The organism is Blautia parvula, assembly GCF_020215665.1.
Taxonomy (GTDB): Bacteria; Bacillota; Clostridia; order Lachnospirales; family Lachnospiraceae; genus Blautia; species Blautia celeris.
The window spans coordinates 3,270,049-3,327,500 of sequence record NZ_CP084061.1; the positions used below are offsets into that span (position 1 = coordinate 3,270,049).

General features: G+C 49.1%; 49 protein-coding genes, 7 tRNA genes and 1 rRNA gene (2 of these 57 only partly in view). 14 read left to right on the top strand and 43 right to left on the bottom strand.

Features of this window, described 5'->3' with window-relative positions; genetic code table 11:
* Both LC508_RS15080 and LC508_RS15085 read left to right on the top strand, forming a co-directional pair.
* A protein-coding gene (locus tag LC508_RS15080; protein ID WP_103732765.1) for a glycosyltransferase crosses the window boundary here: on the top strand, positions 1-600 show its 3' end. 600 nt of this gene lie to the left of the window's left edge; the window shows 600 of its 1,200 coding nt (coding positions 601-1,200); its start codon lies beyond the left edge, outside the window; its stop codon occupies positions 598-600.
* Positions 564-1,322 carry a lysophospholipid acyltransferase family protein gene (locus tag LC508_RS15085; RefSeq protein ID WP_103732766.1) on the top strand — a complete coding sequence of 253 codons (759 nt, stop codon included), beginning with the start codon at positions 564-566 and terminating at the stop codon, positions 1,320-1,322. Before LC508_RS15080 ends, LC508_RS15085 begins: the two co-directional genes overlap by 37 nt.
* 29 nt (positions 1,323-1,351) lie before the next feature.
* On the opposite strand, the gene LC508_RS15090 is transcribed toward LC508_RS15085, so the two are convergent.
* A complete protein-coding gene (locus LC508_RS15090; RefSeq protein ID WP_103732767.1) occupies positions 1,352-4,573 on the bottom strand; it encodes a YhgE/Pip family protein in 3,222 nt (1,073 codons plus the stop codon).
* Between the two features lie 702 nt (positions 4,574-5,275).
* On the opposite strand from LC508_RS15090, the gene LC508_RS15095 reads away from it, so the two are divergent.
* Entirely contained in the window at positions 5,276-5,854 is a 579-nt protein-coding gene (locus tag LC508_RS15095) for a TetR-like C-terminal domain-containing protein (protein WP_033141447.1), read from the top strand.
* 183 nt (positions 5,855-6,037) lie between these two features.
* Here LC508_RS15095 and LC508_RS15100 read toward each other — a convergent pair whose 3' ends face one another.
* From LC508_RS15100 to LC508_RS15110, 3 genes are all read right to left on the bottom strand, one after another.
* A complete protein-coding gene (locus tag LC508_RS15100; RefSeq protein ID WP_103732779.1) occupies positions 6,038-6,760 on the bottom strand; it encodes a DUF975 family protein in 723 nt (240 codons plus the stop codon).
* A gap of 147 nt (positions 6,761-6,907) precedes the next feature.
* Positions 6,908-7,855, bottom strand: coding sequence for a carbohydrate kinase family protein (locus tag LC508_RS15105; protein ID WP_225305190.1), 948 nt, complete (start codon positions 7,853-7,855; stop codon positions 6,908-6,910).
* 77 nt (positions 7,856-7,932) lie between these two features.
* Positions 7,933-9,015, bottom strand: a complete 1,083-nt coding sequence (locus LC508_RS15110) for a helix-turn-helix domain-containing protein (RefSeq protein ID WP_054353728.1) — start codon at positions 9,013-9,015, stop codon at positions 7,933-7,935.
* A 276-nt stretch (positions 9,016-9,291) separates the two neighbouring features.
* On the opposite strand from LC508_RS15110, the gene LC508_RS15115 reads away from it, so the two are divergent.
* Both LC508_RS15115 and LC508_RS15120 read left to right on the top strand, forming a co-directional pair.
* A complete protein-coding gene (locus LC508_RS15115; protein ID WP_033141451.1) occupies positions 9,292-9,804 on the top strand; it encodes a ferritin in 513 nt (170 codons plus the stop codon).
* A 1-nt stretch (position 9,805) separates the two neighbouring features.
* A complete protein-coding gene (locus tag LC508_RS15120) occupies positions 9,806-9,994 on the top strand; it encodes a (2Fe-2S)-binding protein (protein WP_033141452.1) in 189 nt (62 codons plus the stop codon).
* Positions 9,995-10,063: 69 nt separating this feature from the next.
* On the opposite strand, the gene LC508_RS15125 is transcribed toward LC508_RS15120, so the two are convergent.
* Positions 10,064-11,095, bottom strand: a complete 1,032-nt coding sequence (locus tag LC508_RS15125; protein ID WP_033141453.1) for a YeiH family protein — start codon at positions 11,093-11,095, stop codon at positions 10,064-10,066.
* 137 nt (positions 11,096-11,232) lie between these two features.
* On the opposite strand from LC508_RS15125, the gene LC508_RS15130 reads away from it, so the two are divergent.
* Positions 11,233-12,108: a LysR family transcriptional regulator gene (locus LC508_RS15130; RefSeq protein ID WP_103732683.1), complete on the top strand. Its 876-nt coding sequence runs from the start codon at positions 11,233-11,235 to the stop codon at positions 12,106-12,108.
* Between the two features lie 11 nt (positions 12,109-12,119).
* Here the strand turns inward: LC508_RS15130 and LC508_RS15135 are convergent, their stop codons facing one another.
* The 3 genes from LC508_RS15135 to LC508_RS15145 form a co-directional block, all read right to left on the bottom strand.
* Positions 12,120-13,193, bottom strand: coding sequence for an FUSC family protein (locus LC508_RS15135; RefSeq protein ID WP_103732682.1), 1,074 nt, complete (start codon positions 13,191-13,193; stop codon positions 12,120-12,122).
* Positions 13,194-13,223: 30 nt separating this feature from the next.
* The gene (locus LC508_RS15140) at positions 13,224-13,670 is read right to left on the bottom strand and encodes a MarR family winged helix-turn-helix transcriptional regulator (RefSeq protein WP_033141456.1); all 447 of its coding nucleotides are present in this window, start codon (positions 13,668-13,670) and stop codon (positions 13,224-13,226) included.
* Between the two features lie 124 nt (positions 13,671-13,794).
* Entirely contained in the window at positions 13,795-14,664 is an 870-nt protein-coding gene (locus LC508_RS15145; RefSeq protein WP_033141457.1) for a helix-turn-helix domain-containing protein, read from the bottom strand.
* 158 nt (positions 14,665-14,822) lie between these two features.
* On the opposite strand from LC508_RS15145, the gene uxuA reads away from it, so the two are divergent.
* Both uxuA and LC508_RS15155 read left to right on the top strand, forming a co-directional pair.
* Positions 14,823-15,890, top strand: a complete 1,068-nt coding sequence (uxuA, locus tag LC508_RS15150) for a mannonate dehydratase (RefSeq protein WP_018595261.1) — start codon at positions 14,823-14,825, stop codon at positions 15,888-15,890.
* Between the two features lie 2 nt (positions 15,891-15,892).
* Positions 15,893-17,503 carry a mannitol dehydrogenase family protein gene (locus tag LC508_RS15155; protein ID WP_103732681.1) on the top strand — a complete coding sequence of 537 codons (1,611 nt, stop codon included), beginning with the start codon at positions 15,893-15,895 and terminating at the stop codon, positions 17,501-17,503.
* 56 nt (positions 17,504-17,559) lie between these two features.
* Here the strand turns inward: LC508_RS15155 and LC508_RS15160 are convergent, their stop codons facing one another.
* From LC508_RS15160 to LC508_RS15180, 5 genes are all read right to left on the bottom strand, one after another.
* Positions 17,560-17,919, bottom strand: coding sequence for a YccF domain-containing protein (locus LC508_RS15160; RefSeq protein ID WP_033141459.1), 360 nt, complete (start codon positions 17,917-17,919; stop codon positions 17,560-17,562).
* A 21-nt stretch (positions 17,920-17,940) separates the two neighbouring features.
* On the bottom strand, positions 17,941-18,369 hold the full coding sequence (locus tag LC508_RS15165) for a hypothetical protein (RefSeq protein ID WP_033141460.1): 429 nt from the start codon (positions 18,367-18,369) through the stop codon (positions 17,941-17,943).
* A gap of 317 nt (positions 18,370-18,686) precedes the next feature.
* The gene (locus LC508_RS15170) at positions 18,687-23,147 is read right to left on the bottom strand and encodes a diguanylate cyclase domain-containing protein (RefSeq protein WP_103731160.1); all 4,461 of its coding nucleotides are present in this window, start codon (positions 23,145-23,147) and stop codon (positions 18,687-18,689) included.
* 190 nt (positions 23,148-23,337) lie between these two features.
* Entirely contained in the window at positions 23,338-24,165 is an 828-nt protein-coding gene (locus tag LC508_RS15175; RefSeq protein WP_103731161.1) for a MerR family transcriptional regulator, read from the bottom strand.
* A 35-nt stretch (positions 24,166-24,200) separates the two neighbouring features.
* Positions 24,201-26,507 carry an EAL domain-containing protein gene (locus LC508_RS15180; protein WP_103731162.1) on the bottom strand — a complete coding sequence of 769 codons (2,307 nt, stop codon included), beginning with the start codon at positions 26,505-26,507 and terminating at the stop codon, positions 24,201-24,203.
* 157 nt (positions 26,508-26,664) lie between these two features.
* Between LC508_RS15180 and LC508_RS15185 the strand changes: the two genes are divergently transcribed.
* Positions 26,665-28,146, top strand: a complete 1,482-nt coding sequence (locus tag LC508_RS15185) for a GntR family transcriptional regulator (RefSeq protein ID WP_033141463.1) — start codon at positions 26,665-26,667, stop codon at positions 28,144-28,146.
* A gap of 45 nt (positions 28,147-28,191) precedes the next feature.
* Here the strand turns inward: LC508_RS15185 and LC508_RS15190 are convergent.
* Positions 28,192-28,265: transfer RNA gene (locus LC508_RS15190), tRNA-Arg, on the bottom strand.
* A 233-nt stretch (positions 28,266-28,498) separates the two neighbouring features.
* Here LC508_RS15190 and LC508_RS15195 point away from each other — a divergent pair.
* The 4 genes from LC508_RS15195 to asrC all read left to right on the top strand — a co-directional run bounded on the left by LC508_RS15195 (position 28,499) and on the right by asrC (position 33,159).
* On the top strand, positions 28,499-30,244 hold the full coding sequence (locus LC508_RS15195) for an ABC-ATPase domain-containing protein (RefSeq protein ID WP_103731163.1): 1,746 nt from the start codon (positions 28,499-28,501) through the stop codon (positions 30,242-30,244).
* Between the two features lie 129 nt (positions 30,245-30,373).
* On the top strand, positions 30,374-31,387 hold the full coding sequence (asrA, locus tag LC508_RS15200) for an anaerobic sulfite reductase subunit AsrA (protein ID WP_033141465.1): 1,014 nt from the start codon (positions 30,374-30,376) through the stop codon (positions 31,385-31,387).
* A complete protein-coding gene (gene asrB, locus LC508_RS15205; protein ID WP_103731164.1) occupies positions 31,384-32,178 on the top strand; it encodes an anaerobic sulfite reductase subunit AsrB in 795 nt (264 codons plus the stop codon). Before asrA ends, asrB begins: the two co-directional genes overlap by 4 nt.
* Positions 32,179-32,190: 12 nt before the next feature.
* Positions 32,191-33,159, top strand: a complete 969-nt coding sequence (asrC, locus tag LC508_RS15210) for a sulfite reductase subunit C (RefSeq protein ID WP_054353737.1) — start codon at positions 32,191-32,193, stop codon at positions 33,157-33,159.
* Positions 33,160-33,296: 137 nt separating this feature from the next.
* Here the strand turns inward: asrC and LC508_RS15215 are convergent, their stop codons facing one another.
* Together LC508_RS15215 and LC508_RS15220 are read right to left on the bottom strand one after the other, a co-directional pair.
* Positions 33,297-34,310 carry an aldo/keto reductase gene (locus tag LC508_RS15215; protein ID WP_054353739.1) on the bottom strand — a complete coding sequence of 338 codons (1,014 nt, stop codon included), beginning with the start codon at positions 34,308-34,310 and terminating at the stop codon, positions 33,297-33,299.
* 7 nt (positions 34,311-34,317) lie between these two features.
* Positions 34,318-35,400 carry a zinc-dependent alcohol dehydrogenase family protein gene (locus tag LC508_RS15220; RefSeq protein WP_197064107.1) on the bottom strand — a complete coding sequence of 361 codons (1,083 nt, stop codon included), beginning with the start codon at positions 35,398-35,400 and terminating at the stop codon, positions 34,318-34,320.
* 304 nt (positions 35,401-35,704) lie between these two features.
* Here LC508_RS15220 and LC508_RS15225 point away from each other — a divergent pair, with 304 nt between their 5' ends.
* Positions 35,705-36,568 carry a TraX family protein gene (locus LC508_RS15225; RefSeq protein ID WP_054353738.1) on the top strand — a complete coding sequence of 288 codons (864 nt, stop codon included), beginning with the start codon at positions 35,705-35,707 and terminating at the stop codon, positions 36,566-36,568.
* A gap of 139 nt (positions 36,569-36,707) precedes the next feature.
* On the opposite strand, the gene LC508_RS15230 is transcribed toward LC508_RS15225, so the two are convergent.
* From LC508_RS15230 to LC508_RS15355, 27 genes are all read right to left on the bottom strand, one after another.
* Positions 36,708-38,024 (bottom strand): M23 family metallopeptidase, encoded by a 1,317-nt coding sequence (locus LC508_RS15230; protein ID WP_103731165.1) that lies wholly within the window; start codon positions 38,022-38,024, stop codon positions 36,708-36,710.
* Between the two features lie 179 nt (positions 38,025-38,203).
* The gene (locus LC508_RS15235) at positions 38,204-38,452 is read right to left on the bottom strand and encodes a hypothetical protein (RefSeq protein WP_054353754.1); all 249 of its coding nucleotides are present in this window, start codon (positions 38,450-38,452) and stop codon (positions 38,204-38,206) included.
* Complete coding sequence (locus LC508_RS28245) at positions 38,445-38,726, bottom strand: DUF3990 domain-containing protein (RefSeq protein WP_250810175.1); 282 nt, start codon at positions 38,724-38,726, stop codon at positions 38,445-38,447. The genes LC508_RS15235 and LC508_RS28245 overlap by 8 nt, the downstream gene beginning before the upstream one ends.
* Positions 38,719-38,991 (bottom strand): DUF3990 domain-containing protein, encoded by a 273-nt coding sequence (locus LC508_RS28250; RefSeq protein ID WP_250810168.1) that lies wholly within the window; start codon positions 38,989-38,991, stop codon positions 38,719-38,721. The genes LC508_RS28245 and LC508_RS28250 overlap by 8 nt, the downstream gene beginning before the upstream one ends.
* Positions 38,992-39,403: 412 nt before the next feature.
* Complete coding sequence (locus tag LC508_RS15245) at positions 39,404-39,718, bottom strand: hypothetical protein (protein WP_033143672.1); 315 nt, start codon at positions 39,716-39,718, stop codon at positions 39,404-39,406.
* Between the two features lie 90 nt (positions 39,719-39,808).
* Complete coding sequence (locus LC508_RS15250; protein WP_033143673.1) at positions 39,809-40,369, bottom strand: Fe-S-containing hydro-lyase; 561 nt, start codon at positions 40,367-40,369, stop codon at positions 39,809-39,811.
* Positions 40,370-41,212: a fumarate hydratase gene (locus LC508_RS15255; RefSeq protein WP_103731166.1), complete on the bottom strand. Its 843-nt coding sequence runs from the start codon at positions 41,210-41,212 to the stop codon at positions 40,370-40,372.
* 14 nt (positions 41,213-41,226) lie between these two features.
* On the bottom strand, positions 41,227-42,828 hold the full coding sequence (locus tag LC508_RS15260; protein ID WP_033143674.1) for an FAD-dependent oxidoreductase: 1,602 nt from the start codon (positions 42,826-42,828) through the stop codon (positions 41,227-41,229).
* A 12-nt stretch (positions 42,829-42,840) separates the two neighbouring features.
* Positions 42,841-43,515: a 2Fe-2S iron-sulfur cluster-binding protein gene (locus LC508_RS15265; RefSeq protein ID WP_103731167.1), complete on the bottom strand. Its 675-nt coding sequence runs from the start codon at positions 43,513-43,515 to the stop codon at positions 42,841-42,843.
* 20 nt (positions 43,516-43,535) lie between these two features.
* Entirely contained in the window at positions 43,536-44,390 is an 855-nt protein-coding gene (locus LC508_RS15270; RefSeq protein ID WP_033143676.1) for an FAD/NAD(P)-binding protein, read from the bottom strand.
* The gene (locus LC508_RS15275; RefSeq protein ID WP_054353755.1) at positions 44,390-45,430 is read right to left on the bottom strand and encodes a 4Fe-4S dicluster domain-containing protein; all 1,041 of its coding nucleotides are present in this window, start codon (positions 45,428-45,430) and stop codon (positions 44,390-44,392) included. The genes LC508_RS15270 and LC508_RS15275 overlap by 1 nt, the downstream gene beginning before the upstream one ends.
* 3 nt (positions 45,431-45,433) lie before the next feature.
* Positions 45,434-46,408, bottom strand: coding sequence for a 4Fe-4S dicluster domain-containing protein (locus LC508_RS15280; RefSeq protein ID WP_103731168.1), 975 nt, complete (start codon positions 46,406-46,408; stop codon positions 45,434-45,436).
* A complete protein-coding gene (locus tag LC508_RS15285) occupies positions 46,396-46,839 on the bottom strand; it encodes a hydrogenase iron-sulfur subunit (RefSeq protein ID WP_033143679.1) in 444 nt (147 codons plus the stop codon). Before LC508_RS15285 ends, LC508_RS15280 begins: the two co-directional genes overlap by 13 nt.
* The gene (locus LC508_RS15290; RefSeq protein WP_103731169.1) at positions 46,830-48,818 is read right to left on the bottom strand and encodes a CoB--CoM heterodisulfide reductase iron-sulfur subunit A family protein; all 1,989 of its coding nucleotides are present in this window, start codon (positions 48,816-48,818) and stop codon (positions 46,830-46,832) included. Before LC508_RS15290 ends, LC508_RS15285 begins: the two co-directional genes overlap by 10 nt.
* Before the next feature lie 6 nt (positions 48,819-48,824).
* Positions 48,825-49,214 (bottom strand): 4Fe-4S dicluster domain-containing protein, encoded by a 390-nt coding sequence (locus LC508_RS15295; protein ID WP_033143680.1) that lies wholly within the window; start codon positions 49,212-49,214, stop codon positions 48,825-48,827.
* Positions 49,211-50,011 (bottom strand): CoB--CoM heterodisulfide reductase iron-sulfur subunit B family protein, encoded by an 801-nt coding sequence (locus tag LC508_RS15300; RefSeq protein WP_033143681.1) that lies wholly within the window; start codon positions 50,009-50,011, stop codon positions 49,211-49,213. Before LC508_RS15300 ends, LC508_RS15295 begins: the two co-directional genes overlap by 4 nt.
* Before the next feature lie 25 nt (positions 50,012-50,036).
* Complete coding sequence (locus LC508_RS15305; protein ID WP_033143682.1) at positions 50,037-50,984, bottom strand: L-lactate dehydrogenase; 948 nt, start codon at positions 50,982-50,984, stop codon at positions 50,037-50,039.
* 579 nt (positions 50,985-51,563) lie between these two features.
* The gene (locus LC508_RS15310) at positions 51,564-53,834 is read right to left on the bottom strand and encodes a sensor histidine kinase (RefSeq protein WP_103732999.1); all 2,271 of its coding nucleotides are present in this window, start codon (positions 53,832-53,834) and stop codon (positions 51,564-51,566) included.
* A complete protein-coding gene (locus tag LC508_RS15315; protein WP_054353759.1) occupies positions 53,809-54,507 on the bottom strand; it encodes a response regulator transcription factor in 699 nt (232 codons plus the stop codon). Before LC508_RS15315 ends, LC508_RS15310 begins: the two co-directional genes overlap by 26 nt.
* 452 nt (positions 54,508-54,959) lie before the next feature.
* Complete coding sequence (locus tag LC508_RS15320) at positions 54,960-55,526, bottom strand: GNAT family N-acetyltransferase (protein ID WP_033143684.1); 567 nt, start codon at positions 55,524-55,526, stop codon at positions 54,960-54,962.
* Between the two features lie 119 nt (positions 55,527-55,645).
* Positions 55,646-55,731, bottom strand: a tRNA-Leu gene (locus LC508_RS15325).
* Positions 55,732-55,735: 4 nt separating this feature from the next.
* Positions 55,736-55,809, bottom strand: a tRNA-Asp gene (locus LC508_RS15330).
* A gap of 34 nt (positions 55,810-55,843) precedes the next feature.
* Positions 55,844-55,917: transfer RNA gene (locus tag LC508_RS15335), tRNA-Ile, on the bottom strand.
* A 4-nt stretch (positions 55,918-55,921) separates the two neighbouring features.
* Positions 55,922-55,994: transfer RNA gene (locus LC508_RS15340), tRNA-Thr, on the bottom strand.
* A 36-nt stretch (positions 55,995-56,030) separates the two neighbouring features.
* Positions 56,031-56,102: transfer RNA gene (locus LC508_RS15345), tRNA-Glu, on the bottom strand.
* Between the two features lie 6 nt (positions 56,103-56,108).
* Positions 56,109-56,181, bottom strand: a tRNA-Asn gene (locus LC508_RS15350).
* 88 nt (positions 56,182-56,269) lie between these two features.
* Positions 56,270-57,452 (bottom strand): 23S ribosomal RNA (locus LC508_RS15355) (it continues 1,702 nt past the right edge of the window).

Sequence of the window (57,452 nt, forward strand, 5' to 3'; positions counted from 1 at the left end):
GGAAAATTTGTAGTGCTGATGGTGGGACGGCTTTCCATTGAAAAAAGACAGGATGTGCTGATCAGGGCTGTGGCCCGCTCCAGATACGCCGACCGGATTCAACTGGTCCTGGCAGGAAAAGGGCCGCGGAAAGAAGCGCTGCTCCGGCTTGCGGAAAAAGAACATCTTGCCAATCCCTTACAGATTCACTTCTTTCCGAAAAAACATCTGCTGGAATTGATCTCCATGAGTGATCTGTACGTGCACGCAGCGGATGTGGAGATAGAAGCCATGTCCTGCATGGAAGCATTTGCCGGCGGCCTGGTGCCTGTCATTGCCGACAGCCGCAAATCCGCCACGCCACAGTTCGCCCTGGATCAACGAAGCCTCTTTCAGGCAGGCGACAGCAATGACCTGGCTGCAAAAATAGACTACTGGATCGAGCATGAGACGGAACGAAAGGCTATGGAGTACAAATACAGTGCTCTCGGCAAAAAATATGCTCTTGAAAACTGTGTCCGCCAGGCAGAGGAAATGTTTCGGCAGGAGTTGGAGGAGCATGCAGGAAAAAGGAGGCGTTTTATTTGCCGGAGAAGAAAACAGAGTCAAAAGGATTCCTGAAAGAGGATGAACATGTGATCCACATGTGGCAGCCTTTTTCTTTTGAGGTAAAAAAGGGATACGATTACCGGCGCGCCAACCCGCTCTCCCGCCTTACCTCCTCCCTCCTAAAAACAGTGGCAGTGCCTGTCCTGACAGTATTTGACCGTGTTGTACTGGGATCCCGCATTGACGGCTGGAAAAATCTGCGCAAGCTCAGAAATACCGGCGCAGTCACCGTCTGCAATCATGTCCATATGCTGGACTGTACCCTGGTGGAACAGGCACTCTTTAAAGAGCGCACGTATTTCATCACCCTGGCATCCAATTTTAAAATTCCCCTTGTCCGGCATCTGATCCGCATTCTGGGCGGCGTACCTCTCTCCGCCGATGTGCAGACCACTGCTGAACTTTTTTCAGAGATGGGAAAGGCCCTGAAAAAGGGCGCCTGTGTACAGATATACCCCGAGGGAGTCCTGCTCCCCTACTGCCGGGAACTCCGCCCCTTCAGAAGAGGTGCCTTCTATCTGGCGGAAGAGAACCAGGTCCCCGTTCTTCCCATGGTGATCACCTTCCATACCCCCACAGGCATCCGCCGCATATACAAAAGAAAGCCCTGCCTGCGTCTTCACATCCTGCCGCCCCTCTGGCCGGACAGCACTCTGCCTAAAAGGCAGCAGATAAAAGATCTGCAGGATCGCTGTTTTTCTTCTATGTATAAAAAAATCACGGAAACCCGCTGAACGCTCTGCGGTTTCCCGTGATTTTTTTGTTATGCCAGACCCTTTTCTTCCAGCCAGTCTGCCAGAATATGTTTGCCGGCTTTGATCTTCCTCGCCCTGAGCTGGAATTCTATCAGGGTAAGCCCCGTAAATACCACGCACAGGATGATCATAAATACAACCGCGCCCTGGATACTCTCTCCACCCGAGATCGTGCTTCTGAACGCTTCCACAGAATATGTGAACGGCACCCACTCATGAAGATAAGGCACAAAAGAACCTGAGATCTCCAGCGGATAAGTCCCCACAGACCCTGCTAACTGAACCACCATAAATACAAGCATCAGGAAGCTTCCCACTTTGCCGATAAAATTGGTAAAGAAATACATCACTGACATAAATGCCACACTGGCCAGACATGCAAATCCAATGGTCCGCCCCATCTCCATAGGACTGAACCCGTCAAATACGTGGAGAAGCAGCACCATGGCAACTGCCTGCAAAACAGCAATGGCATAGAGCACAGATGCCTTGCTGAGCCACCAGGAAAAGCCTGATTTTAATTTTCCCTTATATTTTGTCAGCGGATACATCAGGCTGAATGCAATACATCCCACCCAAAGCCCCACACTCATCATATACGGTGCCATGGCGTGCCCGTTATTTTCCACGGTCGTTATCATGGTCTCTCTCGTCTCCACCGGACCGGCGAACATTTCCACCGTGTCATCCGTGGTTTTTGTATCCTTCACCTGTTCTGCACCGTCCAGCAGGCTGCTGCTGAGTGTATCGGACCCGTCAGCCGCCTGGCTGATGCCGTCTCCCAGCTCTTTACTGCCATCCTTAAGTTTCCCGGCACCTTCCTGAATCAGTCCGGCCCCCTCGCTTAACCGGGATGCCCCATCCAGAAGTGTGCTGTTGTTGGCGGTAAGCTCGCCGGTCCCGGAAACCAGGGACCCGGTTCCGTCCTTCAGCCTGGATGCACCGTCATAGAGCTGGCTGCTGCCCTGAAGAAGTGCTTTCGCACCGCTGTCCAGCCGTTTTGCTCCGTCCGCCAGGGTGCCGGCACCATCATCCAGACTGCCTGCGCCATCATTTAACTGACGGATTCCTGTCTCCAGTTCCGGTACCTTCCCCTGCAGCGTACCGGCTCCATCCTTCACCTGTACAGCTCCGCTGCCCACACCGGTAATACCGCTCAAAAGACTTTCTGCACCGTCCTGAAGCGGTTTCATAGCCTCTTCCCGGAACTGCTGTCCCCCTGCTGCCGCCTGTTCTATGCCGGCTTTCAGAAGCGGGGATTTCTGATCCAGCTCATTTGTTCCTGCCTCCAGCTGCTCCGCTCCTGCCTTTGTCTGGCTGGCACCTGCGTTAAGAGCCGCGGCCCCGGTCTCCAGCCCGGACATTTTATCCGTCACCAGTTTCACACCGTCCGTATACGCAACAGTTTTATCTGCAAGGACCTCACTGCTGTCCCGCAGTTTCCCTACTACATTTACCACCTGTTCCATCATCTGGGCCTCTGTGCCCGAACCCTGACGGCTTTCCACAGAAGTTACGGTCTGTCCGCTGACGCCTGCAAGACCGTTCTCTGCCGCATCCGCTGCTGCCGATACAGCCTCCCCGGCCCCTCTTAAGGCACTGCCACCCTCCTTAAGCAGAGAAGCCGCGCCTTCTAAACGTCCGTTTGCCTTATACACTGCACGCTCATTTTCCTGTGCTGCGGCAACCGCCTGACCGGCTGCCTCTATAATCTGGCTGATATCACCGGAAGCCACAGCTGCATCAAGCGCCTCAGCCAGGCCGTCTGCAGAAACAGCATTTACACTTGCAATTCCATCCGCAGAAGCTTCCAGCTCCCCGGCCTTTCCCTGCAGTTCGTCTGCCTGCCCGTGCAGGGGTTCCAAAGCCGCCTCTGCCTCTGTGACATCCACGTCTGTCTGAACGGTTGTCACTTCCTCAGCACCCTGCGCACTGCCGTTTCCGCCTGCTGTCAGCATGGCATATAACTGTTCCAGCCCCTGATGCAGCGCGGAAACGCCGTCTGCCAACTGTGCAGAACTTGCTCCCTCTGCCCCGTTGACAGCTTCCATACCTGCCCTCAGCTGTTCTATTCCTGTCTTCAGATTCCCACTTCCGGCCTCCAGTGCTCCCGTTCCCTGAACAAGAGCCTCTGCACCCTCATGAATCTGCTTTGCGGAATCCGGCAGCGTCTCCGTGCTCTGCCGAAGCACTTCCAGCCCCTTACACAGTTCTGCCATTGCCGCGTCTGCATTCGATACCCCCACTTTTAAAGCTGTACCTCCGGCTTCCAGCTGGGCGGCTCCGTCTGCCAGTGCTCCTGTCCCCTGTGCAAGCTGATCCACCCCGTCCTTCAGTGCCGGCACCTGCCCATCCAGTTGTGAAAGTCCGGTATGCAGCGCTCCTGCACCGCTCTTTAATTCCTCAGCTCCCGAAACCAGCGTACCGGTGCCATCCGAGAGTTCACTCACTCCCGCTCCTGCAGCCGTCACACCGTCCTTTAGTTCAGCCGCTCCCGAATCCAACTGATCGGCTCCGTCCTTTACCGTGCTCACGCCGTCCACATAAATTTTCAGCCCCACGCGCAGCGTATCACTCCCTTCCCGAAACGTAAGGGAGCTGTCCGCCAGAGTCTCCAGATTATCCGTTATGGTCCTGTTTCCGTCCGATATCTTGCTCACACCGTCCTTCAGGTCCCTGGACCCATCAGCAGCCTCCTGCATCCCGTCCCCAACCTCAGCGATCTGATCAAACACAGCCTGGGTATACGTCTTCGTCACTTCCTCCGCCACACTGTTTTTCACCTTCTCCATAGCTGTCTCACTCATCTTGGACGCAATATAATTCGTCCCCGGATTGGTCTGATAGGCAAGTTCCATCTTCTTTGGCTTCTCATCCATCACCGTAGACGCATTCTCGGAAAAATCCTCCGGAATCGTGATCACCATATAATAAGTACCATTTCTAAGCCCTCTTTCGGCGGTCTCCGCATCCACAAAATTAAAACAAAGCGATTCCTCCTCCCGGAGCTTCTCAACCAGTTCCTCCCCCACATTCAGCTCCCTGTCATTATAAGCAACCGCCTTATCTTCATTCACCACCGCCACCGGCAGCTTATCCAGATTCCCATAAGGGTCCCACATAGACCCCAAAAACAGTGTAGTATAAATCGTAGGAATCAAAACAATCGCCACAACCACCACCAAAAGCAGTTTATTATGGACCAGTCCCTTCCATTCCTTTCTCAGCAAATCACATTCCCCTTTCTGTCACCATTATTCCCAACACGCCATCCACCAACCCCTTCTACCATTCTATGCCCCACTTTCACATTAGCACACTCCAAATCCATTAATAGATACCGTGTTGATTTTCAAAGCAACCTGTATTATACTAAAACCATCCCACCCCCACAACCATCAATCCCCCCTCACCCCATCCATTACTAGACACCCCGCCCCAAATATGTCTCATTTTATACTTTTTTAACATTTCCCCACCCCAGTACTCTCAACCACCCGCACTTGATAACCAACCGCCCCACACCTTCACTCTCAGCCACCCGCACTTGATAACCAACCGCCCCACACCTTCACTCTCAGCCACCCGCCCTTAATAACCAACCGCCCCACACCTTCACTCTCAACCACCCGCACTTAATAACCAACCGCCCCACACCTTCACTCTCAGCCACCCGCACTTGATAACCAGGTGAAGTCACAGCGGCAGGGCCGGGAGGGCGGGGTGTCAGGTGAGGGATGTCTCAGAGGAGCGCCAGGGAGATCCACCTGCCCCAGTTACTTAATGAAGAGGCCATTGCCGATGAATTTAGTAACTGGGAGCAGGTTAGCTCCCTGGCAGCGGAACGCTTCCCTCACCTGACACCCCGCCCTCCCGGCCCTGCCGCTGTGACTTCACCGTCCCCATAATCAAAGAAAGGAGCCCCAAAAATCATGCCAAAAAAACCCGACCGCCGCATAAGAAAAACCAAATCCCAACTCCGCGCCGGCCTCTCCAAACTCATGCAGCACAAAAGCATCAAAGAAATCACCGTAAAAGAACTGGTAGAAGAAGTCGACATCAACCGTTCCACCTTCTACCTCCACTACACAGACATCTACAACATGCTGGAAACCATAGAAAACGACCTGCAGGAAGAAATCCTGAAAATCATCCAGGAACACCCTGTCAGCCCCTTCAATGAAGCCAGCTTCCCCTTCATAGAGGACATCTTCCTGATCCTCTGGGAAAACAAAGACATCTGCAGCGCCCTTTTAGGCCCCAACGGCGACATGTCCTTTGTCAGCCGCATAGAGAGCATTATCTCCGAGCACAGTCTGAAGGTCCTGAAAGCCACCTTCCCGGAAAACATGGACAGCCTGAAATACTCCTATTCCTTCTGCCTCACAGGATGCATCGGCCTGATCAAAACCTGGCTGGACTCCGACACAGGCGAATCCCCCCAGCACATGGCTGACCTGACCTTCCGCCTGATCATGAACGCCCTGAAAGACATTTACCCCAAACCATAACCCGCCGCAGCCTGCCCCAAGCACTTTCAGACTGCACAGGGAAAAACGAACAACTTTTCTGCACAACAAAAAACCGGCCTGCCGTCCTCCATACGAATCACCATGCAGTCCAAACTGCATCATACATCCATATAGAATCCGGCAGGCCGGTCCTGTCAGCTCATTCAAACACAGGAAAAACCATCAGCTCCTGGCAGTCTTGCCAAACCAGTCCTCCCTGAGTGCCACATAAAGCTCCGCATTGGTGGCATCCACATAGGGCTTCACATAAAAAATCCCAGCTACTCCGCATGTGATTCCACCAACTATCAGCCACCCGAAAAAAGAAAGGTCCAGAATAAATGCTTCCCACTTCTGCCCATACATCATCTCCTTGCTGATGCGAAGAGCCTCCCTGTAATCAATATCCGGCTGTTCCGCCAGAATATAGGGAACCATTCGGTAAGCATAACTCATCACAATTCCCGGAATCACAAGCAGCAGCGTCCACAGAGCCACAAACAGATTTTTCATGAACATAACCAGCACAGAGTTTCCGTAATACCCGCTCTTAAACCCAAACAACAGCTTAGAAACCGGCGCATTATAATCCCTGTTCTCCACATAAAATCTGCAGGCCCCCATCAGCAGCATCTGAAACACAAAAATATCAAGTAAGATCACTGCCAGGGAAACAGCTCCCGCACTGTAAGCGCTTCCTCCCCAGTTAAAAAACGAATGGCTCCAGTCAAATTTCAAATGCAGTCCGGAAAACTCAAGGAACGATCCCGAAGGGCCGTCACTGCTATAGCTGCGCCCATATTTTGTCGCCACAAGAGCCGATATCAGGGATACCAATACTGCCGGTCCGTAATTTTTCAGGAAATTTGCCTTACCGTTCATTTTCAGGTCAATTCTGTTCCACATAACTTCATCCCCCATTCTCCGGAACCAGTGCCTGTCAGAAAATTCATTCCGACCAACTGTGACACACAGCCTCCCGAAACCATTTTCAAACACGCTCCGATGAATATATATCCGGATAATTTTTCACTGTTCCATATTACCATACTTTCATGGAGAATGATACTTCTTTACCACATTTTCTACCTGAACAATATTGTCAATTCCTTCCGCAGCTCCCAGTTTCTGCACTGCCAGCGCACCGCATGCGTTTGCGTATGCCGCTGCTGTCTGCAGGTCCATTTTCTCTGATAATGCGTACACGAAACCTGCCGCAAAACTGTCGCCGGCTCCTGTGGTATCCACACACGGTACACCGGGAACGGCAGGGCTTGTAAAAAACATTTCCCTGTTTTTCACAAAACATCCCTTATCCCCGCATTTGATCACCACATTGCCCACACCGCAGTCCAGAAATGTATCTGCGATCTCATGCAGTTCTCTTTTCCCGGTAACCAGCACTGCCTCCTCATAATTCGGAAAAAGATAATCCACATAGGCCAGCGCCCCGCGGATATCCTCCGCGGTTTCTCCGTTCTTCCTCTTTGTCATGTCCGCACACACCAGCACGCCCTGTTTTTTCGCCCGCTGAAACAGCCGCTCCATCTCCGCATTTCCAAGCCTCGGAAAGACAAAGATACTGGCAAAACACAGGATCTTTACATCCCGGAAAAGTTCTCCCTCCAGATGTTCCCCGGAAAGAACGCGCAGTGTGCCGTGAGGATTTGTCAGGAAACTCCGTTCCCCGTTCTCCTTCACCAGAACCACATTGATGCCTGTATCCACACCCGGCTCTGTCCTGGCAAGTTCAAGTCCAATCCCATATTTCCGGCAGTGGCCCCTGATGATCTCTGAAGCCGGGTCGCTGCCCAGCACGGTCAGAAGCCGGACATTCCTCCCCAGTTTTGCCAGAACTGTCGCTTCGTTCAGAGCATCCCCTCCTGTCCTCATGGTGATGGCATCTGCCGGGCTTGAACCGGTCTCAAAAACATGTTCGTCGGCCGGCTCTGCCAGCACATCCAATATGGCCGCACCCACAACTAAAATCTTTTCCTTCATATCCGTACTCCTTTGCTCTGCCATTTATCAGCAAATGACTGCACAGCCTCCGCCGCACATTCTCCGGCCGGTCATCTTCAGGCCGGTCCGCCGTCTTCCCGGAACTTTTCAATCAATTCCGTAAACTCCTGCCTGTCCCTTACAAACGCAAACTCCTCACTCTTTTCCAGCTCCGTTAATAACCCGGTTCGCATACGCTTAAATATTTCCGTCTGCTGCCCGCTGTTCTCCTTCTGCTCAGCCAGTTTATAATACAGCCTGCTCTTACTCAGTTCCCATGGCTCGCCCATAGTCTCCAAAATCTTCCCGAGCAGCTCCAGCGTTCTGTCCGCGTCTTTTTCTGCAACCGCCATCTCGTAATCTGCCATATACTTTCCGTATTGCCACAGATCCAGCAGTTCCACCACATCTCTGCATTTACCTGCATAATATTCCATGTTCTCCCAGTCACTCTGCTTCTTATAAATTTCCATAAGCGTGATCAGGCAGTTCTGCACATCGCCCGCTGCCTGGAGAAGCTTTTGCTGTGTCATTTTCACTGCCTCCTCAACTTTCCCCTGTTTTCTGTACAGAAGTGTGAGCATTGGCCTTTTATCCACCCCAGGCTCCGGCATCTGCGCCAGCAGCTCCTCCGCTCTGCTGTAATCCTCCGCTGTAATATAATCAGACACCAGCATATTCAGAGCACTGCCCCTTATCCCCCAGTCAGTCTCGCTGTTCTTTGCCACCCTTTCAAATAATTCCCGGATTTCCTCCTCATACTTTGCCTTATCTTCATCCGGAACCGGAAACATGAGCAGCGTACCCTTCAGAAAACCGGCCAGATTATAAATCAGACTGTCACTGTTTGGAAACTCCCGGATCTTCTTCATTGCCAGTTCATATCCTTCCTTATACCCGCTCTCCTTCAGCACGGAAAAGACCTCATTGCAGAAATGATTTATCTCCTCCCCCGTCAGATCATCCTCAAAGGACAGCAGGGTATTCAAATCCACCTTCAAAAGCCTTGCCAGCGGCGGAAGCAGCGTGATATCCGGATAGCTCACCCCTTTTTCCCATTTGTTGACAGCCGGCGCCGATATTCCCAGATATTCTGCCGCCTGTTCCTGGGTCAGCTTCAGTTCTTTTCTTCTTGTTCTGATAATTTCATTGATTTTCATAACATTGTCCTCCATCCTACAGAGGGACAGCCGGCGCCGGCTTTCGTTCTCTGTTATAGCTATTATAACAGATGTACCTTTTGGGCACTATTGATTCCTTTTTAATTTTCATTCAAATATTTTAACCACCGGTTATGCCCAATGGATCCAATCCGTAAACTATAGTCACACACGACCGGAGTCATAATTTTACCATTGTTGAAACCATCGTACCGTGCTATAATCTAAGTTGCAGGATACCTGCATAAAATAGTCCAATTTAAGGAGGTTTTTACAATGTTAGACAAAAATGTATCTGAACTGCTGAACACGCAGATCAACAAAGAATTCTACTCCGCCTATTTATATCTGGATTTTGCCAATTACTATAAAGACCAGGGACTCGACGGTTTTGCCAACTGGTACAACGTTCAGGCCCAGGAGGAGCGCGACCACGCCATGCTCTTCATCCAGTATCTGCAGAATAACAGTGAAAAGATATCACTGGAATCCATAGACAAGCCGGACAAGGTATTCGATGCCTTTGACCAGCCCCTGCATGCCAGCCTGGAACATGAGCGGTATGTAACCAGCCTGATCCACAATATCTACGACGCTGCGTACACGGTAAAAGATTTCCGCACCATGCAGTTTCTTGACTGGTTTGTAAAAGAACAGGGCGAGGAGGAAAAAAATGCGGAGGACCTGATCCGTAAGTTCGAGCTTTTCGGACATGACTCCAAGAGCCTCTATATGCTGGATTCCGAACTGGCAGCCAGAGTATACACTGCCCCTTCCCTGGTGCTTTGATATGAGCGGGGAGAAATATCTGTGTCCCTGTTTTAAGGTCACAAAAAAAGATATCAAGGAGGCCATAAAGGATGGTGCCTCCTCCTTCAAAGAAGTGCGGAAAATGACCAAAGCCGGAAAAGGCTGCGGCCACTGCCAGTGCAAGGTAAAAAAGTACGCAAAGAAACAGCTGAAAAAACACGCGTCCTGAATACTGACGCGCATACAAAATGCCTGCCGGGTCAAGACAATTCGTCTGTCGCCCCGGCAGGCATTCTTCTTACCATATTCCTAGTATTTTCTGCATAACCAGACTCACACATGTGATCCCGGCCCAGCAGCAGGCGCCCATGAAGATTGGCTTTCCGCCTGTTTTTATAAGTTTCACCACATTGGTGTTCAGTCCGATTGCACCCATTGCCATGACAATGAAAAATTTGCTCAGCGTCTTCAGAGGACTGAAGATCCCCGCCGGGACACCAAAGTACACAGCGACCGTGGTGATAACAGAAGCTGCTACAAAGTAAAGGATAAAGAAAGGAAATATTTTTCTTAATTCAACACTGTTCCCTTCCTCCTCTTCCAAATTCTTTGTACGTATTACTGCCAGCACCAGGGTAATGGGAATGATGGCAAGGGTTCTTGTCAGCTTCACGGTCACAGCCTTGTCAAGCGTGGCATTACCCAGATTATAAAGGGAATCCCAGGTAGATGCAGCGGCTGTTACAGAAGAAGTATCATTGACAGCCGTCCCCGCGAAAATTCCGAAAGCTTCCCCGCTGTGCGTATCAAATCCGATCAAAGCTCCAAACGCAGGAAAGAGAACTGCCGCCAGAATATTGAATAGGAAGATAACGGAGATGGCCTGGGCCACTTCCTCGTCATCCGCGTCAATAACAGGCGCTGTAGCAGCAATGGCTGAACCGCCGCATATGGATGAACCAACCCCTACTAAAGTGGAAATTTTTCCGGGAATTTTCATAACCCTGTGCAGCACATAAGCGATAACCAGCGATGTGGTAATGGTGGATAAGATAATAGGAAGAGATTGTTTCCCCGTCTTCAGAACAACTGTGAGATTCATCCCAAATCCCAGAAGGATCACTGCATACTGCAGAATTTTTTTTGATGTAAAGGTAATACCGGGCTGCAAATCCGTCTTATCCTTCAGAAAGTGTGTTACTACCATTCCCAACAAAATGGCACAAACCGGACCGCCCACCACAGGGACCAGTTTTCCCAGATACCAGCCTGCTGCTGCAATGACCAGACAGAGCAGCAGGCCTTTCCAATTCTTTTTCACAAAATTCATACTTCCTTTCTCCTTTTAGCATTTTCTTTGGTATATCTTACCATGTTCTTATGATAAATAAAAATTATTTATATTTATTTTTCTATAAAAATACTTTATACTATAACCAGAATATATTTTTAGAGGGGGATAAGAAAATGCAGGATTTTCGTATGGAAACGTTTTTAACCGTATGCGAAGAATTGAATTATACACGTGCAGCCCATAAGCTTGGTCTGACACAGCCGGCTGTTTCTCAGCACATCCATTTTCTGGAAGAGTCCTACGGAACACACCTTTTCACCATACAGGGCCGGAAATTATATCTGACGGAGGCCGGAAAGCTTCTCCACGCCTCTGCCCAGACCATGAAAAACGATGAATCTCATCTCCGCCGCAGGCTCAGAAATGCGCAGCAGCCCAAAAAAGAATACCATTTCGGCGCCACTCTCACCGTAGCCGAATATATCCTTCCCGAGAAGATAACGAAAATCTTAAGCGATGACAAGGGCTGCCGCATGAAGATCACGGTCCAGAATACAAGAGAGCTGCTGCGCCAGATCGATACAGGGGTCATTGACTTCGCCGTGGTGGAAGGCTCTTTTCCCAAGGAAGAATACGACTTCCTGCCCTACAGCAAAGAGCCTTATATTGCTGTATGCGCCGCGGACTTTCCCCTTCCCAAGTGTCCCTGCGTTTTAGAGGACCTGCTGCCCTACACCCTGATCACCCGGGAAAAAGGTTCCGGCAGCAGGGATATCCTGGAGTCCATCCTGGCACAGCAGAACTTAAGGCTCGCTGACTTTGCCCGCGTGGTGGAATACGGCAGCATCGGCGCCATCAAGCGTCTGACCGCTTCCGGGTGCGGCATCACTTTTCTGTACAAAAAAGCCGCGGAACATGAGCTCCGCAGCCGAAAATTAAAAGAGATCAAATTACAGGAATTCCACCTGCTGCACGGACTTAACTTTGTGTTCCGCAAAGATACCATTTTCCGGGAGGAATACGCCCAGCTCTATTCCCTCCTGAAATGAGAAGAACACACTTATGCCGCATCCGCGGATTCCGTTCCCCGGGAGATACGTTCCGCCGCACAGCATACCTTTTCAAACACAAAATCAAACACCAGACCATATACCACGCCGAACAGGTTATTTGCCAGCCTCAGCGCCATGGACCCTGTCATGCCGAACATTCCCGTAGCCATGGCAAGGGCCCCGAAGGAGTTGAACACTGTCTGCCACAGATAGGTTGCCGAGAATCCCACACCAACGCCGCCCAGCATACCGATACAGCCGTAAAAGCTCTCCGGCAGCACCGCGCACAGCCCGAAAAACAGAACACACCCAATGGCATTTCCCGGAAAACGGTATTTGAACCGATCGAGCAGATCCTTCCGGAAAGGCTGGATAATGGACATCATGGCAAATCCCGCCCACATCACTCTCGGAAGATGCAGGAGCTGCGCAAAAAACATGCCGGAGGAGATGCCAAGGGCCATGCGGAGCTGCCATTTCGTCCTGGCTGATGAAAGGGCAAATTCCCCCAGCAGATCCCTCAGTCCCCTCTTATAGGTAATCTCCCTGTGGTTTCTGTAAAAGACAAGCGCAGTCAGCAGTGCGCCCAATGCCAGCGCAAGGACCCGCATGAAATACGCATGTCCGGACACATCATTTCCCTGAAGCAGCAGATACCCCAGAACCCAGGTAGCGTGATTGGCCATGATAATGTTGTGGCATCCCAGCGTAAGGAGCAGAAGCAAAAAGACAAAATCCAGTAAAAACGCCCATCCCGCCGGCACCATATGGGTCAGCCTCGGCCCCACGGCCAGAACGGCAAACAAAATGACAATAACCCCCATACCGTGAGAGGCTTTGATTCCCAGATCCGCGGACCGGAACACCATCACGGTAAGCAGCACTACCACCCCGGCCACACTGTTGTCCTCCCCGAATATCTTTGTATAAGCTGTGACAAATGCCATGCAGAATGCAAGCGTCAGAAATACTTTGAAAACATAGATGAGAAGATGCCTTCTCTTTTCCCTGCTGTCTTTACTGTTCCGGATCAGTGCCTTTGAACCGGCCTGATTCAACTGTAGTTCCTGATAAATACTCAAATGATCAACTCCCTGAATGATTGATTTCTGTTATTGTTTCATTTCCCCGGATTCCCCTGCCTGATGGTTCACCAGGCGGATCAGCTCCATAAGCCGGGCAAAGTTCTCCTCCCCGGCCCTGCGCCTCATGGAATACAGGGGTTCCAGATAATACTTATATGTGTGATCCAGCTCCTCCCGCCCTTTCTCTGTGATACACAGATAATAACTGCGGTGGTCTGCTGCACACGCCTCTTTCTCCAGAAATTCCTTTCTGCAGAGGCTATCCACCAGACGGCTGACTACCGGCTTGCTGATACCCATCCCTGCGCAGAGCATATGGGATGTAAGTTTCTCCCCGGAGAGCGCCACCCTGGAGAGCAGATCCAGTTCCTGTGCAGAGGAGATCCCGCCTTTTTTTGCCCGCCTTACATGCAGACTGCAAAAAAGCCTGATATCCTGCATTCTCTCCATCATTTCTATCCAGTCGTATTCCATTTTTCTCTCTCCTGTATACGAATTTGTGAAATGTCCCTGTGGTTCTATTTAGTTAACATTATTAACTATCCAGATATACTACGCCAAATAGTTCATTTTGTCAACTATTTCCAGACATTTTATATTACAGCGTCACCTGCATATCCTTAAATTCCTTTGGCGATATCCCATACTCTTTCTTAAATGCCCGGTAAAAGCTGGAGTAATCCCCGAACCCGAACATGGGATACACCTCACTGATCCCCACATCCCCCAGTATGGCATCCCTGCAGGCGGACAACCTTTTTTTGGTGATATACTGGTGGATGGACAGTCCCGTACTGTCCTTAAACACATGGGCTATATGGTACTTGCTCACATAAAACTGCTTCGCCAGATTCTCCAGGGACAAATCCCCATCCAGATTTTCTTCTATATAATCAGCCAGCCCCTGATACAGGTTCAGCTCCTCCCGCTCACTCTTCGGATAATTCTGTTCATGGACGATTCTGTTCAAGTGCAGGATCAGGTCATTGACACACAGGGATATCTTCGCCTCCCTGCCAAACCGTTTGGAGCGCATTTCATCAATAAGCCCGAAGACTTTAGAGCGGATGGTATTGAAAATCACCACATCCGTATGAAAAATGTAATTCTTCGTCACCTTTACATGCTGCATCAGATAGGCATAATCCGATGAAATTTCCATAAGACTGTTGCAGTATTCTTCCGTGATCCAGAATACAAAACGGCGGTATGGAAGCTCCTGGTCCCGAATCACAGCGTGGTGCCGCGCTTTCGGAGGTATCAGTACAATATCCCCCTGCCTCATGGAATACTCCTTCCCCTCGATGATCATACCCACATTCCCCTCCAGGAAAAAATAAAATTCATAGTAGTCATGCGCATGGTCCTTTACCTGGGACAGATAAAAATCACTGTAATAATAGACCTCAAAATCTTTGGAAAGCATATACTGCCTGGTGCTGAACGCTGTCTGCAGATTTTTTTTCACACCTGTCACCTCCGTCATTTTTTATAGATTATCACGAAACCGCAACTTTTGCAATGTAAACAACAAATCAGTCAATTGGCTTTTTCTCTGCAGTAATTATAATAATAGATAACAAAGTAAATGAATCCCAAGCGGAAAAGAGAAAGGATACAAAAACTATGGAAATGACATTAAGATGGTATGGTTCTAAATTTGACACAGTGACTCTGAAACAGATTCGCCAGATCCCAGGTGTGACAGGGGTTATCACCACTCTTTACGACACACAGCCGGGCGAAGTATGGAGCAGGGAACGCATCGCTGCCCTGAAAGAGGAAGTTGCCGCATCAGGCCTTCACATTTCCGGTATCGAGAGCGTCAACATCCATGATGCCATCAAGACAGGCTCTCCGGAGAGAGACATGTACATTGACAACTATATCGAAACTCTGGAAAACCTGGGAAAAGAAGATATCCATCTGGTATGCTACAACTTCATGCCTGTCTTTGACTGGACCAGAACAGAGCTGGCACGTGTAAGACCGGACGGCTCCACAGTTCTTGCGTACACACAGGAAGCGGTTGACGCCCTTGACCCGGAGAACATGTTTGAATCCATCGCAGGCGACACCAACGGCACGATCATGCCGGGCTGGGAGCCGGAGCGTATGGCTAAGATCAAAGAGCTGTTCGACATGTACAAAGACATTGACGACGAAAAATTATTCGAGAACCTGAAATACTTCCTGGAGCGCATCATGCCGGTCTGCAACAAATACGACATCAATATGGCAATCCATCCCGATGATCCTGCATGGAGCGTATTCGGCCTTCCGCGTATCATCATCAACAAAGCCAACATCCTGCGCATGATGGCAATGGTGGATGACCCGCACAACGGCGTTACCTTCTGCTCCGGTTCCTACGGCACCAACCTGGAAAATGACCTGCCGGATATGATCCGTTCCTTAAAAGGCAGAATCCATTTTGCACATGTGCGTAACCTGAAATTCAACTCTCCTACAGATTTTGAGGAGGCTGCCCATCTTTCCACAGACGGAACCTTTGATATGTATGAGATCATGAAAGCACTCTACGACATCGGATTTGAAGGACCTGTCCGCCCTGACCATGGCCGCATGATCTGGGACGAAGTGGCAATGCCGGGTTACGGCCTCTATGACAGAGCACTGGGCGCTACTTACTTAAACGGACTCTGGGAAGCAATCGTGAAAGGAGCAAGATAGTCATGCAGGTAAATGAACTGGGTTTAAAAAACAGAGAACAGTGGGAATGTAAAGGCTATTCCCTTCCGAAATTCGACAGAGCAGCCGTAACGGAAAAGACCATGGAAAATCCGTTCTGGGTCCACTTCGGCGCCGGCAACATTTTCCGCGCCTTTCAGGCAAATGTGGTGCAGAACCTTTTAAATGAAGGCGTTCTGGACCGCGGCCTGGTAGTTGCAGAGGGATTTGACTATGAGATCATAGAGAAAATGAACCGTCCCCACGACGGCTACAATATCCTTGTGACTTTAAAAGCAAACGGCTCTGTAGAGAAAACCGTTGTGGGCAGTGTTGTGGAATCTCTCACCGTTGACTCCGAGAATGACACGGACTTCAACCGTCTGCGTGAGATCTTCAAAAAAGACTCCCTGCAGATGGCCAGCTTCACCATCACAGAGAAAGGTTACAGCCTTGTTAACGGAAAAGGTGAGATGCTCCCCTCTGTTGTGGCTGACATGGAAAAAGGCCCGGAAAAACCGGAGAGCTACATCGGCAAAGTGGTAAGCCTTCTGTACACCAGATTCCAGGCAGGCGAAAAGCCTATCGCTATGGTGAGCATGGACAACTGCTCCCACAACGGAAGCAAACTCCACGACGCAGTCTTCGCATTTGCTGATAAATGGTCAAAGACGGGCCTGACAGACAAAGCCTTTGTGGACTATATCGAGAACCCGGCTAAAGTCTCCTTCCCCTGGTCCATGATCGACAAGATCACTCCCAGACCTGACCCGTCCGTGGAAGAGATCCTGAAAAAAGACGGCGTGGAAGAATTAGAGCCGGTGGTAACCTCTAAGAACACCTATGTGGCTCCCTTCGTAAACGCAGAGGAATGCCAGTACCTGGTCATCGAGGATGCCTTCCCCAACGGAAGACCCGAGCTTGAAAAAGGCGGCCTGATCTTCACCACCCGTGAGACCGTTGACAAGGTGGAGAAGATGAAAGTCTGCACCTGCTTAAATCCTCTGCACACCGCCCTTGCCGTATTCGGCTGCATTCTGGGATATGACCTGATCTCCAAAGAGATGAAGGACGAGACCCTGAAGAAGCTGGTAGAGGGCATCGGCTACGCAGAAGGCCTGCCGGTTGTTATAAACCCGGGCATTCTGGACCCCAAAGAGTTCATTGACACGGTACTTGGTGTCCGTATCCCGAACCCGTTCATGCCGGATACCCCGCAGCGTATTGCCACAGATACTTCCCAGAAGCTGGCGATCCGTTTCGGTGAGACCATCAAGGCATATCAGGCCTCCCCCAAGCTGCATGTATCAGACCTGAAGCTGATCCCCCTTGTATTCGCAGGATGGTTCCGCTATCTGATGGGTGTGGATGACAACGGCAATGCTTTTGAATTAAGTCCGGACCCGCTTCTGGATACCGTACGCCCCTACGTTGCAGACGTAAAACTGGGCGAGGCCGTGGATGCGGAAAAACTGCTGAAACCGGTTCTGGAAAATGAAAAGATCTTCGGTGTGAACCTCTATGATGTGGGCATGGCTGACACTGTATGCAGTTACTTCTCACAGATGACAGCCGGTACAGGCGCTGTCCGCAGCACACTGGAAAAATACGTTTAAAACCCTTCGGGGCTGCACGAATCCTCCGCTCGTGCAGCCCCGATTTTTTCTTTTATTTAGTATACTTCCGCTCCAAACGGCATAAGTGCCAGCTTGGCGATTTTAAAATGCTGCATTCCAAAAGGAATACCTACCACTGTGACACAGAGCAAAAAGCCGATCAGCAGAGATTCCAGAGCCAGGGGGATTCCTGTCACTATCATCCAGATGACATTGAGAAGCAGGGAGCCTGCCCCTCCGCCGTACTGCACTTCCTTCCCAAAAGGAAAAAAAGCCAGTGCAGCAAACTTAAAACACTGCATTCCCACAGGAATACCTACTATCGTGACACACCACAAAAGCCCTGCCAGACACCAGCTCAGCCCGCTGATACAGCCGCCGAACACAAACCACAGTACATTTCCAAGACATCCCATATAATTCCCTCCTATTCTATCTTATTCATTCAACAGGTCTCTCAGCTCCCCGAGAATCGCTCTCACCCGCATGATCGCGTCATCCACCTGCTCTCTGGCATCATTGATCTTCTTCTGCACCAGATAGTCAGCCACGATCCCATCAAAGAAGAAATCAGCAAAATTCAAAAATGAGCTGATGTCCATGCGCAGGTCAAGGGGAACCTGGACATCCCTAAGTTCTCTCTGGAAAACAAGGAGCTGACTTTTTGCATCCTCCATATAAGCTGTGGCATCCGACATTTTTGAATGTTTTACCATGTCTGTGAAAAACCCGCCTCCCAGCATATCGAAGATTCCCCAGTTCTTTGCTCCCTGAAGCTTTTCTCTTGCATTTTCCAGGCTGTAAAGAGCCTTCTCACCTGCCGCTGCTGCTTCCTCAATCTCTCTTCTTCTCACTTCGTCTCTCATTTTTCTTTTCCTCCATTTTTTCAGCCGGCTTTCCTGCGGCGGATATCTGGAAGGTGTGCTGAAAATAGATGGAACTAAAAAAAGACCTCTATTATGACATCCGCCACAATAAAAGTCTTGCTATCTCATTTGATACGGACACCTCTCGGTATCGGTTGACGATTTCAAACCCGTTCATCTCTGAACGTTCAGCTACTCCCTTTCGATTGCTTGTATAGAATATAGCACAGAGCACACAACTTGTCAATATATTCCTTTATAAAAGCAGAGTTGCGGGACATCTTTCCGCAAGATGCCCCGCATTCTCCTGTTTTCACTCAGCTTTTCTGATCCTTGCCCTTTTGACTTCCCGCTTTCTGGTACTGCCTGTCAAATTCCGGCCTGGGAAGAGGTTTGTTGAAATAATACCCCTGAATATAGAAGCATTCCAGATTCTTCAGCACTTCAAGCTGTTCTCTGTTCTCCACCCCCTCAGCCACCACTTCCATCTGCAGCTCCTGGCAGAGCGCCAGGATGTTCTTCACAATGATACGCGCGTTTTCATTGGTAAGAAGATTATTGACCAGCCCCTTGTCCAGCTTCAGGTGATTGAAACGGATTGCGGACAGGAAGGAAAGGTTGCTGTATTTGGCTCCGAAATCATCCAGAGCTATATGGTAACCTGCCTGGCAGATCTGCTTTCCGATCTGGGCCACTGTGTTGCGCTCCACCTCCCCCATACTCTCCGTGATCTCTATCTCCACGTACCGTTTGTCCACGCCATAGCGGAAAATGATCTCCTCCATCCGCTCTATAAGCTGCTCCTCCAGCAGGGTTGCCCTGGAAAAATTAAGGGAGACGGGAATCAGCTCCACACCTCTGCGCTCCCACTCTTTCAGGATTCTGCACACTTCTTCAAAGACAAAGAAATCTATATAATGTATCAGGCCCGCTGTCTCCAGATAAGGGATGAACTTCCCGGGCGGCACGATTCCCTTCTCCGGGTCCTGGTAGCGCACCAATGCCTCTGCACCGCAGAGTTTGTTATTATATGTATCAATCTTAGGCTGGAGATAGACTGTAAACCTTCCCTCTGCGATCTCCTTTAACAGCGCCTTCAATACCCCTGCGTTTCTGTGGACTTCTGCGTAAGGATGCTCACTGTAGTAATCCTGTTTTGCTATCATTCTGCGCTCGTCCGCACTGGCGATGAGAAAATCCAGGCTGATATCCGTATCCGACCAGGCACTTCCCACAGAAATGCCTGCCACATCCCGCATCCTCTCCCTCATTTTCTTCAGACGTTTTATGAAAGAGTCGTGGGATATATTTTCGCTGACCAGCAGAAACTCGTCACCGGTAAAACGGTAGATCCTTGCCGCCGGAAATTCTTCCTGCATGATACCCGCAGTAAATTGTACCACATTGTCACCGTATGCATTTCCATATACCCTGTTGATATCCTTTAACCCGTTAATGTCCAGGGAAACGACGCCAAGTGAGATCAGGCTCTCCTCCTTAAGACCGGAACAATACTCTTTATAACTGTTCCGGTTGAGCACGCCTGTCAGCTCATCGTGATGCATGAGAAATTCCTGCTTTTCCTGCAGCCTGCGCTTTGTCAGTTCATTTGCCATAAAATACTGCATGGTACTCAGAACTGCCGTATGCTCTGTGTTTCTTGTGGGATTGTCAACGCCCATGTAGCCAATCAGCTTATCCCCTTCCTCAAGCCCTGCCGTAAAGCAGGACTCAATACCCAGGCTCTTCATAGCTTTATACAGCCCCCGGCGCTTCTCCCTCCACGGTTCCACATCACGAATGTACTGAAGCTGCCTTAATTCCTCCCATCTCCAGCCGCCCGGGCCTCCCGGGTACAGATAAGGCCTCATGCCGGAACAGATGGAAGACGCTCCCTCCTTCTTCCACTCATAGACATCCCTGACACCTCTGCTCTCCGGTTCACATTCGATCACATACGCCCGGTCCGCGCCGTAATAGACAGCCAGGGATTCCAGCACCTGTTCCAGCGAATGCCCAAAATCCATCGCGCCGGTCAGCGCAAACATACTCTGCAGCACCACCTTTTCTCCCTCACTGTCATGCTCTGTATGGGGCATACACTGCCCGGTTCCCCTTATGCCGGGATTATCCGGCTTATATTTCTTCAACTGCTCGCTGTAGACAAAGACACCGCTCCTGCCCATGGATACGCCTGTCTCCAAGGCTGCCCTTGCCTTCTGGTACAGTCCCTGAAAAATATTGTCGGACCTGCTGTCAAAAATAATACCGCAGGACACATTGACCGCCCGGCTGATATTGGGAAACATATAGGGAAGTGCAATCGCCCTGACAACCTCCTCCGCGCACTGCCGTACAAATTCCATCCTGGGATTGTTATACACAAAGACTACAAACTCATCCCCGTAGAATCTGCCAATAATGGCGTCCTCTATAAACCTCATTTTTAACTGGTTGCTTATCTCCTTCAGCACATCATCCGCAGCCACATAGCCGATTTCATGTACCAGCTTTGTGAAAAAGTCCACATTGAATACCAGCAGCGCATAGGACTGTCTTCTGCCGTGGTTTTTCAGCAGTGCATCACCTATCATCTGTATGGCGGTATCTTTGTTGTACACACCTGTCTGCACATCATATTCCGCCCGGAATTTCAGGGCAAGCTCCAGATTTTTCTTCTCGTTGATATCCTCCAGTGTACCATAGACATAGAGGTCTCCGTTCTGTACATCCCGCACCAGACGGGCCACGGCATTGACCCAGGACAGCCTGCCGCTGCCTTCTTTTCTGCGGTATTCAAAATTAATGGTTGTATTTCCCTCTTTATAGGCTCTGCAAAGCGCCTCACGGTTCATGAGTTTCAGCAGACGCAGTTTGTCTTCCTCGTTGGCTATACTTTCATTGTGAAGCACCATCAGCTCCTCATATGTCATTCCCGGAGAATACTCCCTCCGGACTTTTCCGTCTACATACTCTACACAGTTCTGATCAAGATTACACCGGAAGCTGGCGATCACACCGCCGTCATAGGTCAGCCTGAGCTGCATCTCCTGCTGGCAGATCATCTCTGCTTTTTTCTGTTTTGTGATATCCTCCCCCACAGCAACTGCGCTGCAGGGCACATGCTCCCCGTCATAGAGCATGGCATAGGTGACCCGTTCCCACCACCAGTAACTTCCGTCTGCTGAGCGGGTGAGAATATCCGCCTGCACATGGCTCTGCCCCTTCTCCAGCCTGCGGTACAGGTCAAGCAGATCCTGACGGCTCCGCGGATGTATATACCCCTCCTTAAGCAAGGCTTCCGGCGCATTGGCCATCTGCCGAAAGCCATGGCTCTCCTGTGCTCCCTCTGTCAAAAACAGCGTACGGGTCTTCAGATCATATTCCCATACATTGATGCAGGCTTCCTTAAGCGCTGTCCGGTAAACCATCTCCTTATGGGAGGACTCCTTCATTGGAAGCAGGGCGGGGACTTTTAGTTCCTCTGCTTCTTCTGCCGTGTTCGCCCTTCGTTCTCCATATATACTGTACTGTCCCTTGCCGTTTTTCTTTGCCTGGTACATGGCAGCATCCGCTTTTGCGAACAGGGACATAAAATCCGTGCCGTGTTCCGGGTAAAAGCTGACTCCGATGCTGCATCCGATACTGCAGATAGTCTCCCCGTTGGTGTAATAGTCAAAGATATTGCGTATGGCATTTACTTTGCTGTCAATCACATTGTTCCTCTGCAGATTGGTCATAAATACCACAAATTCATCCCCACCGATCCGTGCCGCAATGTCCTCATGTCTGAAAATGGCCCTGAGGCTTCCCGCGGTTTCCCTCAGCACCCTGTCACCGAACAGATGCCCATAGGTATCATTGATCTGTTTGAAATTATCCACATCAATGAGAAGCATCGCCGCGGGATTATGCCCCTGCTGCATATAACGCTCCACTCTGGCCTCACATTCCCTCCGGTTCAGAAGTCCGGTGAGAGGATCTAAGGCCGCCGCTTTCTGGGCTCTTATGATCTCCTTTTTTCTCTGGTCAATATCTGAGATAATGCCCAGGATTTTCAAAAGCTTCCCGTCCCTGTCCCGAAGCGCAGTCGCATGGACATCCACCCAGAGATAAGAGTTGTCCTTTGCTTTGAGACGGTACTCACATTCCATCTTGTCATTCCCCTTTAAAATGGCCTGAAATCCGCTCCGAAGTCCTGCCTTATCCGCCTCATACACAATATCTGTGGCAAACATGGAATCCGGGAAACCATCTGATGGAATCTGATACCCGAATTTTTTCTCAAAATTAGGGGAGTAATATATTTCATAGGTGACACAGTCCAGCTCAAAAATAATATCCTGCATCTGGGAGAGCACGATCTCATACCGCTTCTCACTGATAGCGAGCTGTCTCTGTGCCTCCTTCTCCCTGCTGATATCATGAAAGATACAGTGGAACCAGTCTCCCTGTTCCTTATCTTCTATAAGCTCTGCACTGATCCAGGCCCAGCAGATCGTGCCTCCTTTTTGGACCAGACGGTTTTCGTACATGAAAACCTTGCTGTTCTTCAACTGTCTGTGTATCTCCTCCATGACCATTTTCCGGTCACCCTCATAGACGGTGTCCAGAATATGGTCGTGAAACAGCTCCGAAAATTCTTCCCTGGTATATCCTAAAAACTCAAACAGATAATCATCTGCATCGATCAGGGTGAAATACCTGTCATACCGGCAGTTAAATACGCCTCCGCCGATCTCCTCCATCCCGTCAGAACTGTTCTCTTTTTCATTCATCCTCAATCGGCCTCCTTCTGTCTTCTGCTCCCTTTCCTCCCACACCCGTTTATATAACTCCTATTGTATTACAACTTTGACGGTTTTTAAACTTTTCCGGGTAAAATTGTAATTTTTTTCCATATATCCGGGCAGAGTGCAGGCAACTTGCAGCAGTACAGAACAGAAAAGACCTGCCGCAAAGGCAGGCCTAACTATCCGGCTCCGTCAGGATCGTCACCTGGGTGACATATTGTTCTATATCCGAGACTGCTATTTCATTCATTCCGATTTCATAGGCATATCCTGTGATCCGTAAGCCGTGCTCTTCCGCAAAAGCCAGCATCCGGCTGTAAAGTCCGGGCAGTCTGTCCCAGCTTCCTGTACAGATGCCCCGCAGATAAGTACCTTCCGGCTTTCTGTAAAATCCCTCCACCCGCACAGGACTCTCTAACTGGGTATATAATCCGTCATAGATTTCAAATTCGCCCTGCCGGATTTTTTCCACAGACAGTATGCTGCCGCAGCTTGTCTTATATTTGCTCAGATCCCAGGTCTTCTGCAGATGCTCCAGCAGAGTGGGCATATCCACGAATTCTCCCTGCTGTGCCTCAGAGGACAGTGGTGTTATAAAAACATACTCCTCCTCACAGTTGATCAAATCAATCTGCCCGTCCTCCACCTCCATACAGAGCCGCAGCATATCCTGTTTCTTCTTCAGAACGTTTTGCAGGTTCTCCAGATTGCGGATGGTATCTTCAATCTCCCCTATCTTTTTCTCTGAAAGAGATATAAATCCCTGGGCTGTGGGCTTGTTCAGATATTCTTTGATCTCCCCGATGGACATATTCAGCTCCCGGAGCGCCAATATACTTTCCAGTTCCGCACTCTGCCGGTATGTATAGTAGCGATATCCGTTCTTTCCCTTGTATGCAGGAGAAAAAAGGCCGATGTCATCATAGTAATGCAGTGTCCGCTTGTTTAAATGATGCAGCCTGGCAAACTGCCCTGCTGTAAAAAGTATGGAATTCTGAAACATGTCCTACCCCCTTGCGTTTTATCCTCTGTACACTCTCAGACCATTATACCACGCACATATTTTTCTTCAAATGCATCAGCCGGCATCGGCCTTGCATAGACATACCCCTGTATCATATCACAATTTACCTGCCGCAGATACTCCACCTGCTCCGGTTCCTCTATTCCCTCCGCCACGGTCTTCACATTCAGCTTCTTTGCCAGCTCCATCAGACATGCGATCACATCTCTTGCCTTCTCACTGTGCATATCCAGAAAGAAGAGACGGTCCAGCTTCAGAGCATCCACATCAAATTCTTTTAAAAGGCCCAGGGAGGAAAATCCGGAACCAAAGTCATCCAGAGAACAGGTAAATCCCAGTGCGTGCATCCGATGTATACTGTCCTTTACCACATCAATCTGCTCCTCATCCAAAAATATGGATTCTGTCAGCTCAAATTCCAGCATCTCTGTCCTGACACGGTACTGTTTCGCGATACCGGAAAACTCCTCCAGAAAGCCCGGTTCCCTGAAATGCTGTCTTGACAGGTTGACAGAGACAGGAATCAGCCTTTTTCCCATTCGCTCCCACTTTGCCATGAGAGCGCACACCTCCCGGAACACATATACATCCAGCCTGCATATCTTTCCGTTTCTCTCAAACAGCGGGATAAAATCCGATGGACAGATCACGCCCCGCTCCGGGTGCTGCCAGCGCACCAGCGCTTCCGCCCCCTCTGCCTCACCGGTCCTGGGGCTGACCTTTGGCTGCAGATATACCCGGAAATGACGGCTGCGGAGGGATTCCTCAAACAGCTCGTTCATCTCCTCCTCCCATTTCAGGCGCTTTACAAAACTCTCATCATAGAAGACACATTCCTCCCCAGCCTTTTTCTCCACACTCTGCTCCGCCAGGCGCGCATGATCCTGCAGAATGGTGATCTCCTCGCCTGGGTGTTCAATGATACAGGCTCCCTGACGGAATGCCACAGGATGGCGGGGAGCTTCGGATCCCGAAAATGCATTCACTTCTGTAATAATGTCCCTGAGCCTTGCCCGGATACGCGCAGGCTCCGCATCCCGAAGACACAGGAAAAAATTGTCCGATTCATTTCTGGCGGCAAATTCATCGTCAGATGGTTTGATATGACGCTGCAATACCCGGTGGATATGGCGCAGCATCTCATTGCCTCCTTCAATGCCGAATCTCTCGTTGACCATTTTAAAGCCTTTTACATTCATCATGACAATACAGTTGGAGGAGGGGGCCATTTTACAGGCCAGCTCCTCATATTTCAGGCAGAAAGCCGCCTGGTTCATGCCTCCGGTCACATGGTCCTCAAACGCATAGCGCTCCAGTTCCCTTCTTCCTGTGCTGAAAAATCGGTACACCTTTATAAGGAAGATAAAAAATACGGCCATGACAAATATGAGGATCAGAAAAAATCTCCATATACTCCCCTCTGAGCTGCCTGCGATCAGGTCCGAAGGTATGATGGTCAGCAGAACCCAGTCATTTACTCCCAGCGCGTCATAGGACAGATAGAGTTCATCCTGATGCGTGGATGTAAATGCCAGGATTCCGCCTGTGCCCCTCCGCATATTTTTCCGCATCTCATCAATCTCAGATACAACTTTCCCGTCTTTGCTCTTCTTGAAAATATCATCCAGCTGCAGAAATGGCTTTAAATCCGTGGGGGAGAGAATCACCTTCCCGCTGCTGTCTATGATACAGCTCAGGCTTTGTCCGTCAAAGCTCTTGGACGCGATCATATCCTGCATTTTTTCCTTGCTGCGGATGCCGACCATGACATATTCCACGGATTTCTCCCCATCGCCGCCATAAACCGGCACGGAATAGATGATTTCCTGACCCCCGAGATAGCTGGTTCCTGTTCTCCCCTTAAAGGCTGCCCTGACACAGTCCAGTTCTGCCATTCCCTTCAGTTCCGCCTTGCCAATGGTCTCCGGCACCTCTGTATGCACCATTTTTCCCTGCCTGTCTATAACCGTCAGAAAATTAAACTCCAGCACTCCGGCCTTCTCTTCCAGAAAATTTTGAAGCTCTGCCGTATCCTCTCCCGACCCAAAGGAATCCGGCAGATACCCCGCGGCAAACTCTGATATCATTGCCAGGTCCTCGGATTTGTGATGCATGGTATTGCCAATCTCCCCTGCCATACGCATTGTCACATCATTTAAATATTCCTCCGTGCTGTGATCCAGCACCTTCCGGAGGTCAATGGCATTCCAGGCGGAAATGAGCAGCGTGATCAGGATGACCACCCCGATGATCCCCACCTGCATTCCGCTTATCAAAAAAGGCCCCTGATATGCGGAGCCTTTTCCCACCCTTCGTCTCATGTTCCATACTCCTGCCATAATACGATTCTGTTTTTCCTATTTTTTCTCTTTAGAATATTTTACACTGAATTTATTTTGAAGCGCAATCTTATATTTGTGTACATATACATATAGTATTATAATAGAGATATACTATCAGCATAAGGGAGGCTGCACCATGGAACAGAAGAACAGATTATTTGATTTTTTATACCAAAGTCTGAGGGAACAGATTGAGACCGGACTTCTTCCTTACGGAAGTGCGCTCCCCTCCATGAGCCAACTCTGCGAAATATACCATGTGGGAATGCGCACAGTCCGGGAGGTACTGAAAGCCCTGGCAAAGGAAGGTCTCATCCAAACAGCCGAGCGGAAACCCTCCCGCGTCATATACCGCCCTTCGGGGAACCACTCTCCTGAGGAACCGTCCGTGCGCACAGTCCTGGAGCACAGAGACTCTATCCTGTCTGTGTATGAGACCATGACTATCCTGATGCCTCCTCTCTTTTCCTTCTCTGCCCTGGTCTGCGGGGAGGAAAAGATGCAGCACTGCCTCTGGATTCTGGCGCATGAGAAAAAAGTGCGCAGGAATAAGTGGCAGACCTATTCCATGTTCCTGCATGAAATTCTCTCCGCCTCCGGCAGTCTGCTGTTCCGTGACCTGTATATCAGCCTGGAACTTTATGCCCAGATTCCCTTTTTCTGGGAGCGCAGAGGTTCCATTGTAAGACCCGGGGAAAATGTAATAAGTCATAACACTTTCTGGGACACCGGACTGCTGAAGCCGGAAAACGCCGAGGAGGCTCTGCACTATTTTACCGCGCTTTATCGTTTTACAACAGATATCATACAGGAACATCTGAAAATACTTGTCTCAGAAAACCCACAGGTAAAGGCAGCCGGTAAAAACGTCTACTCCTGGAACGCCGACCTGGGACGTGATCATTATTATATGCAGATTGTACGGGATATTATTGACAAGATCGGAATGGGCCTCTATAAGGACAGGGAATTTCTGCCTCCGGAGGGAATACTCGCCGGACAGTACCAGGTCTCTGTCTCCACGGTGCGCAAGGCGCTCTCTGACCTGAACCGTCTGGGCTTCTGCAGAACCTACAATGTCAAGGGAACACAAGTCACCCTCTTTAATGACGAGGCAACCTTTGTCTGTATGAAGGACAGAACCTATAAAAAAGACACGCTGCTGTACTTAAGCGGCCTGCAGTTCATGGCGCTTGCCGTCCCCCCTGCTGTCAGGCTGACCTTTGACCGGATAACGGATGAGATCCTGGATTCCCTGGCGCAGAGATTCCGAGAACCCAATGCTATTCCCCTTGATTTGATCATGGACTGTATCATAGAGCAGATGCCTCTGTACCCTTTTCGTATCATTCTTAAGGAAGTGAGAAAGACACTGCACTGGGGATATTATTTCTCTTTCTATGCGGAAGGCAATCAGATGTCCAATATCATTAACCAGATGGGGCTGCAGGCTTTTGAATATCTCTGCAGGAGAGACCGGGCTGCCTTCACGGAGCAGCTCAGTGCATGCTACTGCCATATCCTGACTTTTGTCCGCAACTTCATGACCGGCTGCGGCCTTCCCGAAGCTTCCGATATCGCGGCACCGGATATGTCCTTTATCCGCCTGTATATCTGAACAAAAAGAAACCCTTGTAAAATTTTCATTCTACAAGGGCCTTGACGTGCGCGAGAGGATTCGAACCCCCGACCTTCTGGTCCGTAGCCAGACGCTCTATCCAGCTGAGCTACGCGCACATCCAATAATTGGATAGATATTAATTTGTTATTGCCTCAGCAACGAAATTTATTATATCCTATGGTGCGAAAAATGTCAATAGGTTTTTGAAACTTTTTTTAATCACTCTTTTACCGTCATACTTAACAGATGACTGCCGGAAGCAAACAGTTACACTTGCCATTTTTCAGCGGATTGTTTATAGTAAAGGGTAAGCGCAGTCTGCTTATTTATATAAAGGAGTGACAAGAATATGAAATCATCATCAGATCTTAAGACCATGCTGGCCTCCATCCACCGGAAAAGCTATCCTGCCTACAAGGATTTGCGGGGTATCTACTCCTTCGGTGACTATACATTATCTATCAATCATGTGCAGGGAGACCCCTTTGCGGCGCCCTCCAGTCTGAGTGTGAAAATCCCCCTGAAGACCGCCGGTTTTCCTGCCCATTATTATAAGGAAAGGCATACCAGAATCGCCCTTCAGGACTATCTGAACAGACAGTTTGAACAGCAGGTATACCATTTCAGCTTCAGGGCCAAAGGCTCGGGAAAGAGCGGACTCATCTCCGTCAGCCGCTGCGGGCAGGAAATCCTGGACCGCACTGCCTGTGAGATCACCGATACCGACGTGACCGCCCGCTTCACTGTGGGCTTTCCGGCAAACGGCAGGACCATCAACGCTCCTGAGCTGGAAAAAATCCTGTTTGAATTTCTGCCTGTATGCGTGCGGAAATCTTTCCTGTATAAAAACCAAAACGCAAAAACTGTGGAAAATGTGTTTTTTCTGGCAGAGGACCAGCAGTTCATCCGGGAGGAACTGAAAAAGCGTAAGCTGGCTGCCTTCGTGGCTGACAACGCCATCCTCCCAAGACAGAGCGGTGTATCGGACAAGCCGCTTTCCGACTGTGTCCCCTTCATCTCCCCGGACTCCATGCGCACTGAGCTGACTCTTCCCCACAAAGGGAAGATCACCGGCATGGGCATCCCGGTGGGCATCACCCTCATTGTAGGCGGCGGCTACCACGGAAAATCCACTTTGCTGAATGCCCTGGAATCCGGTGTATACAACCACATCGCCGGGGACGGCAGGGAGTATGTTATCGCGGACGACACAGCAGTGAAGCTGCGCTCCGAGGACGGACGTTTTGTAAAGGATGTGGATATTTCCATGTTCATCAATGACCTTCCCAATAAAAAGGACACCCGCTGCTTCTCCACCCCGGACGCCAGCGGAAGTACGTCCCAGGCTGCCGCTATTGTGGAGAGCATGGAGGCAGGTTCCCATCTGTTTTTCATAGATGAAGACACTTCTGCCACCAACTTTATGGTCCGCGATACCTTTATGCAGCATGTGATCAGCCGCCATAAGGAGCCGATCACTCCGTTTTTGGAGCGCGCCCGGGATCTGTACACCGAGGCCGGTATCTCCACCATCTTAGTGGCAGGCAGCAGCGGTGCCTTTTTCCACATTGCAGACACCATTATCCAGATGGACTGCTACCGCCCTGTGGACATAACACATGCCGTGAAGGAACTCTGCAGAGACTTTCCGCTGCCCCCGGCAGACACGCCTGCCTTTGCGCTGCCTCAAAGCCGCAGAATCATGACCACACCTGATTTTCGTGAGCCCCAGGGACGGTCAAGGGGCCGCAGACCGGAGGAACACAGCCACGGACAGAGAGAAAACAGAGGTCTGAAGACCAAGACACATGACCGCTATACCTTCTCCATCGGCAAAGAATCCGTGGACCTGCGGTATGTGGAACAGCTTGCGGACTACGAACAGACGGCAGCTCTTGCCTCCATCCTGCGCTATGCATGTGAGAACCTCATCGACGGCAGAAAGACCCTGGACCAGGTAGTGAAGCTGCTTCTGCACCAGCTTGAGACAAAGGGACTGTCCTCTGTCTGCGGAACCTCCTACACGCCCTGCGGGCTGGCCATGCCCAGGCCTCAGGAGATTTACGCCTGCTTTAACCGGTTCAGAAGGCAGTAAAGCACAAAAAACTTTATAAATCGTGAGAATTATCACGGCATTCCCAGACTGCTGCGGCTATACTTATCTGAAACGAGTGAAGCCGCAGCTTTTCTGCGCCCTCACACCATTTATGAAAGAGGTGAAATTATGGGTTATTGTTACAAGACGCAGGATTTACAGCAAGTCTTTTCTGCTCTTACCGAAACTTATGACCTTTACGCTCCCAGACTTTTTCCGAATAAGGGAGCCTTTTCCGATACGGATCTGGTCCGCTATGACAGGATCACTTCCCCTGAGGAAATCGTACTTGACAGGAAGTCACGCTTCTCTCCCAAGGAAGTGCTGCTCCCCATTTCCCAGACCTTATTTTATTTCACAGAGGACAAGGTAACCGAACCGAATCCGCCAAAGAAGGATGCTGTCATCTTCCTGAGAAGCTGCGACCTTCACGCCATACGCCGTCTGGATTATATGTATCTGGAAAACGGCCCTGAGGATTCCTACTACAGGCAGCTCCGCGACCATGTAAAATTCGCGCTCCTGGGCTGTTCCTCCTGTTTTGACTCCTGCTTCTGCGTGGATATGGGAACCAATAAAAACACGGATTATGATTTCAGCCTGGACCTTACAGGCGATACCTGGAAAATAGATGTAAAATGGCAGGAGCAGGAAGAACTCTTCCGAAAATATGCCGTTTCCCAGGAAACCGTCTCCCCGGCTTTCGTGACAGAGACAAAGACCCGCGTACATATTCCCGAAAACCTGACAGCCAAAGCCGCTAAAAGCTCTGTCTGGAAAGAATATGACAGCCGCTGCATCAACTGCGGACGCTGTAATTTTTCATGTCCGACCTGTACCTGCTTCACCATGCAGGATCTGTTCTATACAGACAACGGTAAGGTGGGCGAGCGCCGCAGAGTGTGGGCCTCCTGTATGGTGGACGGCTACACGGACGTGGCAGGCGGAGGAAGTTACCGTAAAACCAACGGGGAACGTATGCGCTTTAAAGTCATGCATAAGGCACTGGATTTCAAACAGAGAGCGGGCTATCAGATGTGTGTGGGCTGCGGACGCTGTGACGATGTCTGTCCGGAGTACATTTCCTTCTCACACTGCCTGAACCGCCTTTCTGATGCCATGAAGGAGGTGGAAGATTTATGATAAAAAATGAATATATTCCTTTCCGATCAGAAATAAAAGAAGTAATTCGCCACACAGCAATTGAGTACACCTTCCGCATGGAATACACAGGTGATGTGAAACCGGGCCAGTTCTTTGAGGTATCCATCCCCAAATACGGCGAGGCTCCCATCTCTGTCAGCGGCATCGGCGACGGCTGTATAGACCTGACCATACGCCGCGTTGGCAAGGTCACAAACGAAGTGTTTGAGCAGTATGAGGGGGACACCCTGCTGCTGCGCGGACCTTACGGAAACGGATTCGACCTGGAAAATTATAAAGATAAAGAGCTTGTTATTGTGGCAGGCGGCACCGGTGTTTCCCCTGTCCGCGGGGTGATCGACTACTTTGCACGCAATCCCGGGGCGGCCAAAAGCGTCACCGTAATTGCAGGCTTCAAAACGCCGGATGACATTTTGTTCCGCCGGGATCTGAAGCTCTGGGAAGAGAATTTAAACCTGATCCTCACAGTGGACAGCAGGGAAGGTGACAAGTCTTACAGAGAGGGACTGGTAACTGCCTATATCCCTGACCTTGAATTTGGTAATATGGATGACGCCTGCGCCATTGTTGTAGGCCCGCCCGCCATGATGCGCTTTTCCACCATGGCCCTTATGGACCGGGGCCTGAAAGAAGAACAGATCTGGATTTCCCAGGAGCGCAAAATGTGCTGCGGCCTTGGAAAATGCGGCCACTGTAAGATCAATGATGTCTATGTATGTCTGGACGGCCCTGTCTTTAACTTTACCAAAGGCCGCCAGCTGCTGGATTAGGAGGTGCAGGGAATGGATGTCAATACAAAGGCTTTAAAGAAAAATGCATTCCGCGTCACAAAAGAGCGCGGCAAAACAGCCTCCCGTGTCCGTGTACCGGGCGGTCATATGGATGCCTGTTATCTGTCCATGATACAGGATATCGCTGAAAAGTACGGCAACGGAACCGTACACATTACCAACCGCCAGGGATTCGAGATTCCCGGCATTGACTATGCAGATATGCCCAAAGTCAACGAAATGCTGCAGCCCATCATTGAAGGACTGGACATAAATCAGACGGACCCGGGCACAGGCTATCCGGCTTCCGGGACCAGAAACGTAAGCGCCTGCATCGGCAACCGCGTATGTCCTTACGCCTGCTACGATACCACGGCATTTGCAAAACGGATCGAGAAGGCCATCTTCCCAAACGATCTGCATTTCAAGATTGCCCTGACCGGATGTCCCAATGACTGTGCCAAAGTCCGCATGCATGATTTCGGCATCATGGGAATGACGCTTCCCCGTCTGGACCCCAGCCGCTGTGTAAACTGCGGTGCCTGTGTCAAATACTGCCGCCGCAAATCCGTGGAGGCTCTGGAGACTGTAAACTACCGTCCAAAGAGAAATGAAGAGAAATGCATCGGCTGCGGTGAATGCGTTCTGAACTGTCCTGCCTCCGCATGGACCAGGGATGAAAAGAAATATTACCGTCTCACCCTTCTGGGACGTACAGGAAAGAGAAATCCGCGTCTTGGCGAGGATTTCATCAAATGGGTGGATGAGGACAGCATCATCAAGATTATCCTGAACACCTATAAATATGTAGAACACTACATTGACCGTTCCGCTCCCGGCGGCAAGGAACACATCGGCTACATTGTGGACCGCACCGGATTTGAAGAGTTTAAGAAATGGGCGCTTGAAGGCGTGGAACTGCCTGAAATTGCGGAAGTTACCACTCCTGTGTACTGGAAAGGTGTCCATTATACAAAATAGAAAAGCCCGGTCTGACGGACTTACGCGTCGAAGCGCGCAGAGAACCTCCTCAATTCTCTGTGCGCTTTGCTTTTACCTCTTGAAAAGGACTCTTCCGGGTAAACCATACCCGGAAAAGCCCTTTTTCTCTTATATCCCTATTTTGTGATCGTCCCATCCAAATCCCACAAATCTTCCCAGCTCTCTGCCCCCGGCCAGAGGAATACCTGGCCTTTTACCAAACGGCAGTTCTTATCTGCAAGGCGGATTTTTTCCATCTCCTCCTCTGTCAGCGGGTCTTCGGTGGTACATTTCAGATTGCTGATATACTGCGGTTCCTTTACGGAGAAAGGAATGGGCACCTGCCCCCGCTGTACTGCCCATTTCAGGCACACCACAGCCGGATGTATCTGATGGGCTTTGGCAATCTCCAGAATCTCAGGTATCTGGGTGTCTGCAACGTCCTCAGAGGTTCTGTCACGCTCCGGGCGTGAGGGGGAACCAATGGGGCAGTAGCCGATGGGCACGATTCTGTGCTCCAGCGCGTACGCAAACAGCTCCGGCTGCTGGAAGCCCGGATGAAGCTCCATCTCAATGGCTGCGGGCTGTACTTTGCAGAGGGGAAGCACTGCTTCCAGCTTCGGTATGGTCATATTGGACATACCGATGTGGCGCACAAGACCTTCCTCTAAAAGCTGTTCGCACTGTCTCCACACACTCATGAACTCCTCTGTGGAAAAGGGTCTGGAATCCGGGTTCCTGGAATCCCCGTCACAGCCCGGCGCGTGGTAATTCGGAAACGGCCAGTGTACAAAGTACAGGTCCAGATAAGAAAGCCCCAAATCTGCAAGGCTCTGCTTACAGGAAGCTATAACCTCCCCTTCCCCGTGCATGTCATTCCACACTTTCCCTGTGATGAACAGCTCCTCTCTCTTTACAACTTTGTTTTCAAAGAGACGTCCGAGCACAGCACCGATCTCCTTTTCATTCTGATAGACGGATGCACAGTCAATGAGGCGGTATCCGTTTTCCACGGCACCGTAAACTGCATTTGACACCTGCTCTGCGGAATACTTGTCAGAGCCAAAGGTACCTATACCGATCGCCGGCATTCTGGCTCCTGTATATAAAGTTCTGTAAGGCACTTTTGCCGGGTCTACTCCTTTTGTCATCCTGTGCCTACCTTTCATCCTGGTCGCCGAAGACTACAGCTACCTTGCCGCACTGTCCGCCGGCCATGAGTTTATATGCTTCGCCCGCTCTCTCGATGGGGAACTCGTCTGTGATCAGATCTTCCGGATGGATATTCCAGCGCACCAGCCTTTCCACCAGTTCTTCCATTCTCCACAGGCTTGTCACCCAGGAACCAAAGATTGTCTTCTGTCCGTGAATGATATCCGGGCTTGGGTTAAATGTACAGGTTCCGCCTTCACCTACGAAGGCAATTTTGCCCCATTCTCTTGTGGCGCGGATGGCAAGCTGACGGCCAGCATCATTGGCGCTGGCATCAATCGCACGTTCAACGCCGTATCCTCCCGTCACTTCCAGTATCTCATCCACGGTATTCTCGCCCGGTTTGAAGACATGGTCCACAAGACCCAGTTTTTTAGCCAGTTCAATACGGTAGTCATTCATTTCCACACCGATCAGTTTATTCGCGCCCAGCGCTTTGGCAAGCATGAGGGCTGCCAGGCCTACAGGTCCAAGTCCCGTCACCAGAACCGCATCATTTCCGCTGATGCCGATTTTCTCAATTGCCTCGTAAACCGTACCGAATCCGCAGGCAACCTGCGCACCGTCTTTGTAGGTGAGTTCATCGGGCAGGGCGATCAGGTCCTTCTCCTCCGCCAGAATGTACGGAGCCATGCCGCCGTTTCTCTGCCAGCCGTATGCCTGACGGAATTTGCTCTTACAGGAAATGTAATATCCTCTTCGGCAGTCATTGCACACACCGCATCCGGAAATGTGATATACGATCACTCTGTCACCCTTTTTAAACCTGCGGAGGCCTTCGCCCTCCTCCACGATCACGCCGCAGGGCTCATGACCTGCCACCATACCCGGAATATATCCTTCCGGTCCTTTTCCCACGTGTTCTCTGTAAATGCATCGGATGTCACTGCCGCAGATCGTTGTTGCCTTTGTCTGGATCAATACCTGTCCGTGACCCGGCTTCGGAACATCGAACTCCTTCATTTCAACTGAGCTGTTGCCCGGAAGTATTGCACCTGCCATCTTTTTCGGAAGCATTTTTACTGCCATAACTGTTGTCCTCCCAACCGTAAATTCCAGCATTTTCTGCTGTTTTTTATTTGTCCTTATTATACCATTCTGCGCGGAGGTTATTAGAGATATCTGCGACACCTTGCTGTCTTTCATGTCGTGTTTTCGTATATTTTTTAAACTGCCTTCCGTCATGCAGGCCCTTCTGTATACTTACGGACATCCCCGCCAAAGGTGACAAAAATGTAATAAAAGTTCCGAATTTGTAAGGTAAATCGATGGCAGATATCCCTGTCATACCCTATAATCAACACTGTAAAACAAATATCACGGAGGGTTTGAAATGAACGAGATTGCAATACCAAATAAAACAGCCGCTGCCAGATCGGGGTTCACTTCCTATTCTTTGAAGGTTCTGGCGCTTCTGCTGATGACACTTGACCACATTTATTATTACCTGGGAGGCGGGATTCTGCCGGTCCCCCACATATTTACTCTGCTGGGCCGGATCTCAGCACCCCTGTTTCTGTTTGCCATGGCGGAGGGCTTTTCCCATACACATGACCGGAAGGCGTATCTCAAACGGCTGTATATCGCCTCTGTGCTTATGTCCGTGGGAAATGGCCTGGTCAACGCCTTCCTGCCGCATCCCGGCGGGGCTATGGTCATTAACGGTATGTTTGCCACTTTATTTCTTGTGGGGCTTTACATCTGGGCTATTGAATTGCTCATTGAAGGCGGAAAAGAAAGAAAATGGAAAAAGGCAGGAGCCGCTTTGGTAATGCTGCTCGTACCCGTATTCTCGGGAATTGCGGTTATCCTGTTTATGGGAAATATGGCAGAGCTTTCACCTGTGGGCAGAATCGCCTTCCAGGCAATGTATACCCTGATCCCCTCACCTGTTTTCGTGGAAGGCTCTGTCTTCTGGGTAGTCCTTGGAATCGGATTCTACTTTCTCAGAAATAAGAAAATCAGGCTTTCTGTCTTCTATGTACTTATGTCCGGATTTTTCTTCTTCTCCGCGGCTGGTGCGGGACTGACCTATGAAAATCTGTTTATCCTGAATGACCAGTGGTTTATGATCTTATCGCTTCCTTTTATTCTGCTCTACAACGGTCAGCGGGGGCGAAAAATGAAATACTTCTTTTATGTTTATTATCCGCTGCATGTATATCTGCTTGTGATACTTGCCAGGATTGTGGCCTAAAGAAAGAACTATTATAAAATGTAAAAGAGACCTTATCAAAAGGACAGTATTGTTTCACTGCTCCCTTTTATAAGGTCTCTGATCTTACAAAACAGATAAGTATTTATCGCCGCTTTTCCGAAGCACTGACCGTTGTCTGCTATCTTGTATGGGCATCTGCCGGCTGTTTTTCCGTATTGCCGCCTGTTGTCTTTTTTTCTTCCGCTGACTTCAGATATTCCAGAGCCTCCGGGTCTTTTATCTGCATTGCCCTGGACCACTCTTTTGTCGCATCGTCCCTTACCACCTCTGACTGGTTCTTATACAGGAATTTGACCAGTTCATAGACATCCACCCAGATTTCATGATTTCCCTCTCTCTGGGATTCGTCAAAAATAAGCTGCAGGCCAAAATGCAGATGGGTTGTATCAATGTTATTCACATTTTCCTTTGCGCTGTACCCGGTGCGTCCCATATAGCCGATCACATCACCTGCCTGCACAACGCTGCCCACTTCCAGGGATTTGCAGTAAGGGAAATTCTGACGCAGATGAGCGTAATAATAATATCGCCTGCCGTCAAAACTGCTGATTCCCAGACGCCATCCGCCGTACTGGTTCCAGCCCATAGCTGACACATAACCGGACTCCACCGCCACAATGGGTGTACCTGTCTGCCCCATCATGTCGTGCCCCAGGTGTTCTCTCTTATAACCATAGCTCCTGGCCACACCGAAATCATCATAGTCATTATAGGGAAAACTTTTCGCAATCGGACTGAATCCTTTCAGTCCATACTTCTTTGTCCAGTTTACCGTCCCCGGGCTCTCCTGGTCATTCTGATCCTCTTTACGTCCCTGCTCCGCCTGGCTGTCCCGGTTCTGCACTTCCTGACTGTCCCGGCTCTGCACTTCCTGCCCTTCATTTTCTGCCTCTATTTCATACTCTCCCACCAAACCATCCAGGACTGCACCGTAGGCCTCACGGTAGTAGTCAAAAGACTTTATCTCCGCAGACAGCTTTTCCACGGTAGTTTCCCCTTTTTGGAGCCTGTCGGCAATCTCATCCATATCTTTTGCCTTATACTGTTTAAAATCTCCGCCGTATCTGGCTCCCAGATAGGCCAGCAGATCCACCCAGTTTAGATGACCTTCCTGCCCATATGTATCCACATCGTAGGCACATGCCTGACGCATGGCTTCACTGGTCACATGGAAATCCACCCATTTTATGTAGTCTTTTCCCGCACTGTCTGTGCCGGAATCCTTTCCACTGCCTGCGGCAGAACCCTCTTCGCCATTCGTGCCGGATTTTTCCTCACGCGTGGTGCCGGATTCCGGTACATTTGCTGCCGGGTCCGTGCTCCTTCCGGCAGTAAAGGCACCTTCTGAGACATCTTTCCAGCAAAGCACTGCCGTCAAAGTCAGCACAATAACTTCCGCTATAAAACCATATTTTTTCCATCTCTGTCTGTTCATGTCCGGCCCCCGGTCACATTCTGTATCAATTTATGTGAAGTGATAAAATTTTAGAACTCAGACTGTGGATCGGTGGTTAATGTTCATGCGCCACTGTCCTCCGAGATGTTTTAGACCGAAAGCATAAAAATCCGGAGGCAGACAGCACTATAGGAAGCAGAATGCTCCATTGGAACATTTTATAGATTTGGTGCCTTTTCTTTCATCTCCTCAAAATATCTTTCAGCAATATACTCCGCCGATTCTGCCCAAAAAGCATTTTCAGTGTTTTGTAAGGTTTTATATGTCTGTGATTTATAGAAACGCATTACCGCCTCCTCAAAATCAATTCCCAACTGCTCCTGCATTATATCTACAACAGCTCTGATCTGGATACAGACATTCATGGTTATATCTTTTCCATTAAAGGTATAAATTATATCACTCATACTTTTCCCTCCCTATGAATCGCAGGTAAGCCAGTGCTTTCTCCGTATGGAAAAACACCTGGTTGTTTACCTTACTATATCTTAAACGCTTAACAGCCTCTTCTGCGGTCAATATCCCCGATATATATAACTGCACAGTTTCCATCGTGTTATCATCCGCCACTGGTCCAATAACGATATCATAAGTATGCTGCGTTCCACCTTGGGCTCTGTTCCTTTTAATGAATTCCAGCCACTCTTGGTTCAATGAGTCAAAGCGTTTTATTTTAAGCATTTCGTTGATATAGATAATAGCACTGCGCTTTTTCTCTCAGCGAAAGCCGGTACCCCCACTCGATTGCCTGTGTCTTCAAAATAGTTGTATAAAACCCTCTCCCAAAATCTCTCCGGTTACGAGACTTAGTCAATTCAATTGACTTAAAATCATAGGTAGTCCCGTGGTAAACAATGAGTTCCTTAGATTCTTCTCTAATAATTTTATCTACATATTCCACCGTTTCTTCAAAATCCACCTGATGGAGATATTCATGCTGAATCATAATTTTTCAAATACTTGACATTTATGAAACAATTCAGTGACATCCTCTCCGGACAAATGATTGCGCTTTGCATATGTTTCCATTGCTCGTAAAGATAACATCTCAACATCTGTTTGAATACTCATAGTTTTCCTTTCAGCCCCTCACACAGTAATATTGTCACCTATAGTATATCCATCTTTTAATGCAAAATCAACAAAATACAGCGGCAACCCCCTCAACTTGAGAGAATTGCCGCTATTTTCGAGATACCGTACTGCGTGTTACTGATATTCATTTATTTGATTTCTAAACATAGAAAAACCACCCATGAACTTTGACCAGTATCAGGGTGGTTTTTCTAATCTACACAGGTCAATCCACCTTGTGGGCGGTTGCTCCTTTTACATTCATAGCGCTTCAAATCGTAATCTCAGGCTTTTTCTCTTGCTTTATCCAGTTTTACATTTCTGAAATAGAGTGCCATGTCAATGGAAATCTCAACAATATTCAGTATGTAGAAGAACCATCCCAGATAAAACAGCCAGTCAAGAGAAGTTCCTGCTGATCCGGCTTCCATCCACAGAATCACTTTGCGGGCAATACCGAACACGTAACCAATCCAGATAAAGAACTCAAAGAAAAGGCTCTTTCCTTTTGCTGTTCTGGAAATCCAGGATTTACGGATTGAAATCGGCCACGACAGGCCGAAGCAGAGTATCATAAGTGCTTCTAATAAGTTTGTCATTCTATTTTCTCCATTCCCTCTTTTAATGTGGTGCAAAGACCGCCTCTGTTCTTTCAGAAGCGGTCTGTCTTACGTCCTTCAGATTCTGTCTTACTCTTTATGCTGTGCCAGATAAGCGGCTCTGCCCTCTTCGTACAGGTTCTTTCCTTCGCTGTCGATGATGACAAACAGAGGCATATCCTCCACATATAATTTTCTCAATGCCTCCGCGCCCAGATCTTCATACGCGATCAGTTCCGCTTTTTTTATACATTTTGCCAGCAGTGCGCCTGCTCCGCCGATCGCGCCGAAGTAAACGCCGCTGTATTTTTTCATAGCCTCAATGACTTCCGGAAGGCGGGCGCCTTTTCCGATCATACCTCTTGCACCTACGGACATCATAGTCGGTGCATAGGCATCCATACGTCCGCTGGTGGTAGGGCCTGCGGAGCCGATGACCTGGCCCGGTTTCGCCGGTGTGGGGCCCACATAATAGATGGTAGCGTCAGTGGGGTCAAAGGGAAGTTCCTCACCTCTTGCCAGTGCTTCGCACATGCGCTTGTGGCCTGCGTCACGTGAGGTGTAGATGGTTCCTGTTACATATACGGTATCTCCCGCATGAAGAGTTTTTGCCAGCTCTTCGGTAAGGGGCAGTGTAATATGTTTTTCCATTTAAATCACCTCCGTTTTGTGGCGGGTCACGTGGCAGTTGATATTGATGGCACACGGCATACCTGCAATATGTGTGGGCATGGTCTCAATGTTCAGTCCGATGGCAGTGGTCTTACCCCCGAATCCCTGCGGTCCGATACCGAGCTTGTTGATCTTGTCCAGCATTTCCACTTCCAGATCCGCATAGTACGGGTCCTCATTGGAGGAATCAATGGGCCGCATCAATGCTTTTTTCGCAAGAAGGGCAGCCTTGTCAAAAGTACCTCCGATGCCCACGCCCACAACCATAGGCGGACATGGGTTCGGGCCTGCTGTCTCGACTGTCTCCAGGATGAAATCCTTGATTCCCTGCAGGCCTGCTGACGGTTTGAACATGCGGATAGCACTCATATTCTCACTTCCGAAGCCTTTCGGTCCCACTGTGATCTTGATCTGCTCACCCGGAACAATCTCGGTATAGATCATGGCCGGTGTGTTGTCGCCTGTGTTGCCTCTGCGCACCGGGTCTTTTACTACGGATTTTCTCAGGTATCCCTTATCGTATCCGCGGCGCACGCCTTCGTTCACAGCCTCGCTTAAATTACCGCCTGTGATATGTACGTCCTGTCCGATTTCCAGGAATACGCATGCCATTCCTGTATCCTGGCAGATTGGTACATTCTGTTCGTCAGCGATCTCAAAGTTCTCAATAATATTGTCCAGAACGCCCTGTGCAATTTCCCAGTCTTCACATGCTCTGCAGTTTTTGATCGCACATTTCACATCCTCAGGCAGATGTTCATTGGCCTGGATGCAAAGGTTCTCAATGACATCTGTTATCTGGCTTGCCATTATTTCACGCATATACGTTCACTCTCCTATCTCTCGTGGCGGGCATATTTAGGAAGCAGCAGCGGTGATACATCATCGGAAGCAATGCCTGCATTATTCAGTTCTTCCGCATATTTCTCAATATGCTCCAGTGTCATGGTGCCAAGCTCTGTCTCTTTTGCCCTGGCTGCTGCGGCCTTACCTGCGTTGCGGCCGAATACAATGATATCCAGAAGAGAGTTGCCCATCAGACGGTTTCTGCCGTGGATTCCGCCTACCGCCTCACCGGCTACCAGCAGATTGCTGATTTCCTTTGTAAATCCGTCTCCGCCGATCTCCAGACCGCCGTTCTGGTAATGAAGAGTCGGGTATACAAGAATCGGCTGTTTTCTCATATCAATGTCATAGTTCATGTACATACGAAGCATGGCAGGGATACGTTTCTCAATAGTACCCTCTCCGCCGATTCTCTCGATCATGGGCGTATCCAGCCATACACCGCTGCCAAGAGGTGTTGCCACGCCTTTACCCCTGTCGCTGCACTCGCGGATAATGGAAGCTGCTGCCACGTCACGTGTCTCCAGAGGATGCATAAATGCCTCTCCGTCAATATTTACAAGCATGGCTCCCAGAGAACGTACTTTCTCTGTAACAAGAGCACCGAAGATCTGTGCCGGATACGCAACACCTGTAGGATGATACTGAATGGTATCCTGGTATAAAAGCGGAGCACCTGCACGGTATCCCAGAACCAGACCGTCTGCGGTTGCACCATAATGATTGGATGTGGGGAAATTCTGATAGTGGAGACGTCCTGCGCCGCCGGTCGCAATGATAACCGTCTTTGCTCTTGCCACCATATAGTCCTCTGTCTCCATGTTCTGAAGAACAGCACCTGCCACTTGACCTTTTTCGTCCTTGATCAGCTCCACTGCGGATGTAAATTCCACAACGGGGATCTGACGGTTTAAAACCTCATCGCGCAGAGTACGCATGATCTCCGCACCGGAGTAATCCTTGCAGGCATGCATTCTCTTTCTGGAGGTACCGCCGCCGTGGGTGGTGACCATATTTCCCTCTGCGTCCTTGTCAAACATAACACCCAGCTTGTTCAGCCACTGAATCGCGTCCGGGGCTTCCATAACCAGTCTTCTCAGCAGTTCCGGCCTTGCTGCAAAATGTCCGCCGCCGAAAGCATCCAGATAGTGCTGTACCGGGGAGTCATTTTCCTTGTCTGCTGCCTGGATACCGCCCTCTGCCATCATGGTGTTGGCATCACCGATACGCAGTTTTGTGACGATCATAACGTCTGCGCCTGCCTCGTGAGCTTCGATCGCAGCGGAAGAACCTGCTCCGCCGCCGCCGATCACCAGCACGTCCACGTCATAATCCACTTTGTTCAAATCTATATCCACATTTAACAGACGGCTGTTGGAGTGGAGTAAATGTCCCAGCTCTGTGGGGGCTTTCTGGCCCTTGTTTGGTCCGATCTTGATCTCTGTAAAGCCGTCTTTTTTGTAGTCCGGATGATAAGCCTTCAAGAGGGCGTCTTTTTCATCAGCGGTCATACGCCTGGGTTCCATGCCCATACGTTCGTCTCTGGTCGCTTCCACCTTTTTAATGGACTCAAGCATTTCTGGTGTAAACATGGCTATCCCTCCTTATTTCTCAATCTCTCTTGTGTTGTAAAGTTCCTGCATTTCCGTAATGGGTTTCTGCATAACCTGCTCGATCAGTTCATCATAAGCACCCTTATGGATCTCCTCCACGCGGTTTTTCAGATGTTTTGTCTCAGGCGCGATATATTTTCCTGTGAGGCGCCTTGCAAGAAGACCAACCATAGGATGAGAAATGCCGGCCGGGCATCTTACGGAACAGCAGCCGCAGCTTACACAGTCAAAGGACTCCTCTGCGCATTTCTCAAATTCCCCTCTCTGTGCGTAAGCAATGTACTGCATAACGTTCAGATCCTGTGTACAGGCTTTTGTACAGGCATTACATCCGATACAGCTGTAGATCTCCGGATAGAGTTCCATCATGATCTGCTGAGTCGGTTTGATCTCCTCTATATCATAAGTTCTCTTATCTGTGGGGAAGAAGGGGATGCTTGCCACATACATGCCTTCCTCCACCTGTGTCTGACAGGCAAGACAGGTCTTTAACTCGTTCTTTCCCTTGATTCTGTATATTGTAGCACATGCCCCGCAAAAGCCGTGACGGCAGCCGCATCCTCTTTTCAGGGTGTAACCGGCATATTCCATGGCTGTCATGATCGTCAGATCTGCAGGCACGCTGTATTTCTTACCAAAGAAATATACATTTACCATTTTTTCCATTATAGGTACCAATCCTTTCCTTAATACTCATTCGGTAATTCATCAATCTCATCACAGCGGAATACCGGTCCGTCTTTGCACACGTACTTGGAACCGATGTTGCAGCGTCCGCATTTGCCTACGCCGCATTTCATGCGCAGCTCCAGAGTTGTGTACACCTGCTCTTTGGAGAATCCCATCTCCTGCAGAGCTGCCAGCACGAACTTGATCATGATCGGCGGGCCGCAGACAAGGGCTGTCTTGTCCGTGGTAAAGCCCACTTCTTTCAGGTAGTTTGGTACGAATCCCACATGGCCGTCCCAGCCTTCCTGCTCCCGGTCGATGGTCAAATATACATTCACGCCCTCTGTCTTCATCCAGACTTCCTGGATCTCTTTTAACTGGACCAGATCGTCTGCGGATCGGGAACCGTAAAGGATGTCCACAGTGCCGTAGTTCTCTCTGTTGTCCAGCACATAGTTGATCACGGAGCGCAGAGGCGCAAGGCCGATACCGCCTGCGATAAACAGCAGGTTTTTGCCTTTTAACTCAGTCTCTACCGGGAAATGATTTCCGTATGGCCCTCTCACGGTGATCTCGTCGCCCACCTCAAGGCTGTGGAGATAATCGGTGAGGACACCGCATTTCTTGATGCTGAATTCCTGGAATTCTTTGTTAGTCGGTGAGGAAGTAATGGAAAACATACCTTCACTGATGCCCGGTGCACACACCATGGCACACTGTCCGGGCATATGTTCAAAAAGCTTTCCGCCCTCCGGCGCGTTTACGCGGAAGGTCTTCACATCCGGTGTCTCCTGGCGGATATCCGTGATGACTCCCACCTGGGGGATCAGCGTATCCAGTGTATAATTCTTATGACAGGTACATTCACTCATTATTTGTCACCTCCCTGGTTCTGAAAGGATTTGATAACCTTTACGATATTTAAGGAAGCCGGGCATTTTTCCACACATCTGCCGCAGCCTACACAGGAATACATCCCGTCGTTGTTTGCCGGGAAATATACCAGTTTATGCATAAATCTCTGACGGAAACGCTGCATCTGGCTCGTACGGTTGTTCCCGTGTGCCATCATGGTGAAATCCGAGTACATGCAGGAATCCCAGCAGCGGTATCTCTTGATTCCGTGGCCTGTGTCGTAGTCCTTGATGTCATAGCACTGGCAGGTTGGACATACAAAGGTACAGGTTCCGCACGCCAGACATGGCTTGTACAGTTCTTCCCAGAGTTCTGAATTGAATTTTTCGTTTAATGCCTCCCCGTTCCATCCTTCCAGGGAAAGATTGGAGTAAGGCAGCTTCTCAACGATTCCGCGGATGGATGCTTTCTCTTCCTCCACTTTCTTCTCGTCCTCAGCGTCTGCCTCAGCAAGAAGGCTTTCTGCAGATTTCGTAAGGGCATCTCCCTTTTCTGTGAGGGATTTCCAGTAAAGCTCCTCGCCTGTCATCCACACAGCCACATCTGCCACCGGCTCTGCACAGTCTGCGCCAAACACTTTACAGAAGCAGGTCTCTTCCGGCTCATGGCATGCCATAGCCACAATAGTACCGTGCTCACGCCTTGCCGCATAGAAAGAGTCTACCGGGTCAGCTAAAAATACTTTATCTAAAACCTCCACACCTTTCACATCGCAGGCCTTCATTCCAAATACCACAAAATCCTGCTCTTTCAGTGCTTCCGGTTCAACTGTCAGCTTTTTTCCGTCCTTTCTGCAGGTATACAGATCCTCACTCTGGGGGAAGAACGCGTCTTTTGGAGATTTCACCGTCTTCAGTGTATCAAGATCCACCTCCGCGTCCTCGCTCCATGCTCTGAAGTTCACCTGTCCGCTCACTTTTACAGGAAGGTATAATTCCCGGGAGCCGGCGATCAACTGGAATAATGCCGCCAGATTTTCTTTTGCTATCTTATACATACATTATCCCCTTTCTGCCACAATGCCTGGCTCTACGTCATCAAAGGTAAAGTCTGTCAGCGGTCCTCTGGAATCTGTGTCTTCACCGGCCTGATATTCTCCGTAGAACTCATTGATGTCCTTGATGAATTTCCGGTTGAACAGATGAAGGGGGATTCCCTGGGGACATACACGGCTGCACTCTCCGCAGTCTGTACAGCGTCCTGCCACATGGAAAGCACGGATGATGTGGAACATCTTCTCTTCAAAGGAGTCCACATTAGCTTTCTGGGAACTGTCAAACTTGTTGCTGTCAAATACACATTTTCTGCAGCTGCATGCAGGACATACGTTTCTGCAGGCATTGCAGCGGATACATTTGCTTAACTCCTTCTGGAAAAACGCAAATTTCTCCTCCGGGCTCATGGCCTCAATGGCAGCCACACTGTCAAAACGCTCTGCGTCTTTTGTCTCTTTTGATTCTCCGATCAGCTCATCGTATATCTTATGCTCTTTGCCTTTGCATACATGGCATCTCTCCAGCATGGCATCTGCATAGGAACAGGTCTTCTCTCCGTAGAGGGTCTGTATGGTCAGGGTATCTGCCCCATCTGTGATCTCGGCGCCGGAAATACTCTCGATTCCCTTGATCCCCATACCTTTGATCTTTTCAATATCCAGCTTGCCTTTGCAGCCCACACCGATAATATAGGCTTTTTCCCTGTCCACCCTGTGCTCCTTGATGAGCTGGTTAAAGCTGTAGGTATCACACGGTTTCAGGCATACCAGGGTCTTTCCCTCCAGTTTGGAGGCTTCAATCATATATTTGCTTAAATTGGCTCCGCAGAATCCGTTGTATACGAAATTCTCAAAGTCCTCTTCTTTTTCAAAATATGCCGGTTCCGGATTGTAAGGCAGGTCTCCCGCTTTCCAGCCGAGAACACGGGCTACGGTACCGTCCGCTAACAGCTCTTTTGCACGGTTAATCAATTCCTGCATCTCAAATCCTCCAATCTTACGTTTTTGCCCAGAGAGCGGACTTTTTCCACAAACTCATTCATGGTAGTGGAGAATTTGACACCCTCTGCGGCTGACACCCATTCCACACGGGTACGTCCGTTTTCCACGCCGATATAATCCAGCATGGAGAATAAAAGTGTCATACGCCTTCTGGCATAGTAGTTTCCTGTGCTGTAGTGGCAGTCTCCCGGATGGCATCCGCAGAGGATCACACCGTCCGCACCTTTCTCAAATGCTCTCAGGATGAACATGGGATTTACACGGCAGGAACATGGCACACGGATGATCTTCACATCTGCAGGATAGGAAAGGCGGCTGCTTCCGGCCAGATCCGCACCTGCATAACTGCACCAGTTACAGCAGAATGCCACAATTTTAGGTCTGAATTCTTCCTTTGTTTCTATCGACATATTGCATCCACCTCCGCTATGATCTGTCTGTTCGAGAATCCCTGTAAGTCCATGGCTCCTGACGGGCAGGCAACGGTACAGGCTCCGCATCCCTGGCAAAGCGCATTGTTCACAACTGCGATACGGCGTGTCTCACGGATTCCGTGGTCATTCACCTCTTTGTCCTCGTAAGTGATGGCACCGTACGGGCACACATTTTCACAGGTGGAACATCCGTTGCAGAGAAGTTCGTCGGATTTGGCTGTACATGGGTTTGTCATCAGCTTGTCTTTTGCAAGAAGCCCGATGGCTTTCACTGCCGCTGCTCCTGCCTGGGAAACAGTCTCAGGTATGTCCTTGGGTCCCTGGCATACGCCTGACAGGAAGATACCTGCCGTTGGGGATTCCACGGGACGAAGCTTGGGATGTGCCTCGGTCAGGAAGTTGTTGGTATCTATGCTGGCTGTGAGCATGGTGGCAATCTTCCTTACAGAAGGATCCGGTTCAATGGCTGTAGCCAGAACCACCATATCTGCCTCCATGAGGATCTGCTTGTTATCAATGAGGTCAACGCCCTGTACTAATAACTGTCCGTTTGGCTGGGGAGCGACTTTACCCACCTGGCCTTTGATGTAGTTCACACCGTATTCCTCCACGGCTCTTCTGTAGAACTCATCAAAGTTTTTGCCCGGGGTACGGACATCAATGTAAAATACAGTCACGTTCACATCCGGATATTTATCGCGGATCAGCATGGCGTGTTTTGCTGTGTACATACAGCATATCTTGGAGCAGTAGCTCTTTCCTCTCTTGTCCGCGCAGCGGCTTCCCACACACTGGATAAACACCATATTCTTCGGCGCCTTCCCATCGGACATGCGTTCCAGATGGCCTTTGGTAGGTCCTGCTGCGTTCATGATACGCTCCAGCTCCAGGGATGTGATCACATCCTTGCTCTGGTTGTACGCATACTCATCGTAATTATCCAGCTTGATGGTGTCAAAACCGGTGGCAACTACAATGGCACCGTACTTCTCTGTAAGGATCTCGTCCTTCTGCTCATAATCAATGGCACCTGCCTGGCATACCTTGGCGCAGACACCGCATTTTCCTGTCTTGAACTTAATACAGTTCTCTCTGTCAATAACAGGAACATTGGGGATTGCCTGGGCAAACGGTGTGTAGATGGCGCTTCTTGTATTCAGGCCCCTGTTGAACTCATTGGAATTCTTCTTGGACGGGCATTTCTCCTGGCATACGCCGCAGCCTGTACATTTGTCCATATCCACACTTCTTGCTTTCTTGCGGATATCCACTGTAAAATCACCTACAAAGCCGGAAACCTTTTCCACCTCGCTGTATGTATAGATGTTGATCTTCTCATGAGCGGATGCCTCCACCATCTTAGGTGTCAGGATACAGGCAGAACAGTCCAGTGTAGGGAAGGTCTTGTCAAGCTGTGACATTCTTCCGCCGATACTGGGTGTCTTCTCCACAATATCCACTTCGTAACCCGCCTCTGCAATGTCAAGTGCGGTCTGGATACCTGCAATACCGCCGCCGATCACCAGGGCACGTTTTGTGACAAGGCTCTCGCCCGGCTTCAAGGACGCGTTCAAATTCACTTTCGCGATTGCCGCTCTTGCAAGGATGACTGCCTTCTTGGTAGCCTCCTCCATATCCTTGTGGATCCAGGAACAATGTTCACGAATATTGGCGACTTCCACCATGTATGGGTTTAATCCGGCTCTCTCCGCTGCCTTGCGGAAAGTGGTCTCGTGCATACGCGGTGAACAGGAACATACCACAAGTCCTGTCAGTTTTTCATTTTTGATAGCCTCTGCGATTTTGGACTGTCCGGCTTCGGAACACATATACTGATAATCTTCCGCATGGACAACTCCCGGCTCCATTTTAGCCATTTCCACTACTTTTTTTACATCTACCGTAGCAGCGATGTTGCTGCCGCAATGACAGACGAATACACCTATTCTCTGCACTTAACCTCACCTCCTGTATCTTCTGAATGCACTGACTAAAAGCTGCTGCGGAAGTTCCGGGTCCAAAAGCTCAGGGATTTCATCAGCCATCAGGTAATCCCCGCCCTTCTCGCGGACCACAAGCTGTCTTGCCGCATCAATGAGTTTGCCCGGTTTTACATCCCTTGGGCAGCGCTCCACGCATGCAAAGCAGGAAAGGCATTTCCAGAGAGATTTTGAGTTCACCAAAGACTCGATATCTTCATTCTGCACATAAGATACAAACTGATGGGGTTTGATGTCCATTTCATTGTAGGATGGACAGGATGCAGAACATTTGCCGCATTTCATACATTTCAGCGGATTGACACCGCTGATTTCCTTAATCATTTCAGCCTGTTTTTTTGGAGTATTCATGCTTTTGCTACCTCCTCTTTCACGCCGAGAGCTTCTGCCAGAAGTTCTGTAAAATAGTATACCGGAAGTCTGCTGCCGCAAGTGCTCTTATTCAGGTTATACAGGCATAATGGACAGGCTGTGATCAGCATGTCAGCTCCAAATCCGGATGCGCTGTCCATGATCTTATCACACATGGTTTTTGACATCTCTTTTTCCTTCAGGGATATGTAGCCGCCGCAGCACTCGTTTCTGTACGGATAGATCACCGGCTCTGCACCGATGGCCCGGATGAAGTCCTCGATGATGGACGGATTCTCCGGATCGTCGAATTCCAGAAGCCCGCTTGGGCGAAGAAGCAGGCATCCGTAGTAAGCGCCTATCTTTTTGCCGGTAAGCGGAGCTGTCACTTTCTCCTTTAACGTGTCGAAACCTATGCGGTCACGGAGTACCTCCAGAAAATGGAGCACTGTCGTCTCACCTGCATAGGGTTCTTCTAACTGCATATAATTATTTGCTCTGGTGCGAATATCGTCTGCGTTCTTCATATCATCATTGACACGTTTTATCACATGATGACAGGCAGAACAGAGTGTTACCAGATCCTGGCCTTTTTCTTTGGCCTCATTGAGAGCACGGACGGAAGAAAGTTTTGTGGCGATCTCGTCAGTGCCCAGCGGATAAACTCCGCCGCAGCACTGCCAGTTTTCAATTTCTTCCAGTTCAAATCCCAGTGCCCTTGCAGAAGCTCTGGCATAAGCATCCAGCTCAACTGCTTTTGTTTTCAGGGTACACCCCGGATAATAACTGTACTTCATAGTTCCTCCTGTTAAAAATCCTGTTTTACAGTTCTATCTGTTTGATAACTTCTTTCAGTGCATTGGCACTTGCCTGAAGTTTTGCAATCTCTTCTTTGTTCATTCTCATCGGCACTTTGCCCTGAATACCGTTCGGTCCAACCAGAGTCAGTGTGCTGACGCAGACATCCTCAATGCCGTATTCCCCGTGCATCATGGATGAAACCGTTGCGATGGAATCGGAGGATGCCAGCAGGATTCCGCACAGCTTACATACTGCCGCTGATACCGCATAGAAAGTAGCGCCTTTGTTCGCAATCACCTTGCCGCCGGATTTCTGCACATAGGTCAGCATCTCGTCCTTATCAAGCTCTTCCACGTCTTTGCCCAGGTTCTTTGCCAGTTCATAATACTCATCCAGGCTGACACCTGATATATATGCTCCAGTCCAGGGGATGAAGGAAGTATCGCCGTGCTCACCGAATACATAAGCGTGGATGTTCTTCTGAGCAACTTTAAAGTGTTCAGACAGTCCGCAGCGGAGGCGCGCCGTATCCAGAATCGTTCCGGAACCGATGATCTGATTCTCCGGCAGTCCTGAGATCTTTGTAAATACATAAGTCATAATATCAACAGGATTGCTTACAATGATGTAAAGCGCGTTTGGCGCAGCCTTTACAATTTCCGGTGTAATGCTCTTTAAAATATTCACATTTGTCTGTGTCAGCTCAATTCTTGTCTGACCCGGTTTGCGGGCGATTCCTGATGTGATGATTACAATATCGGAATCCTTTGCATCCTCGTACTCTCCGGCAACGATGTTGATCGGATCGCGGAAACAGGTACCCTGTGCGATATCCATAACTTCTCCGGCAACCTTTTCTTTGTTGATATCAATCAATACGATCTCTGATGCGATATCCCCGTTAGATAATGTGTAAGCAATTGTTGAGCCAACGCTTCCGGCTCCGATGACAGTAATTTTACTACTCATGCTTGCTCCTTTCCCCTTCCCTTGGGTGGTCCTTATTGTCTTTTTTTTAACAATTAATATTCAAAAAAATGTGAAATCACAAATTCTTTCTCTCTGAGTATGTTTTTCTGTTAAAACATATTTACTGATACCCCCTGGTTTCAGGGCCTTTTGAGAAGAATCTGATTTCGCGCTACGAATTAAGGATATCATATTGATAAGAAATTAACAACAACTTTTTAACGATTTTTTGTACTTTTTTGCCTCATCTACTACATTAATGTAGAAAAGTGCACTTTCGGCCATCTTGTTTTTTGTGCGTGCATTCAAAAAATTAAAAATGCTTAAATTACTTGTATTTTTATGCGTGCAATTTATTTTTGGACTTTTTTTGTCGATTATTTTTTCAATTATTTTCCTGGAATTTTTGGGCAGATTCATGTATGTATACAAAAAACAAAAAATGGTTTTTTCTGAATTTATCACACATTTTTAAGGTGTGCTTACAAAAGCACGCTGTATTCAAAAAAAGACTGCCCCTGCCAGCTCCGTCATTCCGGCACCGCAGGGGCAGTCTTTTTATCTATCAAACATGTTAGTTTAAATATCTTTTATCGGAAATTCCACTGTCACCACAAACAGATCCGCATCCACTTCAATCCCGAACACACCTCCGCACGCCTCTGTAAAACTCCTGGCAATAGAAAGGCCCAGTCCGCTTCCGCCGTCGGTACGGCTCTCATCTCCGCGTACAAACCGCTCGGTAAAATCAATATCCGACGGGATCTCCTCCTGGGAAATATTTTTTACCGTGGCCATTGCTGTTTTACTGTCTGTTTTCAGTGTTATGAAAACGCGTGAACCATCCAAGGAATACTTCAGGGCGTTCTGCAGAAGGTTCTGGAAAACTCTGTAGAGACGGCTGCCATCCGCATGGATCATCACTGCCTCTGCCGGAATCTGTGCTTTAACCGTCACAGAGCTTTCTTCTATCTGTTCCTCCATATCAGCCAGTGTCTGGCGGAGAAGCTTGCCCAGATCCAAATCCTCTAAATTTACGGGGAGCTGTTTGGAGGCCGCCTTGCTGATCTCAAAGACATCCTGCACCATGGATTTCAGACGCTGGGACTTTATATCCAGAATACGGACATAATCCTTGACATCCTCCGGAAGGTTCTCCTCCTGCTTCATAAGCTCCACATAACTGATAATGGAGGTGAGGGGGGTCTTGATATCATGGGATACATTCGATACCAGTTCCACCTTCATACGCTCGCTTTTCATTCGCTCTGACAGAGCCGTATCCATACCATATTGGATATCATTTAGCTGCTGGACAGCGTCATACAGATCTGAATCCTCCGGCACTTTCAGCTTATCCGTCATATTTCCGTCATGGACTTTTTTTATCTGACGAATCAGATCCCCCATCTCTTTGGCGAGTATCCGGTTGTCAGATGCATATTGTCTCATCATACCCGCCAGCAGTGCGATCACCGCCAGTGCCACAAGCAGCAGCACCATTGCAAGGCTTCCGCCATTATCATACAAATAATAAGATGACACAAAGCAGGCCAAAGCCGCAATCACTGACAGTACGATTCCGGATATCATCACCGGTGAAAATTTACGGATCATTTTTTTTTGAAAAGGATACTCCATATCCCTTATCTGAAATAATTTCTGTATATCCCTGACCAGTATCTTTCTGGGTTTCTTTCTGTTATATCTGTAATCATTGATCAGGAGATATAAAATCCAGAAACATATCAGCAGCAGCATGGGATTTGCCAATAAAGAATACATCATCGGATACAATATCTCTGATGCATACTCATAGTACCCCCATCCGTAAAAGACACCCATGTAGTTGTTAAGTCCTGCAATTCCTCCCACAATCACAAGAACTGCCAGAGCGACCTTACATTCCAGCCAGATTTTTCCCGTATAAACCACAAGGAATCTGTCTCCGTCCTTTTTATACTTTCTCAGTGCCAGGTAAACACCCAGAAGCACGAGTCCGGCAATAAACTCCACGATTTTGGCAATGTAGCTGCGCTTTGCATGTTCCATATTTCGGACTATATCATACAGGCTGCTTGTCCCATAATAACTGCCCGAACTGCCGGAATAATTACCCTGCACATAATTTACCGGAGATTTTATCACTGCCATGCGAACTTCTGCCTTTTTTGTTTTTTCATCCACGGTAAAATTCTTATAGCCGGGAATACGCCACTGGCTGTCATCACGGTATACCCCATCCCCATATACATCTACAGCTTTCTTATCTTTGAATACAGACGCCTTACCCTCTGCAAAGACCATATAAAAATTGTAATCTGAAGGCAGACTCTTTTCTCCCTCTTTCAAAATTCCATTCTCATCGTTGGTATATACAGACTTTCCGTTATACCGGATATCATAGATCAGGTTTTTATCGTTTTTAATCGTCTCATGCACTTGTTTTGCGGAAGTTTTATACTCCCAGTCCTCTGAGGTGTAATCCCCATCCCAAGCCGATTCTGCACTTTCCTCGATTACAGTAGTCGCCGCACTCTCCGCAATGCCGCTTCCCCAGGAGATGTCATAAGAATCATCCAAAGCTGCATCTCCATATCTGCTGTACCAGTCCACCGGACCTCCGGCTGCCATGGCAAGAAACGTATCCAGATAATCTGATACAAATCCGCGGAACTCCTCAGTCTCTTCAAAATCCGAGGCAAGCGCATCCTTAACGCTCACCCCCCGGGGGCCGCTCCCTGTCAGAAGATTCAGGCCGGTCAAACCACTCTCCACAAGCAGACAGATACTCAGGAAAAATGCTGCCCAGGCTGTTATCACTTTACATTTTTTCGATTTTATATCCAATTCCCCACACCACCTTTAAGTATTCTGGCTCCTTTGGATTCAGTTCGATTTTTTCACGAATGCGCCGGATATGCACCATAACCGTGTTCTCCGGGGCAAATGCATCTTCTTCCCAGACACGGCAGTAAATTTCCTCTGCGGAAAATACACGTCCCAGGTTCCGCATAAACAGATCCACAATCTTTGTCTCCGTGGCAGTGAGCCGAATGGACTCCCCATCCGCATACAGTACCCGCTCCTCAGCATGATAACAGAGGCGGCCGCTTTTAAACTCCTTTGAGGCGCTGGCTGCATGGATATCTCCCAATCTGGTATAACGTCTGAGATGGCTTTTTACCCTGGCAAGCAGTTCCTGTGAATTGTAAGGCTTTGTCACATAATCATCCGCTCCCATGGAGAGCCCCAGCACCTTATCTGTGTCCTCACTTTTGGCACTCAGTACGATAATCGGTATATTTTTTCTCTCCCTGATCTTCATAATGGCGGACAGGCCGTCCATACGCGGCATCATGACATCCATCAATATAAGCTGAACCTGGTTCTGCGCCAGAAGATCCAGCGCCTCCAATCCATCATAGGCCCGCAGAACTTTGTAGCCCTCCCTCTCCAGTAAAATAGCTATGGCCTTTACGATCTCTCTGTCATCATCTGCCACAAGAATACATTCGCTCATGTCTCCTCCTCCTTAAAGCTTGTATTTATAATACCCCCTCTGTCTTACAAAACAACTGACAGATTCCTTACAGATTTCTTACAATGCTGTCCTTTCTAAAATAGGAGAAGCACCCGCGGTACTTCTCCTACTGTCTCATACATCCATATTCTTATAAGTATAAAGCATAATCGGCAATTATACAAGGCGAACCGAACTGGCTCCTCTGCCCATTTTACACCCCTGCTATTGCCTGCATGCACATCTTTTCTATTACCCAGACTGATGGCCACATGCTCCGGCACATTGTCTCTTCCGTAAATAACAATACTGCATAAACTGCCCTCACGAATCCCGTACTGTCAGTCCCGCCTAAAAGATTATTTTCCTCTACTTTAAATATTATAAATACTGATAAAATAATGCTGTGAATAATACACGTTTTTCGCCCGCAATCTGAGTTTGTAGTTTTACTAATTCCGGCATAATACAAAATACGAATCATATTCTGTTCCATTATGTCCTATTAATTTTTCTTCTGAGCGTTTAAATCCTAAATCTTTCAATGCCGCAATACGTTCTGTCGCTGCTATCGTAGCTTTTGTAGCAATTTTATCACAACCAAACAAGGTATATGCAGGTTCAATTATCAATCTTAATATCTCTATAATCTCACTTGAAATTTCATAGTCACTTCGAATATCTAATCTAAGTAATCCGCAATTTGTAAAATAATCGGCAGCATCTCTGTGGAATAATTCAATTGTTCCGATTGCTTCATCCGTTGTTTTTGATACAATAGCCCACCGAACAAATCCCTGTCTGTTATACTCCCAAAGCCAATATTCTATTGCCTGTTCCATTCTATTTTCCGTTGTATAATGAAAGTCGTCCCCACCACAATTATCACTATTAAAAAATGGTACTGCCTTATCATCAGAGTATACCTTTAATAGATCTTTTTTGTCCTCTTTACTTACCATTCTCAATATATAACTCTCGTTCTCATATTCGGGACAATTCTTATATACATCCACCATACTATTCCTCCTGGAAAAATTCCGAATCTATCGACCTGATACTAACCTTAGTAAAACAAAATCCTCCTAAAAAAATAAGAGAAACGCTGAAAACCAACGTTTCTCCTACCTTTACTTACTGCCGCAGACCGGAATCGAACCGGTACGGGTATCACTACCCACGGGATTTTAAGTCCCGGGCGTCTGCCAGTTCCGCCACTGCGGCAAAACGACCCAGAAGAGACTCGAACTCTCGACCTCCGCCGTGACAGGGCGGCGCTCTAACCAACTGAGCCACTGGGCCAAAACTTATTAACTTGTAACCTTTAACTGATAAATGGACCTTCGGGGACTCGAACCCAGGACCGACCGGTTATGAGCCGGTTGCTCTAACCAACTGAGCTAAAGGTCCATAAAGCCGATGATCGGACTCGAACCGATAACCTGCTGATTACAAATCAGCTGCTCTGCCAATTGAGCCACATCGGCGTACCTGTTTAACTTATTGTTTCAATCCTTATTGAATGACTCCAAGGGGATTTGAACCCCTGTTACCGCCGTGAAAGGGCGGTGTCTTAACCGCTTGACCATGGAGCCAAAAAACTCCCCCTGTTGGACTCGAACCAACGACACTGCGGTTAACAGCCGCATGCTCTACCGACTGAGCTAAGGAGGAATAGATACAATGATACACCGTACCTTCAAAACCGCATATACAAAACTCAAAAACCTTTTTTCAACTCCGCCGTTCGCACTTCCGTGCTCAGGTCAAGCCCTCGACCGATTAGTAGCAGTCAGCTCCATACATTGCTGCACTTCCACCTCTGCCCTATCTACCTCGTCGTCTTCAAGGGGTCTTACTTCTTTAAAGAATGGGATATCTCATCTTGAGGGGGGCTTCACGCTTAGATGCCTTCAGCGTTTATCCCTTCCAGGCTTGGCTACCCTGCCATGCAGTTGGCACTGCAACAGGTACACCAGCGGCCCGTCCATCCCGGTCCTCTCGTACTAAGGACAGCTCCTCTCAAATATCCTACGCCCACGCCGGATAGGGACCGAACTGTCTCACGACGTTCTGAACCCAGCTCGCGTACCGCTTTAATGGGCGAACAGCCCAACCCTTGGGACCTACTACAGCCCCAGGATGCGATGAGCCGACATCGAGGTGCCAAACCACTCCGTCGATGTGAACTCTTGGGAGTGATAAGCCTGTTATCCCCAGGGTAGCTTTTATCCGTTGAGCGATGGCATTCCCACTTAATACCACCGGATCACTAAGCCCTACTTTCGTACCTGCTCCACCCGTCGGTGTCGCAGTCAAGCTCCCTTCTGCCTTTGCACTCTGCGAATGGTTTCCAACCATTCTGAGGGAACCTTTGGGCGCCTCCGATACTCTTTCGGAGGCGACCGCCCCAGTCAAACTCCCCGCCTGGCATTGTCCCACCGCCGGCTAACGGCGGCTGGTTAGAAGCCCAATACTGCAAGGGTGGTATCCCAACATCGGCTCCATGGCAACTGGCGTCACCACTTCTTAGCCTCCCACCTATCCTGTACATGCAATACCGGACCCCAGTACCAAACTGGAGTAAAGCTCCATGGGGTCTTTCCGTCCTGGCGCAGGTAACCAGCATCTTCACTGGTACTTCAATTTCACCGGATGCATTGCCGAGACAGCGCTCAAATCATTACGCCTTTCGTGCGGGTCGGAACTTACCCGACAAGGAATTTCGCTACCTTAGGACCGTTATAGTTACGGCCGCCGTTTACTGGGGCTTAAATTCAATGCTTCGTTTCCTGACATCTCCTCTTAACCTTCCAGCACCGGGCAGGCGTCAGCCCATATACCTCACCTTTCGGTTTCGCATAGACCTGTGTTTTTGCTAAACAGTTGCTTGAGCCTATTCTCTGCGGCCATCTCTCGATGGCACCCCTTCTCCCGAAGTTACG

Coding starts and splice junctions, on each gene's coding strand:
- asrA (WP_033141465.1), top strand. CDS start 30,374: ATGGGTTATTGTTACAAGACGCAGGATTTACAGCAAGTCTTTTCTGCT.
- LC508_RS15125 (WP_033141453.1), bottom strand. CDS start 11,095: ATGAATTTTGTGAAAAAGAATTGGAAAGGCCTGCTGCTCTGTCTGGTC.
- LC508_RS15235 (WP_054353754.1), bottom strand. CDS start 38,452: ATGAGTGATATAATTTATACCTTTAATGGAAAAGATATAACCATGAAT.
- LC508_RS15180 (WP_103731162.1), bottom strand. CDS start 26,507: ATGAGACGAAGGGTGGGAAAAGGCTCCGCATATCAGGGGCCTTTTTTG.
- LC508_RS15215 (WP_054353739.1), bottom strand. CDS start 34,310: ATGACAAAAGGAGTAGACCCGGCAAAAGTGCCTTACAGAACTTTATAT.
- LC508_RS15320 (WP_033143684.1), bottom strand. CDS start 55,526: ATGGTGGATGTATATAAGAATTGTCCCGAATATGAGAACGAGAGTTAT.
- LC508_RS15280 (WP_103731168.1), bottom strand. CDS start 46,408: ATGCAGGAATTGATTAACCGTGCAAAAGAGCTGTTAGCGGACGGTACC.
- uxuA (WP_018595261.1), top strand. CDS start 14,823: ATGGAAATGACATTAAGATGGTATGGTTCTAAATTTGACACAGTGACT.
- LC508_RS15285 (WP_033143679.1), bottom strand. CDS start 46,839: ATGTCGATAGAAACAAAGGAAGAATTCAGACCTAAAATTGTGGCATTC.
- LC508_RS15260 (WP_033143674.1), bottom strand. CDS start 42,828: ATGTTTACACCAGAAATGCTTGAGTCCATTAAAAAGGTGGAAGCGACC.
- LC508_RS15185 (WP_033141463.1), top strand. CDS start 26,665: ATGGAACAGAAGAACAGATTATTTGATTTTTTATACCAAAGTCTGAGG.
- LC508_RS15230 (WP_103731165.1), bottom strand. CDS start 38,024: ATGAACAGACAGAGATGGAAAAAATATGGTTTTATAGCGGAAGTTATT.
- LC508_RS15295 (WP_033143680.1), bottom strand. CDS start 49,214: ATGAATACTCCAAAAAAACAGGCTGAAATGATTAAGGAAATCAGCGGT.
- LC508_RS15130 (WP_103732683.1), top strand. CDS start 11,233: ATGCAGGATTTTCGTATGGAAACGTTTTTAACCGTATGCGAAGAATTG.
- LC508_RS15160 (WP_033141459.1), bottom strand. CDS start 17,919: ATGGGATGTCTTGGAAATGTACTGTGGTTTGTGTTCGGCGGCTGTATC.
- LC508_RS15300 (WP_033143681.1), bottom strand. CDS start 50,011: ATGAAGTACAGTTATTATCCGGGGTGTACCCTGAAAACAAAAGCAGTT.
- LC508_RS15155 (WP_103732681.1), top strand. CDS start 15,893: ATGCAGGTAAATGAACTGGGTTTAAAAAACAGAGAACAGTGGGAATGT.
- LC508_RS15250 (WP_033143673.1), bottom strand. CDS start 40,369: ATGGAAAAACATATTACACTGCCCCTTACCGAAGAGCTGGCAAAAACT.
- LC508_RS15220 (WP_197064107.1), bottom strand. CDS start 35,400: ATGGCAGTAAAAATGCTTCCGAAAAAGATGGCAGGTGCAATACTTCCG.
- LC508_RS15095 (WP_033141447.1), top strand. CDS start 5,276: ATGCCAAAAAAACCCGACCGCCGCATAAGAAAAACCAAATCCCAACTC.
- LC508_RS15270 (WP_033143676.1), bottom strand. CDS start 44,390: ATGAGTGAATGTACCTGTCATAAGAATTATACACTGGATACGCTGATC.
- asrB (WP_103731164.1), top strand. CDS start 31,384: ATGATAAAAAATGAATATATTCCTTTCCGATCAGAAATAAAAGAAGTA.
- LC508_RS15170 (WP_103731160.1), bottom strand. CDS start 23,147: ATGAATGAAAAAGAGAACAGTTCTGACGGGATGGAGGAGATCGGCGGA.
- LC508_RS15275 (WP_054353755.1), bottom strand. CDS start 45,430: ATGTATAAGATAGCAAAAGAAAATCTGGCGGCATTATTCCAGTTGATC.
- LC508_RS28245 (WP_250810175.1), bottom strand. CDS start 38,726: ATGCTTAAAATAAAACGCTTTGACTCATTGAACCAAGAGTGGCTGGAA.
- LC508_RS15245 (WP_033143672.1), bottom strand. CDS start 39,718: ATGACAAACTTATTAGAAGCACTTATGATACTCTGCTTCGGCCTGTCG.
- LC508_RS28250 (WP_250810168.1), bottom strand. CDS start 38,991: ATGATTCAGCATGAATATCTCCATCAGGTGGATTTTGAAGAAACGGTG.
- LC508_RS15115 (WP_033141451.1), top strand. CDS start 9,292: ATGTTAGACAAAAATGTATCTGAACTGCTGAACACGCAGATCAACAAA.
- LC508_RS15315 (WP_054353759.1), bottom strand. CDS start 54,507: ATGAGCGAATGTATTCTTGTGGCAGATGATGACAGAGAGATCGTAAAG.
- LC508_RS15225 (WP_054353738.1), top strand. CDS start 35,705: ATGAACGAGATTGCAATACCAAATAAAACAGCCGCTGCCAGATCGGGG.
- LC508_RS15140 (WP_033141456.1), bottom strand. CDS start 13,670: ATGGAATACGACTGGATAGAAATGATGGAGAGAATGCAGGATATCAGG.
- LC508_RS15175 (WP_103731161.1), bottom strand. CDS start 24,165: ATGTTTCAGAATTCCATACTTTTTACAGCAGGGCAGTTTGCCAGGCTG.
- asrC (WP_054353737.1), top strand. CDS start 32,191: ATGGATGTCAATACAAAGGCTTTAAAGAAAAATGCATTCCGCGTCACA.
- LC508_RS15195 (WP_103731163.1), top strand. CDS start 28,499: ATGAAATCATCATCAGATCTTAAGACCATGCTGGCCTCCATCCACCGG.
- LC508_RS15265 (WP_103731167.1), bottom strand. CDS start 43,515: ATGGAAAAAATGGTAAATGTATATTTCTTTGGTAAGAAATACAGCGTG.
- LC508_RS15105 (WP_225305190.1), bottom strand. CDS start 7,855: ATGAAGGAAAAGATTTTAGTTGTGGGTGCGGCCATATTGGATGTGCTG.
- LC508_RS15110 (WP_054353728.1), bottom strand. CDS start 9,015: ATGAAAATCAATGAAATTATCAGAACAAGAAGAAAAGAACTGAAGCTG.
- LC508_RS15305 (WP_033143682.1), bottom strand. CDS start 50,984: ATGAGTAGTAAAATTACTGTCATCGGAGCCGGAAGCGTTGGCTCAACA.
- LC508_RS15255 (WP_103731166.1), bottom strand. CDS start 41,212: ATGCGTGAAATAATGGCAAGCCAGATAACAGATGTCATTGAGAACCTT.
- LC508_RS15120 (WP_033141452.1), top strand. CDS start 9,806: ATGAGCGGGGAGAAATATCTGTGTCCCTGTTTTAAGGTCACAAAAAAA.
- LC508_RS15100 (WP_103732779.1), bottom strand. CDS start 6,760: ATGTGGAACAGAATTGACCTGAAAATGAACGGTAAGGCAAATTTCCTG.
- LC508_RS15165 (WP_033141460.1), bottom strand. CDS start 18,369: ATGAGAGACGAAGTGAGAAGAAGAGAGATTGAGGAAGCAGCAGCGGCA.